The organism is Trichocoleus sp. DQ-A1, assembly GCF_039961955.1.
Lineage (GTDB): Bacteria > Cyanobacteriota > Cyanobacteriia > Cyanobacteriales > FACHB-T130 > FACHB-T130.
The window spans coordinates 1-57,671 of the sequence record NZ_JAMPKE010000031.1 but is presented as its reverse complement, the minus strand read 5'-3'; the positions used below and the strand labels follow the sequence as shown (position 1 = coordinate 57,671).

Here is a 57,671-nt window from a genome sequence, read left to right as displayed (position 1 = left end):
AAACAATCACGCCATCTGCGGCTTGCATCAGCGTAGAAATATTTTCCCAGTTGGCACCACTGCCGATAAATACGGGCGTCCCGTTGGCAGCGGCGGTTGCTAGTTCCAAGTCTTCTAGACTCGGAGGGCTACCCGTCGCCCAGCCACTTAAAATGACGCCATCTGCTAAACCCCGCTCAATCGTCTCTTGCACTGCTGTGGTTAGATTTGGGGAACCTAAAGGGCGACCGTGCTTGACTAAGACATCTGCCAAAATTTTTACATTACTGCCCAATTCCCGACGGTAACGGAGCAATTGATGCGCCTCTCCCTCAATCAGCCCTTGGTCAGTTGCCATGACCCCGGTGAGGACGTTGACGCGGATAAACTGAGCGTGGACGCAGGATGCAATTGCGATCGCGCTATGGGCATCATTGCGTAATACATTAATGCCTACAGGTAACGTCACCAAGTTCATGAGCCGCTGGATAATCAGTGTCATTGCACTAACGACCGCTGGATCTACCTGGTTTTTACTAAAAGGGGCGTCAAAGAAATTTTCCACAATAATGCCGTTCACGCCTCCAGCAGATAGCGCGGTCGCTTCCTGCTCAGCTCGATCGATAACCGCTTTCAGGCTACCTCCCCAGCGGGGAGATGTCGGCAGCGGCAGAAGATGAACCACGCCAATGATGGGATTCGGTGTCTTGAAGATTTGATTTAAGTCCACTTGTCTACCTGAAAACACCGGCGAATTCTTGCTACACCTGTCGGTTATTCTCCTCCAAGCAGCAAAAATGGCAGTGAAATGAATCGCATCTTGGATGATGCCATTCTAGAATTTTATCTAGAATGGAGACAGGGGTAGATACCACTATCCAGTTCCCTACTCTGGTTGGTGAGTGGAAGATAGATTCTTCAACGACTCAACTCCTATCTTCATACCCAAACCCGATCCTCCCAGTTTGACACTCACGTCCCACTGGGTCGTACACTGCTGTGCCAAGAATAGGGTATAATATTTTGGCTTCAGCTTCTAACAGAATTTCTTTAGCCGTATTTAAACCGCATGGGCAATAAGCCAACAATTGCAATTTCTCACTTGGGCTGCGAAAAAAACCGTATTGATACCGAACATATGTTAGGTCTGTTGGTACAGGCAGGGTACCAAGTAGACAGTAATGAAGAATTAGCAGAATATGTTATAGTTAATACATGTAGTTTTATTGAGGCTGCAAGGACAGAGTCTGTCCGCACCTTAGTAGAACTGGCGGAAGCGAACAAAAAGATTGTAATCACAGGCTGCATGGCGCAGCACTTCCAAGAGCAGCTGCTGGATGAATTGCCAGAAGCAGTTGCCGTGGTGGGCACCGGCGATTATCACCAAATCGTCGATGTGGTTCAACGAGTGGAAGGCGGTGAACGGGTCAAGCAAGTTTCAGAGCTGCCGACCTACATAGCCGATGAAACAACGCCTCGCTACCGCACGACATCGGAAGGTGTCGCGTACCTGCGGGTAGCGGAAGGATGTGATTACCGCTGCGCGTTCTGCATTATTCCCCATCTCCGGGGAAATCAGCGATCGCGCTCCATTGAATCCATCGTCGCCGAAGCCCATCAGCTAGCCTCGGAAGGAGTCCAAGAGTTAATTCTCATCTCCCAGATCACTACCAACTACGGTCTGGATATTTACGGGAAGCCGAAACTGGCGGAACTTCTACGGGAGTTGGGAAAGGTTAACATTCCGTGGATTCGGATGCACTATGCCTATCCCACAGGTTTAACACCAGCCGTCATTGAAGCAATTCAGGAAACTCCTAACGTATTGCCTTATTTGGATTTGCCGTTACAGCACTCCCACCCGGAAATTCTCCGCGCCATGAACCGACCTTGGCAGGGACAGGTAAACGACCAAATTATTGAGCGGATTAAAACAGCTCTGCCTGATGCTGTACTGCGAACCACTTTCATTGTCGGGTTCCCTGGCGAAACGGAAGAGCATTTTGCACACTTGCTACAGTTCGTCCAGCGCCATGAATTTGACCATGTAGGTGTGTTTACTTTTTCTCCAGAAGAAGGCACCCCTGCCTTCACCTTGCCCAATCAACTGCCCCAAGAAGTCATGGATATCCGCAGGGATGCCTTGATGGAAGTTCAGCAGCCAATTTCCTTGAGAAAAAATCAAGCTTGTGTCGGCAAGATGGTTGATGTCTTGATTGAGCAAGAACATCCAGAAACTGGGGAATTAATCGGTCGATCTGCCCGATTTTCTCCGGAGGTAGACGGATTAGTCTACGTCCAAGGCGACGTCCCATTAGGTTCTATAGCATCGGTGGAAATTACAAGCACTGACATCTACGACCTGTATGGTCATGTCGCCAAGCCCGAAGCATGAAGAATGACAACTCAAGAATGAAGGCTGAAGAACTAAGGCAAATATTAATTCATACTTCAAACTTCATACTTAAAAACTTCATACTTCGCAATTCACAATTCTCGAACACTAACAACTAACAACAAATTATGACCCTTTCGTTCACAAGCCTAGGCCTTTCAGAAGCTCGCATTCAGCAACTAGAAAAACTAGGCTTCACTGCGCCCACACAAATTCAATCCCAAGCCATTCCTCATCTGTTGGCTGGTCGGGATGTGGTGGGACAATCCCAAACTGGAACCGGAAAAACAGCGGCTTTTTCGCTGCCGATTTTGGAACGGATCGACATTAAAAATCCCGCAGTCCAATCGCTGATTTTGACACCGACGCGGGAATTAGCTCAGCAAGTTGCTCTGGCAATTCGCAGCTTTAGCAACGAGCGGCGGTTGGGTGTGCTGACAGTATATGGCGGTCAAGCTATCGACCGGCAGATCCAGCGCCTCAGACAGGGCGTTCAGATCGTAGTTGGAACCCCAGGACGGGTGATTGATTTGCTCAACCGGGGAGAGCTTAAGCTCGATCAAGTCAACTGGCTGGTATTAGATGAAGCCGATGAAATGTTGAGCATGGGCTTTATTGACGATGTAGAAACCATCCTCAAGCAAGTCCCCACCGAGCGTCAGACGGCATTTTTCTCGGCGACAATGCCGCCGACCATTCAAAAATTGATTGCGAAGTTCTTGCGATCGCCAATGAACGTCTCTGTGGAGCAGCCCAAAGCCGCTCCCTCCCGGATTAACCAGGTGGTGTACATGGTGCCCCGCGGCTGGTCAAAATCTCGCGCCTTGCTGCCCATCCTAGAACTAGAAGATCCCGAATCTGCCCTAATCTTTGTGCGGACACGCAAGACAGCCGCGGAACTGACCAACCAACTGCAAGCTGCCGGTCACAGCGTAGACGAGTACCACGGCGACCTCAATCAACAAGCCCGAGAACGGCTGCTGATGAGGTTCCGCCAGCACCAAGTGCGCTGGGTAGTCGCCACCGATATTGCGGCGCGGGGTTTAGACGTTGACCACCTGAGCCATGTGATTAACTACGATCTGCCAGATAGCGTGGAAAGCTACATCCACCGGATCGGGCGTACAGGTCGCGCTGGTAACGCAGGAACAGCCATTTCCCTGATTCACCCAATGGATCGACGGAAATTGGTGCTAATTGAGCGCAAAGTCCGACAAACCCTGAAAATTGTCCAAATCCCCACACGAGCGGAGATTGAAGGACGACGTCTGGAAAAACTGCAAGCTCAAGTACGCGAAGTATTGAGCGGAGAGCGTATGGCTTCATTCTTGCCTGTCGTGGCGCAATTGAGTGAAGAATACGACGCCCACGCGATCGCGGCAGCAGCACTGCAAATGGTGTACGACCAAACTCGTCCCTCTTGGATGTCCAGCGAACAAGAGACAGCAATGGACGATCGGGGAATCTCTAGTAAGCCAAAGCTGATCAAGCGTCCCAAACCAGAAGCGAAAAGCGAGAACACAGAAGTCAGAAGGCAAAAGCCTGAAGAAATTCGCAACTAAAGTAGCGTAGGAAACGAAAATTTCTTCTAGCTTCTGTTGAAGGAGAGAGAATAAATGACAGGGGTGAGCTTCTCCCCGTCTCCCCTCTCCATTTTGAGAAGAGTGGGTTTAGTTCAAGGGTCGGTTTTTTATAGACAAACTCTGGATGGAACCCACTTTAACAATCCCTTTCCCCTCTCTGACTCCTGTGGCTTTAACTGTATCTGCTGCGAATTCTCCTGCCCTAAGTAACCCTGTTGGACGGCAGTCCTGGCCTGGACTGATTGAGGCATACCGGCAATATCTGCCGGTGACGGACACAACGCCGGTCGTAACACTGCTGGAGGGCAATACCCCATTGATCCCGGTTCCCGCGATCTCTCAGATTGTGGGTAAACAGGTGCGCGTGTTGGTGAAGTATGACGGTCTCAACCCTACTGGTAGCTTTAAAGACCGGGGGATGACGATGGCAATTTCTAAGGCAAAAGAAGCCGGTGCCAAAGCCGTCATTTGCGCCAGTACCGGCAACACTTCAGCCGCTGCTGCTGCCTATGCCCGTCGGGGCGGAATGCGAGCGTTTGTATTGATTCCCGATGGCTACGTGGCGCTAGGCAAGTTAGCTCAGGCGTTGCTGTATGGGGCAGAAGTTCTGGCAATTAAAGGAAATTTTGACCGGGCGCTCGAAATTGTGCGGGAGATGGCAGAAAATTACCCCGTCACGCTGGTGAACTCGGTAAATCCCTATCGCTTAGAAGGACAAAAAACTGCTGCTTTTGAAGTGGTAGAAGCGTTAGGGAATGCTCCCGATTGGCTGTGCATCCCCGTAGGGAATGCCGGAAATATAACTGCATACTGGATGGGATTTTGTCAATACCATCAGGAAGGGAAATGCGATCGCTTGCCCCGAATGATGGGATTTCAAGCGTCTGGCGCATCTCCTCTGGTTACAGGTCAGGCGGTGCCGAATCCAGAAACCCTGGCAACCGCTATTCGCATCGGAAATCCTGCCAATTGGGAACGAGCGATCGCTACGCAACAAGCCAGCATGGGTCAGTTTAATGCGGTAACAGATGCCGAAATTCTAGAAGCCTATCGTCTCTTGGCATCCGAAGAAGGTATTTTCTGCGAACCGGCTAGTGCGGCTTCCGTCGCTGGGTTATTGAAAGTAAAAGATCAAGTGCCCACAGGTGCTACTGTGGTGTGCGTCTTGACCGGGAATGGTTTAAAAGACCCAGATACGGCAATTAAACATAGCGAAAATTCGTTTAAACAGGGAATTGAGCCAGATTTAGCGACCGTGGCTCAGGTAATGGGATTTTGAGCAGTTAGGCTCAGTTTCATTAGATTATTTCTGAAGTGTGCGCTCCCTCCAAACCTTCCTTATTGCGGTGGTTAAGGAGGGAACTTTACACCTTTTAAGCTTTTGAGCCGGGATTGCGCCCCTCCTCTTCTTGTGAAGACGGAGGGGTTTGTTTATTGTTTTTGCTAGCTTGAGTACTTACTCCTACCCACTGACCGCGCGGAGCTGATTGGCCTGATGCCGCTGGTTGGCGGGTTATGCGCTCCCGACTAAGTCGATCGAGGGTATCCCCAATCGCAGTCGTTAAACTTCTGCGGGTTTGTGCATGATTGGTCTGCTCAGATTTTAAAGCCTGGGTAAGGCGATCGCGCTCAACCATCGCCTCGGTTAGTTTCGCTTTCAACTCCTCCAAATTTTCTAGTTGTTCTACTTCTGCACGAATTGCCTCCATAGCACCCGGATCGTCCTCTGTGGGTTGTGGTGAACTCTGGAGTTGCCGTAGTTGACTTTTGAGCTTTTCAATCTGTTGTTGAGCTAGCTTTGCCTCAGTTCGGCGTTGCTGCGCTTCTGTGTTATACAGTTGACGCCAGTTTGCCGCACTTTCCAAAGCCGCATCGCGATCGCGCTCTAACTCTGCTAGCTGCTGTTTCAGGGTCTTAATTTCAGCCAACCACTGCGCTACCTCGTGGGCCATTAATAACGACTCCTCATCGGTTACAACGATCAATTTTTAACAAAATTTGCCGATTTGTCATAGACACTATCGATAGTTTTACAAAACCCCTGTAACCTTAGTAGTTGATTTGGCACAGTATAGAAAACGTTGTATACGGAATCAAACAATAATGCGCTCGTTCTTAGCCTATGCTGCTCTTAGAGGCTCCTCAATCCGTTTTTTCCGTTTCTTTCGACATCTCAGCTGGGCGACTTTAAAGAAAACCTTCCAGCGCGTAGCCCAACGGCGGTTAACAGGACTTTCGGCAGAAATGGCCTACAACGCCATGTTAGCTTTGTTTCCAGCCATTTTGGCAATCTTGACCGCAATTGGCCTGTTTCAATCCTCATCAGACACTTTTGAAGGGTTAGCTAAGCAATTGAGTGAAATTGCTCCTCAAGAAGCTCTTTTCCTTATTGAAGGTTTTGCGCGCGAAATCAGTCAATCGCAAAATCAAGGGCTGTTTTCCCTCAGTTTTGTTGCAGCTATTTGGGCGTCTTCTGGGGCGCTGAGTGCCGCCATGACCGCTCTCGATCAAATCCATCAGATTCCGCTAGAACAAACCCGACCCTTTTGGAAAGCCAAATTAATTTCTATCGCTCTAACAATTGGTACCATTGTCCTGCTGATTATTGCTTCCTTTTTAGTATTTATTAGCGACCTGATTGTGAAGCTATTAATCAGCCAAAGTGGATTATTGGAATTGTTAAGTATTTGGCGGCTTTTTAGCTGGCCTTTGGCATTAGGCATTGTCGCCTCAGCCTTTGCTTTTATCTATCGCTATGGTCCTAGCCGCTGGGTTGCTGGAACCCCGATTATGCCAGGAGCAATGGTAGCGGCTGTATCCTGGGCGATTATATCAGCTTTGTTTCGGCTTTACGTCTCTAACTTTGGTAATTACAACAAAGCCTATGGTGCAGTAGGTGCCGTTATTGTTTTAATGCTATGGCTGTATATGAGTTCTCTAGTACTGCTGATTGGCGATCAGTTAAACGTTACGGTGGGAGAATCTATGCGGCATCACAGCAAGGCGAAACTAGCCTCTTTAGAGGCTGAGTCGGCACCAGAATCAAAAGCTGGGTAAATTGAGATTTAAACTTTTTCTGGGTACTTCATTAAGGGAACCGTCGGTGTTTCCTCCTCAATGCGGATTTGCACTTCTTTGACATAGGAACTCATGTAAGACATCACTGCATAGATAAAGAGAACAACACCGACCATCTCCAAGCACTCTTCCAAGCTTGACATCAGCATATATCCAATCGCCTGTATTGTCTGCTTGGTTGAAGTGGCTCCCCAAATTAAACGACCATAGTGATATACGTAAAATCCACTCACTAACTCCATGCCAATCGACCCTCCAACAAAGAAAGTTCCGGCAATCAGAAATAAACGCCGTATCTTTGCGGGAAGATGGACGAGAAATTTTAAGAAGAATATTAAGGTAAGAAATACAAAAGCAATACCGAAAATTACCCAAGTATAGTATAAAAATCCGGTAGCTTTGAATGTATCTCGAAGTGGCTCGATCGTCTTTTCATGGAAACTTAGCCATTCGTCTGCTGATAGAAAGAGAAAAAGAACCGACAGAGCGCCCCAGTGGAAGGTATAGCGATCGCTTTCAGTTTTCTTCGCGTAGGTAATAACCGCTAGTAAAATTGAACAAAGTAATAACAGCGATGCTGAAAACAACGCTGGAAAATTTTTCTCGCGATCGACGTTGAATAACTCTACTACTTTATTTAACCATAAGAGCTTATAACCTTGCTGGTATAAGAAGTGCCTTGTTAACTGACTGGCAAGGCTGGCAAAGATGAACCCTATGACTGCGAAAATCAGAAATTTCCTAGCTTTCTTTGGAGAGATGAAAAACTGCATTTTGAAACCTCTCTTAAAAAATTTAAGCTTGGTGAAATGAAGAATTGAAAAATTTCCCGAATTTTTAAAGTACTATTTGAGTGATAATGGGCGATTAAAAAGCAGGAAGCGTACGGGATTTCTCCGCTAGCGATCGCGATATCCAGCACAAATGGCACGAGGTTACGCTCGTGTTTTGGTAAAAGTCCCGCGTCAAAATGATTAAGAATAAGTTAATGACAGATTAAGCAATATATAACAAAGTGTCAAGTCAAAGTCTATTGAGATTTCCGTCGAAGAATGGACACCGACACGCAAAAGTGTTATTAGGTCTGCTTTCCAGGAAAGTTGATTCTAAACGATTAACCTAAGATAATTAAAACTAAACTTATTAAAAGCAAAAACCACCTTGTACTTTTGGGTAGAAGGTGGTTTGAAAAAGTAATTAGAAGTGGAGCCTACGGGAATCGAACCCGTGTCCAAATTGGGTATTAACCTATCGCTCATTCACAGGTTTAGCCTATCTAACCCTCAAGGCGGGAACCATCCATTATCCCGGATGACAGGATTCTCTGATGAGGTCTTAGCTAGCAAATCTACCAGAGACGACTTGCTATCGCATCCGTTGGGGTTGTTCTGTAGCCCTTAACGGAGTCAGACTACAGACGCTCAGAAACCTAAGATGAGGTTTTTAGGCAACGACAGCTGCCTGACGAGCGAATGCTACGATGTTGTTTTTCGCAGTTACTTTTTTTTGAGTCCAGTATTAACGAGAGAAGACTCACTCTCGACCTGAATCACGGGGCAGCGTTCGCCAACCTGTCGAAACCATTAAGGCCCCCTGTCGCACATATTCTATTATAGTTATTTGTTGAAGGAATGACTGAATTTAACAAGGTTTCCAGAGACAGTTTTCGGGAGTAATAGCCGAACGATTCAGTTCGGTTTAATCGGCGGTTGGCATCCCAAATATAGAGGGAAAAGCGATCGCTGCCAATTGTGCAAACGTCGATACAAGCAGTCGCTAATTATCCTTCTGTTTGTCCGATTTCTCCGGCTTGTCCGGTTTTTCTGGCTTGTCCGGCTTAGACTTCTTTTCCGATTCCAGTTGGGATTGAGTTTCTGGTTTAACAACTGGCACGACAACTGAACCTGGCGGTGCGGAAGTCTCTGGTGCAGATGAGGGTGCAGGATTAGTTGGCTTGCGATCGCTGCGAGGGAATGGCGGCGTCGCTTCCGAAGCGGTGGGAGGCTGCGGATTGGCAACCGGGGATGGTGGCGGCTGTTCCGAAGCGGGAGAAGGTTGTGGATTGTTAGCAGCCGGTGGCAGAGTTTGTTCGGATGTAGGAACCGGCTGTTTTTGCTCCCTGCGTTCTATTTCTGCCTGTCCGGCGTTCTTGTTCGCCTCACGATTAGATTGCGGCTTGTTTGAGTTCGGGGATTTCGATGAAGTGTTTGCAGGAACATCCGGAACATCGCGCTTAACCCGCTGCTGAGATTTTCTGCGGAAGGATTTTTGAACTTCAACGGGTTGCCGTTCAGACTCAGTAGGCGTGATATTAACTTTCTCTACAGATTCGGGAGTGACAGTTTGTGCCTCTTGTGGCTGATTTTGCGGCTGGGATTCCGGTTGGGCAACAGGGGAAGCGTCGGGCGGTTGAGGCTGACGCCAGACAGAACTCAACGCGATCGCTAAACCGGATGCGATCGCGATTCCTGTAGCAATGAAAAGACTGCGGGGATTTCGGAAGAAGGAAGAACTGGATTGATGGTTTCTCTCTTCTGGTACGGGCGAAGCGATCGCGCCTCCATTTCTTGAACCCGAATTTTTTCCCACCAAAGCTTCGCCTCTAGGCGGTGATGGAGAGATCGCTGGGATAGTTGCCACTGTATGAGTTGGCGGCATTGTTTCGGCAGTGGAACCTCCAAACTGAAGATCCGGCAACAGAGACAGCCACTCATCTACACTGCCAGGTCGATATTGAGCATCAACAGCCATCCCGCGCATCACCGCCTGATTTACCGCCGGACTTAGGTAGTGTTTTAAGTCGCGGGGCGCTGGCATCGGTTGCCTGTCTCTGAGTACCGCAGGCGTTGGTACTGTTGCGGTTAACAGCGCGTAAAGTGTGGAGGCTAACCCATAAACATCCGTCGCTGAGGTGCGCTTTGCTTGGGGCAGGTACTGCTCAATGGGGGCATACCCTTCGGAAACAATACTTGTGTGAGTTTGGGTTGAGTCTGGCGTAAACTCCCGCGAAATCCCAAAGTCAATCAGCACCACCTCTTGAGTTCCTTGCCGCAGAATGATGTTCTGGGGCTTGATATCCCGATGCAGCAGATTATTTTGATGCACCACTTTGACTGCTGCCCCAATCTGCTGCATGAAGTGGATAGCAGCGGACTCTGGCAGCGGCTTGTCCGGAAACACAACCTCTTGCAAAGTTTGACCCGCAATATAGTCCATTACCAGGTAGGGCAACCCAGCTTCCAAAAAGAAATCGTTAACCCGAACGATATTGGGATGGACGCACAACGCCAAACGTCTTGCTTCATCCTGAAACTGACCCCCAAATCTGGCAAAGTCAGGATGCCGACAGAGGGAATCGTTAAGCGTTTTAATGACTACAGGTTGACCCAAGTAGTGGTGGGTGGCTTGAAAGGTAACGCCAAAGCCACCCCGTCCCAGTTCTCGATCGAGAGTGTATTTGCCACCCTGCAAAGTTTTGCCAACTAGCGTGTCCATGCAATCACCAAGAATGAAGGATGAGCTAATTTGAACTCATTTTAAATTTCTCTTCCTTCCGATGTTAGAACCTTTGACCGATGCCGAATTGGAGTCGGCTTTCACCGTGGTCGTTGATACCAAAGTCAGCCCTGAGCAAGCCAATCGGGGATTGGACGCGCACACCAGCTCCGTAGCCAAAGCCAGTTCCTTGTTTGCCACGGACAGTTCCAGGTTCTCCCGGCACCGTATCGCCAGAGCCTAAGTCGGAGCCAAAGTCAGCGAATAAAACGCCACCTACCGGCTTAAAAACTGGGAAGCGATACTCGGCAGAGGCTAACACATAGCTGCGACCGCTGGCAACATCACCACTTCCGTAGCCCCGTACAGAATTGATGCCACCTAGATTAAAGGCTTCATAGGGCGGGAGATTGCCGATGGTTGTGCCTCCCTGCACGTTGAAGGCTAATACATCTGGAGTTGCACCGTTGGTTAAATTAAAGGGTATGTACTGGCTGTAGTTTGCCTTAACCCGGTTCATCAAGATACTGCCGTTCCCAACCGGGATCGATTGTTCTGTACTGAGGCTGACGACCGACCCTTTGGTTGGGTTAATTGGATTGTCTCGTTTGTCTTGTGCGATCCCAGCAGACACGGAAACTTTGTCGTCGATACCGTTTTGGCTATAGGAAAGGCGATTTCCTAATTCATCTACGGGTGAGAGATTGCCTTTGCTATCGCGGATACTAGTGCGGGTGTAGTTCACGCCTACCGAGGCTTGGACATTGCCCACAGGTTTCGTGAAGGTGACGCCACCGCCAAACTGCCCTTCCCGAACTCTGTCCCCATTTGGCAACTTGACATCTTCGTTAAAGGTTTCGGAAAGTTGCCGCTGTCGAGATGCCTCGATAGTATATCCAGGGCGGTCTGGATTGCTGGCGCGATAGGGACTGGTAATATTCCCATTAAACTGTAAGTCGCTGCGGCTTGCTTGGACATTCAGACCTACCTGCTGGTTAATGCCTCCGAAATTCTGGTCTTTATAATTAATGCTGCCGAAGATGCCACTGTTCTCGCTGTAACCACCCCCAACGTTGACGGCGCGGGAAGTGCGTTCGGTAAGGTCGTAGCTCACGTCAACTTTTCGAGAATCGCCACTGAGGGAAACATCCGCGTTGTCAAACAGCCCTAACTGATACAGCCGTTGCAAGTCTGTCCGTGCCGCATCGACCCGGAAGGGTTGACCCGGCTTCAGTTTTAACTCCTGACGGACGAAATTTTCTTGGGTGCGTCCTTTGGTTGGCTTGCCCTCGCTGTCCAAAAAGCGGATTTTCACATTCCCGACGGTACCCTCAGCGACTTCAATGGTGACTACCCCATCGCGGCTGGGTTGCACGGCTAGCACTTGTGCTGCCACATAACCATTTTGCTTGTACCACTGATTGATTTGTTCGGCACTTTGGTTGAGGGCATTGGGACTAATTTTTGCCCCCAGTTGGGATTTAAAAATGTCGTTGGCAACCGCTGGGGTCAGGGCTTGGGCACCGGAAAGTTTGAGCGATCGCACCACCAGGGGTTTCACCTCGAAGACTGTTCTCAGTCCATTTGGCTCGGTATAACTGTTTACGTTGGCATCAGTAAATAGTCCGGTCGCTAAAATCGCCGTTACATCCTTTTGCAGCTGGCTTTGACTGGTATCTCCACCCGGACGAGTTTTAATCGTTTGACGGACAATTTGCTGCAACTCTGGTGTCGCTCCCGCTACCTCAATACCTGTCGCGGTCACGACCAAATCTGGTGAATTGAGAGAGCTAGCAGGCGCTTTTTGGGGAACGCGAGTCGTCTGAGTAAATTGAGGCAGTGTCCGGGTTTCCGGTGCCGCAATGGCTCTTGCGGGGCGGGTGGTGGCAGAATTAACTGGAACAACTACCTCAGGGTTGACGGATTGTTGAGCTGGCGTGGATGGCTGGCGCGTACCCGAATTAACCGGGACAACGACCTGAGCATCTGCTATTTTTTGAGTTGCGGCTGTCGAGGAGGGCACATCGGAAGTGACTGGGACAACGACAACTTCTTCAGCATTTGGTGTCTGAGTTGGAGAGGAAGAAGTTGTACTGGCGCTAGCCAGAGAACTGAGATCGCTCGCAGCCAAAACCGCTAAAGTGCAAATAGCCAAAGAAGGAACGCGCATTATAGAAAACCAGGGAGAGAGAGGAGGAGAAGGAGATTGCATACAGATATCCAGCGAAATGGTATAAGACGGTAGCTAGTGTAAAATCGCTAATTGCTTATCGCTTACGAGGTTTTGTTAAATTTGACACTCGCTATTGCCGTCTGGTTCCATTCGTCGATTTTGAATTTGGAAATTTTTCCCTGGCTTCTCTGGAGTCAGGAAGGTTGGATTTTGGATTGGCAATGGAGAAACAATCGAAAATCTAAAATCTGTGGAGGTCTGGGATGAGGGTACTGTGCCTCAGCAATGGTCATGGGGAGGACATTATTGCCGTCCGGATTTTGCAAGAACTTCAGCAACAGTCTCATTCTTTGGAACTAGCAGCCTTGCCATTGGTGGGTGACGGGCGAGCTTATGCTGAATTAGATATCCCCATCATTGGTCACGTGCAAACGATGCCCTCCGGTGGCTTTATCTATATGGATGGGCGTCAACTGGTGCGAGATGTACAGGGCGGTTTACTACAGCTCACCCTCGCCCAGCACCGCGCGATCCGGAAGTGGACGTCCCCAGGCAGAACCAAGGAGCGAAGCAGAGGCGTAATCCTGGCGGTGGGAGATATTGTCCCGCTATTATTTGGCTGGTTAAGCGGCGTTCCCTATGCTTTTGTGGGTACGGCTAAATCGGAATATTATTTGCGAGATGAAGCGGGGCCATTGCCACGGCGCGACCAAAGAGGGCGCTGGGAAGGTTGGTCTGGGTCTGTTTACCTGCCTTGGGAACGTTGGCTGATGAGTCAGCGGCGTTGTAAGGCGGTGTTTCCCAGAGATGGGCTGACAACTCAGATGTTAAAGAAGTGGCCTATCCCGGCGTTTGATTTAGGGAACCCGATGATGGACGGTTTGGAACCACCCAGACCAAAAGCAATATTTTATTCGTCAAATGCTGAACAGGAAGAGATGAGGCGATCGCTAATTGTGGCGCTTCTCCCTGGTTCTAGACCGCCAGAAGCTTATGCTAATTGGCAGCAAATTATGCAAGCTTGTGTGGGGTTAATGCAGGCGTTTGCACCTCGACCCGTCCTATTTCTAGGCGCGATCGCACTTGGGTTAAATTTAGACCCTTTGTGCCAAACCCTTGAAGCTCACGGTTGGCGACAATCTAATGCACTGGGGGCAAATGAGAAATTCTCTCCCTCACCGATTTCTGACCCAGAAGCACTAACTTTTACGAAAGAAAATGGCACTCTGATTCTGACTCAGCACGCTTATAACGATTGCTTAAATCAAGCAGATTTAGCGATCGCAATGGCTGGTACGGCAACGGAGCAGTTTGTCGGATTGGGGAAACCCGCGATCGCGATCCCCGGAGAAGGCCCTCAGTTTACGAGCGCCTTTGCCGAAGCTCAATCTCGCCTGCTAGGACCCTCCCTGATTTTGGTAGAACAACCCGCTAAAGTCGCCGGGGTTGTGCAATATTTATTACGCGACCCCGATCGGCTGCAACTGATTGCTGAAAATGGACGCCGCCGCATGGGAGAAGCGGGAGCCGCCGAGCGGATTGCGGCTTGTGTGATGGAACGCTTGTTGGGTTTTTACTTTTCAATTTAGGCTCAACCCATTGCTAATTGCCACTGACAGTAGGGGAGCAAAGTTGTTCTTCCCCTACTCTGATGGCGTAGCCTTGTTGAAAGAAATGATTGCCCAACTCATGCCCACCCCGTTTATTTAATTGAGTTGATGTCCCAACTATAATAGAGAATAAAGAATGAGTTTCGTTGAGAGTAGATTGCTTTGAGCTGAGCAAATAAATTTTAGGTTTGGGCTTCGCCCAGCTATTGATTAGAGAGGGATCAAAATCCATGTACAAGATAGGTGTATTGGATGATGATGAAAATTGGTGTTTGATTATCGAGCGATTTTTACGAAAAGATTTTGAAGTTTATATTTATAAAACAGTCTTTACGTTTTTACAAGAAATAGAAAGTTACGATTTACTGATTATATATTTTTCTATTCCCCCAGCTCCGTATGAGAGAGGCATGGATGGTTGCGAGATCATCAATCATATCAAAAATGATTTTATAAATCCTCCCTTATTAGTTTTAGCAACCGGCTTTATTAGTGCCAATGAATTAGAGTTTGGCAGAGAAATCTGTCCGGAAGCCGATGCTTTTTTAGCGAAAGATGCAGGGTTAGACATCATTTTGAATGAAATCAAACGACTACTGAATTCTAAAGATAGTGATGCATCTAATCGAGCGATCGCAAATCCACCCAGTTAGATGCTTCATGACTTTATAAGTAATACATTTCCCCTTGGTATTCGCTTAGTAAACTGCATTCTACAGACGGAGAAAAGTAATAAGGCGTGCTTAGATATTCTTAACCAACACTCCAATGTCTCGTTGAATCGGCAGCACATCTAAAATATCGGTTTGGGAGCAATATTTCAGGTCTTCTTGACAATCGAGGCGTAACAGCCGTTGACCATGACTGGCGTGGTGGAACAACTCTAGTAAATTATTTTGCCACTGCTGGTAAAGAGCGATCGCGGCACATCCTTCGTCATTCCCTAATTCTACAGACCCTTTTTCTTGCAAAGAATGAGCGATCGCACCTGCACACACCGTATCCTCTAAGGAAAAACTACCTTCCCAACCCGATCCCAGCAGCCAAACCGTCTCTGGCTGCTTGCTGAGAACGTATTCTACCACCGCTTGACGATTCACTAACGCTGCTGCCAGAACCACTGGAGCCTTCTGTACTCGCGTTAGGGCGCGAGTGCCATTCGTAGTACTGATAAATAATCGTCGTCCCTGTACGCGCTCTGGCGTACAATCCAGGGGAGAATTGCCCAAATCGCAGCCAGACACTTTAGCACCGCCTCGTTCACCAGCGCGCAACCGGAGATCGGCTTGCCACTGTTCGCTGACTTGCATCAAGGTTCCCATATCGCTAAAGACTTGGACAGCCTCAGCACCCGCATTCAGCGCGGTGGCGATAGTAGTCGTAGCGCGGAGTACATCGATGGCGATCGCACACTCAGGTACGCTGTCGGAGGGAGTCAGTTCGGGCGTGTGGTAGACAAATAACTTCACAATTAAGGTTTTACCTGCAATCAAAACTATTGACTTAACATTTTAGGGAGCATTAGGTAGGAAAGCCTACCAAATTTAGATTAAACCGCCGAAAGTCGTGCCAACGCATCTTTCATCGTGGGTGGTAACTGGCGCATAATCTTACCCTTTTCTCGATCTACTACCACTAACGTGACTTTTGCAGTCACGTACAACTCTTGTCCATCGAGAGATTGAATCTGATAATCCCAATTGATGCGGACGCCCTCGGTATCTGCCATGCGCGTCTTTAGCACAGCACTCATTCCCATCCGCAGAGGGCGGTGGTAGCGCACCGAAAGATCCACAACCGGCATATCGCATCCCAAGGCGACTAAATCTGCAAATTCGATGCCAATTGAGCGCAGGCATTCCACCCGCGCTTCCTCCATCCAGGCAATATAGGAGCCATGCCAGACAATCCCTGCATAGTCAGTATGGTGAGGATGCGCCTTGACTGGGTATTCAAACCAGTTCTCTGTCGTAGCTGTTAGAGAGACGCTTTCAATCGCGCCTGTAGGTGGCAGTGATGGCGAGGTTTGTGGTTCTTCTGACACGTTGCCTATCGTCCTCAGTACACCTAGAGGATTGTACCTCTAGACTGAGCGCGATCGCCTCCTGAGATCGTTAGATAACTCTTCTCCCTGATAACCCATCAACAGGGACATAAAGCCTGTACGCGAGTGCTGTTCTCAATGCGATTCTTCCGTAACAAGCGATCGCAAGCGTGGATCTCTTCCAGTAGCATAGAAATTTTCTGCTTGCCAACCGTGATTTCCTCAGCAAGTATCGGGTTTTTGCCGATTCCCTACTGATGAAATGACCAATTTCTAAGCCAGCCATCTGCTAAACCGCTTGTAGAGGAGTCGTCTCATGCATCGTCGCGTCTATCACCTCAGTCTTCTCACGATTACCCTGCTTCTCACCCTTCACCCTTCATCCTTGATCCTTGATCCTTCTGAAAGCGCTTTAGCACAGGCACCAACCTCTACAGACCGGAAAACTGAAGCAGACCGACTTTTCCAACAAGGCGTACAGCAGTATCGTCAAGGGCAATACCCAAAGGCACTCGCCACCTATCAACGGGTGCTAGAAATACAGCAACAACTGAATGACAAAGCCGGAATTGGGCAAACCCTGAACAACATCGGCGAGGTTTACTACTGGTTGCGGCAACCTGACAAAGCTTTAGATGTTTTGCAGCAAGCTTTGGCTATTCGCAGAGAATTAAAAGATCGTACAGGGGAAGGAGAAACCCTAGATAATATTGGCTTGAGTTATTTCTGGAATGACCAAAATGACAAAGCTTTAGAAACCTTGCAACAAGCTTTGGCGATTCGTCGGGAAGTACAAGACAAAGCAGGAGAAAGTAAAACCCTCAGTAGTCTTGGCACGCTTTACGCGGGTGGTCTTCAGCAATATCCCAAAGCCTTAGAAAGCTTACAGCAAGCGCTGGCAATCCAACAAGAATTAGGGGATAAATTTCTACTAGGAATTACTATGCGCCGAATGGGGACAGTCTATCGAGGCATGAAAGAGTATCCTCGTACTTTGGAGTGGTTGGAGAAATCGTTAGCCCTCAGCCGCGAAGTACAAAACCGTGTAGGTGAAGGGGAAACTCTCTATCAGATCGGCTTAACTTACTTTAATCAAGACAAGTATGACCAGGCTTTGCAATTTTATCAGCAAGCATTGCCTCTTATTCAAGCCGTAGGAATTCACCTAGTAGAAGCTGGCATTCTCGAAGGAATGGGAGATTCTTACTTTAATCAAAAACAATATGAGCAAGCGATCGCTTTTTACCAACAATCCCTCCCTGTTGTTAGAGAAGTAAAGAATAAGTCCCAAGAAGTTGGCATTCTTCTATTCATAGGGAAGGCTTACAGCAGTCTTAAGCAATACGAGCAAGCGATCGCCTTTAAGCAACAAGCTCTGGCAATCGCGCAAGCCATTCCCAATAAAGCGCAAGAAGCCAATGTTCTCTCTGGAATAGCCTATATTTACTTTAGTCAAAATCAATATGAGCAAGCGATCGTATTCTATCAACAAGGACTGGCGATTACACGAGAAACCCAAGATAAGCCCCAAGAGTCTAACTTTCTATCTCTAATCGGAAGTTCTTACTATTTGCAAGGTAAAGACGAGCAAGCCATTGAATTCCTTCAAAAATCATTAGCTATTCGCCGAGAAATCAAGGATAAACCCGCTCAACTAGAAACCCTAATCTTGTTAAGTGGAATATATAGCTCAACAGCCATATCATTTGTCAACAGAGGGGTGTATCCTCAAGCAAAAGCAGAGTATTCTCGCGTGATAGAGTTGGCACAGGAAGCTTTAAACCTTGCCAGAGAATTGAAAAAAACAAAATCAGAAGCAAGTGCTTTAATTCATCTGGGAGCAGCTTACAGCTTCTTTCAAGACGAGCGAAAAGCGATTGAAGTGTTACAACAAGCGATGAGCATTGCGCGAGAAACCAAGGATTTAGGTATTGAAGACTCAGCTCTGACTCAGCTTGCTAGCATTTACAATACTCAGGACGACTCTCGCAAATATATTGAAATCAGGTTGCGACAAGTCGAAATTGCACGACAGCAAAATAATAAACGGGGTGAGGCAGATGTTTTACTCACTTTAGCCAGCACCTATAACGTACTTGGAGAAAATCAAAAGGCAGTCGAAACCTACCAGCAAGCATTAGCCGCAGCGCGACAAATCGAAATCGCTAAACTATTGCCAAATTTACAAGATAGTGCGTTAAGCACAGAGTCGAGTGCCCTAGATGGCTTAAGCCTGAGTTACAGCAATCTTGGGGAATATGACAAAGCTATTGATTGGGCGCAACAGCTATTAAAGCGTGCACAAACCCTCGGCAAACCTGAATTAGAAGTCAACGCGCTGCTGAAGTTGGCTTTCTTATACAATGTGCCTCTCAAAGATGCCCCGAAAGCCATTGAAGTCAGTCAGCAAGCCTTAGCTATTGCGCGGCAAATCAAAGAATCCTCCCTTGAAGCAAAGGCACTGGCAAGCTTGAGCAGCGCTTACAACAAACAGGGAAACTATCCCTTAGCGTTGCAGTCGGCTGAGCAATGTTTAGCAATTGCCAAGCAGCTAGAAAACCCTCAACTAGAGCAGAGTGCTTTGGATGTTCTTGAAGAAATTTACTCCAACCAAGGTAACTATCAAAAAGCGGTGGAGTTTGCTCGATCTAGGTTAGCGGTAGTACAAAAGGCAAAACTGAACAACTATGAAATCAGTGCTTTAACGTCCCTAAGCCAGAGTTATGGCTTGTTAGGCGATACTACCAAAGCTGTGGAAACAGCCAAGCAAGCCTTAACTTTAGCACGACAAAGGCAAAATTCTGCTCGTGAAGCCCTAGCTTTAAATGTTCTCAGCGAAGCTTACAGAGTTCGAGGGGAATACGAACAGGGAATAGAGGCGGCGCAAACGTCTTTGGAGATATCGCGCAAAAACAAAGATTTCATTGGAGAAGTAGCGGCGGCTAGTAGTCTTAGTGAAATGTATGAGGCTTTGGGAGAATATCCAAAAGTAATTACAGTTGCAGAACCAGGTTTAGCACAGGCAAGGAAAATAAATAATCGCGAACAAGAAGCAGAGTTACTAATCTATTTAGGCAGTGCTTACGGAATTATTGGCAAATACACAGAAGGCAAACAGCTAGGAGAGCAAGGATTAGCAATTGCGCGAGAATTGAAAAATCGTAGGCTAGAATCTTATGCTTTAGCTCGGTTGAGTAACCGCTACAAAGATTCGGGTGAGTATCAGAAAACATGGGATTCACTTCAGCAAAGTTTGAAAATTGCCCGTGAAACTAATGTTCCAGCGGCACAAACCTTACCTCTAACTTCTCTGGGGATTGTTTATGCTGAGCTTGGGGATTACCAAAAAAGTAACGAATTCTATCAACAAGCACTGCCCATATTACGTCAACTCAAGAATCGCTTTGACGAAAGCCTTGTGCTGCTTTTTATTGCCCAAAACTATTTTTCTCAAGGAAATCCACAAAAAACAATTGAATCCGCTCAAGAAGGATTAGCAATTGCTGAAGAAATTAAACAGCCACAAGTCCAAGCATTTGCTAATATCTTGCTGAGTCTTGGTTATGGACAACTGGGTAATGACAAACAAGCAATGGAAGCCGCTCAAACTTGGTTAATTTTCACTAGAAAAGTCCAAAATAAAGTTTGGGAAAAGCAAGCTCTTACTCTAGTTGGACATATCCATCGCAAATTTAGACGCCAAGAAGAAGCCATTGAGGTATATCAACAAGCACTTGCGATCGCAACCGATAATCAAGCTCCTAGCGCTGATGCTTTCATTTATTCAGGGTTAGCGCGTATCTACCACGATTTGAATCAGTCAAGTGTTGCCATTACTTACTATAAGCAATCGGTTAACAAAATTGAGGAAGTCAGGCGTGGTATCGAAGGTTTACCACAAGAGTTACAAAAATCTTTCTTGGATGCAACAGTTGATTTCGACAAGGTGAAGGTATCTGATATTTATCGTCAGTTAGCAGCCTTGTTGCTCTCCCAAGGACGGGATAAAGAAGCCCTACAAGTGCAGCAACTATTGAGAGAGCAGGAAATTCGCGAAGCCATCAGTCCTAGAGGTACTACGGGGGATAAGCCGAACATTCCACTCTCTCCGACGGAGACAAAGATTCCTGCTCAAAGCGAGTCTATTATTGCCTTAGCAAGGCAAATTAATGAGTGCGAAAGTACCAATTGTAGTCAACTTAAAGAGCTTACGAGTCGCCGCACCTCTCTGATTGTTCAATTTGACCAACAATTGCAGAAGATTGACCAAGAAATTCGCGCTAACCGTGCCAAAGATGACGCTTTCTTTGACCCAAACAAACTAGCAAAAGCTCAAGAGATTGTCGAAGCACAACCAGGCACGGTGATGATTTATCCCTTGGTTCTAGAAAACGAACTGTGGTTACAACTATATGCTCAAGGGGGTGCAGTCAAAACCGTTAAGGTTAACGTTGGAAGAGATGAATTAGGAAAGGTAGTCAAAGAGTTTCGCGATTTAATGAAGGAGTGTGAGAAGGTTGCTCATTGCGGTTCTGATGAAGCTACTAAAATACAAGCAGTTAGTCTAAAACTTTATAACTGGCTAATCAAAGACTTAGAGGCGGAACTTCAGAATAAGAATAACCAGGTGAAAAACTTGATCTTTGCTCTTGATAGAGTGACGCGCTATGTTCCGATGAGCGCCCTTTATGACGGGAAACAATACCTAATCGAAAAATACACCATCTACAATGTATTGACAGAAGATACTGACACCCGCGATAAACTACCTGTCGGCACTCAAAATAGCCCTGTTTTGGCAATGGGATTATCTGATGCTGTCCCTGGTTTTGGTTCTCTACCAAATGTGCCTGCTGAAATCGATGCGATTGTGCGTCAAGAAACTAAAAATAATCAGGGAATTTATCCTGGTCAAAAGTTCTTAAACCGTTCTTTTGACTTTGCTACTCTGCAAGACAATTTGAAAAGTTATCGAATCTTACACCTAGCGACTCATGGGGTATTTGTTCCTGATAGCGCAGATAAATCTTACATCCTCTTAGGAACCGGCGAACAACTCACGATTCCTCAGATAAAAACTTTAACCGGGTTAAATAACATTCATTTGGTTGTGCTGTCAGCTTGCCAAACCGCTTTGGCTGGTCCCCGTCAAGACGGCATAGAAATTGCTAGTATGGCTTACCACTTCTTAAACCGGGGTGCAAAAGCGGTGATGGCTTCTCTGTGGCTTGTGGACGATAGCAGTACCAGTCTCTTGATGCAGCAATTTTATAAAAATTTAGCTAACGGCACCTCTGAAAAGGCGGTGACTAAAGCGGAAGCGTTGCGCCAAGCTCAACTCAATTTGTTACAAGGCAATGTCTCAACAGCAGCCAATACCAATCCTCGGGGTGGCATTATTGTCGAACAAATACCTGGTTCTAGACCGCCGATAACCCCCAGCAACGGCTCAAAATTTTCTCACCCGTATTATTGGGCACCGTTCATTTTGATAGGAAATGGGCTTTAAAAACTATCAAAATTCAGGTACTTGGTAAAGGTAAAAGAGATGGAAAATATTTCTCACCTTCTAACTTACGATTTTGCACCTCTGATGCTGATTAGGAATGGATAATAACACGCCCAACTCAGATAGTTGATGCTTTGGCAATTGGCTATACTAGAGGCGCTTAACGCTTAGGAGAGGCAACAAATGCAATGAAACAAAGAATTCTAGCCGCCGCTGGGCTGTTATCTGTCCTCTGGTTCGCTACGCCAGTGAGAGCGGAAAATCCCGAACACCTTAAACGGTTGCTGGAAACCAATAAATGCTTGAATTGCGATCTTAGTGGTGCCAACTTGATTGGTGCCAGATTGGTTGCAGCCGACTTGAGAGGAGCTAACCTGAGTGGTGCTAACTTAAGCGGCGCTGACTTGTCTGGTGCTAACTTGACCAATGCCAACTTAACCAGTGTGAATTTGAATAATGCCAAATTAATGGGTGTTATTGGACTTTCTAACAATCTTGTCTCTTTGGAGCCAAGAACACAGAATAGGCAGGAAAGTGGAGGATTACGTTTGAGGGGTATCGTTTACAATCCTCCAGAGCAAGAAGTTCCAAATATTCGGGAACCAGGAGCCTCGCGTGGTAGTAGCGCCTGTGCTGTTGATGCAAAGCGTCTAACTGCATTGGTACCAGGCAAGAATCCTGGTAAGAATTTTGGGGTGACGGTTACAGGATATCCAACCTTCTTCTTTTATATTCCTAAAAATGCCCCGCAGGCAGCAGAGTTGATGGTATGGGATGTAGAGGGAAAACAGGTTGTTTACGAGACCACTTTCAAGATTTCTCAAAATCCTGGTGTTGTTAGCGTTGGCCTCCCTGAAAAAGCAAATGCGCGATCGCTACAAGTTGGAAAAACATACCGTTTTTCCTTAGCACTGCTTTGCGACCCTGAAGACCGGGGGAGTAATATTTCGGTTGAAGGCTGGATTCGACGCAACGAATTAAGCGCCTCTCTTGCCAGTCAATTACAGCAAGCATCTCCCCAAGAGCGTCCAGCTATCTATGCAAAAGCTGGCATCTGGTATGAAACTCTGACTACTCTGGCTGAGCTACGTCGAGATCGCCCTAACGATTCTACGTTAGCAGCCGCCTGGGAAGATTTGTTGAAGTCAGTGGGGCTGGAGGCGATCGCTACCGCACCCTTACTTCCGCAGCAAACACAGGGAAGCACTCCCCCAATCTCTCAACCTGCTGGTGCTTTAAATAAGCCTGGAGGGCAGGCAGGGAGCGGAACCCAGCTTAGAGGTGGCGCTTACAATCCTGCGGAAATTGCAGTTCCTGGCGGGACGCAAGGAGGAGGATCGCGCTGACGATTGGATAAACCTTTGACTGATAATACTGACAGATATCAATTACTTACTAAAAAAGAAACGCGATGAAGGATATTAAAGCTAATCCGCTTGTATAGCAGTATTTTTATGCGTCCCCCTATTCAGCAACTTAGCTTTACTACAGCCTTATTTTTATTTTTCGGTTGCTTCTTCCCAGTGGTAGCGAACTCCTTCGCCATACCAGAGTTTTTGGCGGAACCGGCACAAAAAATGCGGTTTATCGCCTCTCGACAAGAGCAAAAAACTGAGGCAGATCGGCTGTTTCAACTAGGCATTCAGCAATTTCGTAACAGCCAGTTTAAAGAAGCTCTGCAAACCCTAGAAAGAGTTCTGGAAATTCGCAAAAGAATTGGCGATAAACCAGGAATTGGGGAAACGCTTACTAGCCTGGGGGAAGTTTATAACGGCTTGAGTCAATACGCCAAAGCCTTAGAAACCTTACAGCAAGCGCTGCCTCTCCGCAAAGAAGCGCGCGACAAGGTAGGCGAAGGACGGACGTTAACAGAAATTGGTGCCACATACCGCGAGTTAGGACAGTTTCCTAAAGCAATGGAGATTCTACAACAAGCGTTGGGAATTCTAAAAACAACAGATGACAAGATAGGTGAAGGAAACACTCTCTATAATATTGGCATTGTTTATAGCGGTCAGGGACAATATCCGCAAGCACTAGAGTTCCTCCAGCAAGCTTTGGAAACGGCGAAAGCAGCAAATGACAAGCTAGGCGAAGGCAGAACTCTGAACACGATTGGTGGAGTTTATGACAGTCAGGGACAGTATCAAAAGGCGATAGAGTTTCAACAACAAGCTTTAAAAATTCTTAGGGAGATTGGCGATCGCTTAGGTGAAGTCCGCACTCTAAATAACTTGGGCATCACTTATCGCAAGCTAGGCAGGTATCCTCAAGCTCTAGAAGTCCATCAACAAGCTTTAGCAATCAGCCGAGATATCGGCAATCCCGCCAATGAAGGGCGTAACCTTTACAACATTGGTGTTGTTTATCGCAGCTTAGGCAACTATCCTCAAGCTCTGGAATATTATCAGCAAGCTTTAGCAATTAGCCAAGAGATCGGTGACAAGACAGGTGAAGGGCGCACCCTCATTGGTATCGGGGCAGTTTATGACAGCCTAGGGCAGTATCCAAAAGCGCTGGAGTCTTACCAGCAAGCGTCGAGAATTCTTAAAACCATCGGCGACAAGGCAGGTGTCGGGGCGACTCTCAATAACATTGGGGGAGTGTACTACAGCATGGGCGAGTATTCCCAAGCACTGGAATTCTATCAGCAGGCATTAGAGATTGCTAGAACCATCGGTGACAAAGCTGGTGAAGGGCGCACGCTCAGCAACATGGGGGGAGTTTACGATAGTTTAGGTCAATATCCTCAAGCACTGGAATTCTATCAACAAGCTTTAGCTAACCGCAGAACTATCGGCAACCGCGCGGGTGAAGGAAATACCCTCAACAGCATTGGAGGAGTATACGAGAATTTAGGGCAGTATTCTCAGGCACTCGCATTCTTCAAGCAAGCTTTGGAGATTCGTCGGGAAATTGGCGATAAGGCAGGCGAGGGAACGACTCTCAACAATCTTGGAGAAACCTACCGCAATTTAGGTCAATATCCCGAAGCGTTGAAACTCTATCAGCAGGCGGTGGGGATTCTCAAAGAAATTGGCGACAAGGCGGGTGAGGGAGTTACCCTCAACAATATCGGAGTCGTTTCTAATCAGTTGGGACAGTATCCCCAGGCGCTGGAGTTCTTTCAGCAAGCTTTAGCAATTCGTCAAACCGTCGGCGATAAGGCTGGCGTTGGAGCTACTCTTAATAACATTGGGGGAGTTTACAACCAGTTAGAACAGTATCCCCAAGCGTTAGAGTTTTTTCAGCAAGCATTGGGAATTGCTAGAGAAATTGGCGATAAGACAGGCGAAAGAATTGCGCTTGGCAATATGGGTTTTTTGTTGGAGAAACAGAATCAGCCAGAATTAGCGATCGCTTTCTATAAGCAAGCCGTGAATGTCACCGAAGTAATTCGCCAAGATTTACGAGTGCTGCCACGAGAGCAACAGGAATCATATACTCAAACCATTGCCGACACCTATCGCGCCTTCACTAACTTGTTGCTGTCGCAAGGACGAATTTTAGAAGCTCAACAGGTGTTAGAACTGTTGAAAATTCAGGAATTACCCAACTATACAAAAAATGCGAGAGCTGGGGATAAAACTTCAGGAATCGCCTTAAATCCCATTGAAGAAAAGATTCTCAAAGAAAATGGAACCTTAATCGCTTTTGGGCAGCAAGTGGAGCAGTGTAAGCAAAATCGGTGCAGCCAGTTGAGCCAATTCAACGATCGGCTTCAGGCTTTGACCGAACAATATAATCAGACAATTGAAACCATTCAAAAAGAAATTCGCAGCCGTCGCGCTCAAGATGATGCCTTTTTTGATCCCAATAAACTTAGTAAAGCTAAAGAAATCGTCGAAGCTCAACCAGGTACCGTGCTGATTTATCCCTTTGTACTCAAGGACAAAATTTGGCTGCTATGGGCATCGAAAGGAGGCATTGTTAAAAGCCTGGAAGTTCCCGTAACGCAGCGGCAATTAGGCGAATCTGTTTTAAAATTTCGCCAGTTAGTAGAAGATTCCCGGTCTGACATTGCCGAAGTCAAGGCGACGGGTAAACAACTCTACGACTGGCTCATTAAACCGATTGAACCCGAACTTAAAGCCAATAAAATTCAAAATTTAGTTTTTTCGATGGATCGGGTTACTCGCTACATTCCCATTAGTGCATTGTTTGATGGCGAAAAATATTTAATTGAGAACTACTCCGTTTCTACGGTGCTATCTGCTGACTTAACAAATGTACGCGATCGCCTTCCTCCTGGCATTCAAAATACCTCCGTTCTAGCGTTAGGGCTATCTCATGCAGTTGCTGGCTTTAATTCCCTGCCCAATGTCCCAGCAGAATTAGATGCGATCGTGCAAAAGAAACCGAACGACACAACAGGAATTTATCCGGGAAATGAATTTCTCAACAATGCTTTTGATTTTCCTACCTTGCGAGATAATCTGACAGGTCATCAGATTTTGCATATTGCTACCCACGGTCAATTTGTGCCAGGACGCCCAGACGATTCATTTCTGCTATTAGGTACGGGTGAGAAATTAACAATTTCTCAGATTCAAACTTTACAAGATTTGGGCAATGTTCATTTGGTTGTGCTATCAGCTTGCGAAACGGCACTGGGTGGGCCAGACCAAGACGGTGTAGAGATTGCTGGCATCAGCTACTATTTCCTCAATGCTGGAACCAAGGCAGTAATCGCTTCCTTGTGGCTGGTGGACGATCGCAGCACCAGTCAACTGATGCAAAAATTCTACGGCTATTTAGCTCAAAGTACACAGCAGGCACCAATCACAAAAGCTACAGCCCTTCGCCAATCTCAACTGGGCTTGCTGCACAGTGATTTCTCAACCCCAGCGCTTAATAATGTTGATAGTCGCGGCAGTATTAATGTTGAAGCAATACCCAATTCTAGAAGCGAAAATTCTCTCGGTGCTGAGTCGAAATTTGACCATCCTTATTATTGGGCACCGTTCATTTTGATAGGAAATGGACTTTAAAAAATTTTGAGTTTTGAGTTAAGACAGTAACACCAATCTAGTTAGAAGTGATTATGCCTTACATTAAGCGCCGTCAGTTTTTGCAGTTTGCTGGATCGACTTTGGCAACGCTGGGTTTGAGCCATCTGGATATTATGCAGCAAGGCAATCGCTTTGGTCGTGCGATCGCTCAAGGAACGCCTCGGAAACTTGCCTTGCTGGTGGGGATTAATGCCTATCCAACAGCACCGTTGCGAGGATGTGTCACTGATGTCGAGTTGCAGCAACAACTGCTGATTCACCGATTTGGCTTTAATCCGAAAGACATTCTGCTCTTGACTGATGGGCAAGCGACCCGCAAGGGCATCTTAAATGCCTTTGAAGAACACCTGATTAAACAAGCTAAAGGCGGGGATGTCGTGGTCTTTCACTTCTCAGGGCATGGTTCCCAAGTAACCGATCCCGACTGCGACTTCAAAGACCCGACAGGGAAGTGTCTTAATAGTACCTTTGTGCCCATCGATAGTGCGCTGCCTACCGGATTTCCCAATGAAAGAGGCGTTGTCGAGGACATCATGGGGCACACCTTATTTTTATTGATGGATGCCCTGAAGACAGAGAACGTTACCGCAGTGCTGGATAGCTGTCACTCAGGTGGCGGCAAACGGGGGAATTTAGTCGTGCGATCGCGTGATGGGGGTTCCCAACTTCAACCAGTTCCTGCCGAAATAGAATATCAGGAACAATGGCTCTCTCGCCTGAATCTCTCACCCGCTGAATTTGTGCGTCGCCGTCGCGAGGGTGTCGCCAAAGGTGTCGTCATCGCCTCCGCCAAGCGGGAACAGTATGCCGCAGATGCCCCATTCAGCGACTTTTATGCCGGTGCTTTTACTTATTTAATGACTCAATATCTGTGGCAACAAACTGGCAGCGAATCTTTTGCCAGCGCCCTCCCTAATATTGGTCGTAACACTACACGGATGTCATCTCGGCAAAACCCTGAATTTGAGGCAAAACCAGGCAGCAATAATCTCAAGCAACCGATGTACTTTATTGGTCAACAAACGCCTCCAGCGGAAGCTGTGATCACTAAAGTAGAAGGTAACCAAGCTCAATTATGGCTGGGCGGACTTAACCCCCAAAGTTTAGCGGCTTTTGAGCAAGATGCCCTTCTCACCGTAGTAGACTCCCAAGGGCGCGAACAAGGAGTCGTGCAGTTAGAATCTCGTCAAGGCTTAATCGGACGCGGCAAATTGTTAAAAACTGCCAAACCCGGATCGCTGTTGCAGGAACGCACTCGCGGGATTCCCAGTGATGTAACTTTAAAAATTGGTCTTGATCCCTCTTTAGGCAACGACACCGCGCAGGCGAAGCAAGCTTTGCAAGCGATCAAGCGCCTTGAAGCTGTACCTTTACAACAGCAAGAGGTGCAATACATCTTTGGAAGGATGAAGAGTGAGGGCAGTTTAGGTCTATTTTCGCCAGCGATGGAGCCGATTCCTGACTCCTTTGGCACTGCCGGTGAAACCGTAGCCGATGCTGTCAGTCGCCTGCAAGCCAAACTGAAATCTTTACTAGCAGCCAGGATTGTCAAACTCACTCTGAATACCAATTCATCGCGCCTAAACGTCAATGCTTCGATGAATCGAGCAGGTCAAAATGAAATTTTGGCTAGCGCTTTCACGGTTCGCGGTAGCGATCGCAGTCTCGGTCAAAAAACTTCTTCCAATAATCCTTCAGGAAATCTTCCCTCAGATGCCCGAAAGTTACCGATCGGAACGTCGGTGCAGTTCCAGATTACAAATAACGAGCCGCGCGACCTCTATTTCAGCGTCCTAGTCATTGACCCAACTGGAGAAATATCGGCAATCTTCCCGAATCAGTGGACGGCGACCGATGATGTTACGCAGGTGAAGGCTGGGCAAACACTACAAATTCCTGGGACTGACGATCAATTTAACCTTGTCACCCAAGAACCCAAAGGAGTCGCAGAAGTCCTGATTGTTGCCAGTAGCACACCCCTGCGAAAAGCCCTGCAAGCGTTGCGAAACCTGGCACCACGGGATACAAGAGGCCCCGTAGCTCTTTCGGAGCCAACTCAAGTGGTCGGCGATTTGCTGGATGACCTTGCGGAAGGCACGCGCGGCACTGGAAACTCTCCCCAAGGCGTGAGTAACGTAGATACAACTCAGATGGCGGCGATGTCGATTACCTTTGAAGTTATTTGACCGTTCCGGCAAGAACATAAAGCAGTATCTTGAGAACCGATCCACTTGGGGGTGGAGTTTGCGGGCTTCACGCCTGAAGATACTGCTAAAGACGGAAATCTGCTGTTTAAACTAGCCCCATAGCAGAGACCGTGATACCTTTAAAAATAATGTTAATATCTTGCAATAATTAGGAGCGATCGCAAACGTCTCGCCTCGATACTGCTGTAAACCACTCGATATCCATAAAGGTCGAGTGCAAAGATTACAGTAATTTAGGATACAATTCTCTAATGAGAATCGCCCATGAGTATCGATTGCGCCCAAGTCAGCAGCAGTTAGTTACAATGGAGGAATGGATAGAAGCGCTCAGATGGCAGTACAATTATCGGTTGGCTGAACGCTTTAACTGGTGGAAACAAAAAGGTTGTAATACTAACTGCTATTGCCAAAGCAGTTGTTCAATCGCATCAATTAGAGATAAGCTAGATTCTTGCAGCCAAAAGCGCAATTTAAAAAAAATAAACTCTTTATTTCCAGCCGATAAAAGACTTTTTTTTCAACTATTACAAAACTGCGTTGAGCAGGTGGCAATCCCTCGATACAATAGGAAAGCCCAGAAGCGGATTGAGCGGTTACAGCGTCAGTTGTCTCGCCAGAAACAGGGCAGTAAGCATCGAGTTAAAGCTGTCCAGCAGATTGAATTGTCACCGTTAAATGTTGCAAACCAGCGTCAAAATTTTTACCAACAAGTTGCCAACTGGCTATTGAAGCAATTAATGGTGGTTGCCGATCGAGACTTGATCAACAAAAAACTCGCCGGGAGCAAATTGGCAAAGTTTGTTACGGGTGCTGGATGGGAAAAATTCGTGTCTATCTTGGCGCTCATCGGTGCCGGGAAGAAGCGCTATTCGGCGTTTAAGGGGTTGATTGCAGGAAGGCGTTTCTATGGGCTAGTACATCCATCTGGCACGATTCAAGAAGATTCTAGCTGTGAGGCGGAATTTTTCAGGACGCAGGCTGATAGATGGTTTTTCTATTCTGATGACGGATTGGCTCTTAATCGAGATGAAAACGTTTTCAGGAAAATGAAGAAAAAGGCGGCGGTCATCCCATCAGGCTGTGGAGTTGGGGTAGACCAAAAGGCTCTCGCTGAAACGAGAAATCTCCAAATAAGCCGTAAGGTTGATTGGGAGAAGCTGTCACCGAAGATCGGGTTTAGTGCGAGCAGCCCAATCGAGTATACGCTTTGTGCGCGATCGCAATTTTTGTCTAAAGATATTGAGTCTGGAGGTATTTTTCCATGTCTATCCGTTTGTATGTAGGCAATCTGCCCAAAGAAGAAGTAGACCGTCAGGAGTTACAAGCTCTTTTTGGGGACATGAGCGATTCTGTTTCCACTAAGGTGATTAAAGACCGGAAAACCGGCAAATGTCGGGGTTTTGCCTTTGTAACCGTGAAGACGGATGAACTGGCTGATGAAATTATTGAAAAGTTCAACGGTCAGATGTTCCAAGAAAGCCCGCTGAAAATAGAAAAGGCATTGCCACGAGCTAAGGGTGAAGGGGAAGAAGAACCTCGCCCAGCAGCTCCAGCTCCTATTAAGGACCCCAACAAAGCTGCTAGCGGCGGCGGTGGCGCTCCCGCTCCCGCTCCCACAGGCGGCGGTGGTCGTCGTGGTGGCAGCAACAAGAAGTCGCGACGCTCTGAAGGGACAACATCTAATAATGAATCAGATACCTTTCAACCCGACCCCCGCTGGGCTGGCGAATTGGCGAAGCTGAAGGAACTGTTGGCTGCTCAAAGCAATTAGTCGTTAGTCATTAGTCAAAGGTTAATGACTAATGACTAAGCAACTAAAAGCTAATTACTCAGAGGAAGTTGCAACCAGTCTTGCAGGTAGCTGCGTAGCTGCTTGGTAAATTCTGGTCGCTCGTTAAATCGTTCGGTGCGAACGGGCTTGCGATCTTCATCAAGAGTCCAGCCATAATCACTGCTTAGACGCAATTTGCCTTGCCAGTCTGCTACTGAGACAATCAGCTGACTTGCAGGGCTGTTGTCTAGCTCTAAAACCCGAAATACATAATTAAACGTATTCTGGGTGGCTGCGGCAACGGTCGAAGGCTGACCGTATTTGAGGTTGAGGCGCGATCGCACTTGTTCTATTAAACCCGGTTGCTCCACTTCCTCCAAAGTTTTGACGGCTAACGTTAGTGCGAAATAAAATTCTTCGACTGGAATAAATTCAAGCTGCATAGATAAGAGTCAGTTGTATCAGGAAAGCATCTTACAGCATCTGGTTATAGCATCTAGTTTTAACAGGTGCAGGGATCTGTGTAAGACAAAATCCTGAGCGACGACTTCACAAAATCGAGCCGTTGCTGCTGCAAAGTTACCTGTGGCATTGCTAAGCCAAATCCCTGCCCGTAATCTGCCCCTAAATCGCGGCAAAATTCAACATCTTCCCTGTCTTCAAGTCCCTCAGCAACAACTCGAATTCCCAAGTTATGAGCAGAATTCACTAAACTTTTGAGCATCACCTGCTTGAGAGAATGCTGGCTGCAACCATGTACCAATCGCCGATCTATCTTGATCAAATCGGGGCAAAATTCCATGAAGTAGTTGTCAGGCGAAACACAGGCGCACAAATCATCTACAGCAACTCCAAACCCCCGTTCTCTTAGGCGATTAATGGTTTTCAAGAGTTTTGGACAGCTGACCAACGCTTCCACTTCGGTTAATTCAAATACAATTTGTTCGGGCTGTAATCCCAGGTCGAGAATTAACTTGATGTTCTGCTCTAAGGATGCAGGATCTTTGCTGATTACATTGGGTAAGATATTAATAAAAAATGTTTGATGACTCTTGGTGTTAGCAATTGATTGTAAACAAATTGTCCGAGCCAGTTCATCAAACTCGTAAGCCAATTTTGTCGAAAGGGCTGCTTCAATTAATTGATAACCGCTGAAGTGTCCTTCGCGCTCGTCTTTGGCGCGTGCCAAACATTCATAAGCAATTATTTCGCCGGTTGATAAATTGAAAATAGGCTGATAGTGAAAAAATATTTGCTGCTTCGCTAAAATCTGAAAAAACCAAGCATATTTAACCGCCTGGGTAATCGTACTAATCGGTTGCGCTTTTAAAAAATCTCCTAGTAAATTTTGATAATCGCGTGACGATGTCTCAATAGAAGAATCCTTTTGCTCGGTTCGCGTCAGAAAAAAGCGTGAGGAAGCTTGACTGGTTTCTGAAAGGACTTGGCTGATCTTGACGAAAATACTAACCAGTTCACGATTATTTACAGTTTGATAGAGAAGCTGAGGCATGGCAGGAAGCTCCTGAAACCCAATGCTGGAAAGACAGCAGCTAGTTTCCTTGTCATCAGGTTGGATAACCAGATTAAGCGGATGAATCTGTGACATTACAGCAGAGACTACCAATATTTTTTTCTAAGGAATAAAGATATATCAAACCAGGAAATACCCTGTATCCATTGAAACTGTCTTCTGCCTGAGGGCGTAAGAGGTATTCCCAACGGTACTATAGGTTAGTTTTCAAAAAATGGGAAGCTCGTAGTAAACATTATGTGCTTATAGGCTGCGCTCAAATTGCCATGAGCCGTTTTAGGCAAAACTTTGCCATCCTCTGCGAACCCACAGGAGATGTTCCTACAAAATCATGCCGTAATCGGGCAATACCTTGATATAGGCACTCAAAAGTTTCATTTAGTACAGAGAGGTTTCTTGTAAATCGGCACACTAGGAGAGAGAACCGCCATAAGTTCGCTTCATGCTGCGCGTGAAGCGAAGCTATCACGACAGAGAATCGCTAACGTGTCGCTCTTTACCAGATGCTTCGCTCATGCTAACAGACTCAAGCTTAGAGCTATACAAACTAAGCCTGCTTCAGGGAATCTTTATATATAGGGATTCTTGTTTGGATGCAGCAAAGTTTGATCCTGCTGCCTTTCACCGAAAAGCGGAAACAGGCATGGGGTAAGGTTCCGAGTGGATTGCACGCTTAATGAGAACTGCTATATCGTCTGCCTGCGCGGACTTTGTTTGAAGTACAGGCAAAGGTTGCTTTGATACGTTTACAGTCGTCGGGTATGCTTTGTAAGTCAAGAAGTCTGTTGTGGACAGACGAATGCGACTTTCGTCCCTGCTGCTGGAAGTGCTAGCTTAGTGCATCGCTTCCATAACCGGGAATACTGCTGGCGCGGCATTAGGTGAGTAATAGGAGAAGAGAGGACCCGATCGCATCCTTACTCTGATTATGTAGTTAACATTACAAAAACCAAAAAAGTGATCAGGATTGCATTGTAGATTGCATGATCGGCTGTACTTGCCTGAACTCCTGCTTCCTGAGCGATTTCTTCATTATTATTTTTTTTGAAAGACTGGTCATGTACAAATTTATAGCGACAAGCAAATAAAAAACCTGGAATAATCAGCAGAAAACCTGCATAAATAGGAATTCCTACGGTGATATGGACTAAACCAAAAGCTGTAGAATTCCCGATTATCTGCTTCCAGGTGTTAGCACCTTGACGAAAAATCTTTTCCTCCAATCCAGCCCAAAACGGAACCATTAAAATTAAACATATCCAAAAAACAACCATCAAAACTTTTGTGTAATCAAAAGGGGGTTTCTGAGTCGTACTATTTGTCGGTACTGCTTTATAAGTCTTATTTGCAGCCTTTTCATTGGGTATCGCGCGAGGTTGAGTTGCAACATTTGCATTGGGTGATTGCTTGGGTTGAGTTACAACTTTTTCATCGGTTACAACTTTTTCATCGGGTGATTGCTTGGGTTGAATTACAAATTTTTCATCGGACGGTAAGCTTTCACTGGGGCTGGGAAGTTGAGAATTAATATTATCTGGTGGTGGAGGTTGAATGCTTTTAATCGTATCAAACGGTTGAAATATAATATTTCCAGAATTTCCGAAAACTGCACTAGCCCATCCCCATTGCATAAATTGGGGTACGTATGGGCTTACGACTGCAAATGTCGTTAAGGTAACAAAAAGAATAAAAGCTGCCCGAACATAACTTAAAATCCCACTTTTAAAATAAATTGCTAATACCCAACTTAATTGGGACTTGTTTTTCCAAATATCCCCTAAGATAAACCAAATAATTGCAACTGAAAATAAAGTAGAAAACATCTGCTTAAAATTTGTTGCCCAAGGCGATTGAGCAGAACTGATGATAAAAATAAATGTTGCAACAAATAAAAATTGATACTTAAACGCATTGACAATATTTTTTAGATCGTTAAATAGTTGATTTCTTTTTTCAGAATTTAATAAATGCTGAAAGATTTTACCTGTTATGAGCAAGCAGATGAGTTTATAAAACGCAGCCGACGCATATTCTGGCTTAAGATGTAAGGCTTTTTCAAAGCTAGCGATCGCTTCTTGATAGCGATGTAATTTTGCCAGGATAAAGCCTCGACCGTACCAGGCTTGAGGAAACCAAAATTCTTGACAATCTGGTTGAATTGTAGTGGCTTTTTCAAAGCTAGCCAGTGCTTCTTCATCCCGCCCTAAATTTACCAGTAACGAACCCCGATTGTACCAAGCTCGCTGATAGGCTGGATTGATTTCCAAACATTTATCAAAATTGCAAAGTGCTTCTTGGCGGCGTTTTGGTAACGGTAGCACAGCCCCACGGGTACACCAAGCTTCATAGCCGTTTGCATTAATCTCCAAAGCTTTATCGCAGCTAGCGATCGCTTCTTTGGGGCGATTTAACTTACTCAGCACCCAGCCTCGCTTGTACCAGGCTTGATAAGATTCTGGTTGAATTTGCAAAGCCTGTTCGCAACTCGCTAGTGCTTCTTTCCCACGATTTAACATGATCAGTGCATGGGCGCGATCGCTCCAAGCTTCGGAATAATCTGGATTTAACTTTATCGCTTTGTCGTAGCAACTAACAGCTTCGTTGTAGCGGCTTAAATAAAATAAGGAAAGTCCATAGTTGTATAAAATTTTATCAGAATCCGGTTGAAGACCTAAAGCCTCTTGATAATGGGTAACAGCCTCTTTATACTTTCCTATTTCGGCTAATTTTAATCCTTCTTCAAACAGCAATAAGGCTTTGCGTGTAGTGCTTGTTTGCCCACCCTGATTTTTTTGATGGTGTGCTTCTGGAGTCAGATTTGAGTCGTGTTGATAATCTTTCTGAGAAAAATTTTCACCCTGAGTCATAGGAAGGGAACTCCAGATAGTAGACTGACTGTTGCAGCTGAGTTGGTTTAGGTTTACGCGATCGCATACTTTTCGGAGCGGAGCAAACCCCTCACACCCCCCTTCCCGCGGAGAGAAGGGGGGTTGGACTCTCCTCATCGCTAAAAACACTCGTCTTTTAGAAGTGGTTTAGGCAGAGGTAGAGAGGCAATAGAGAGAAGTGAACCGAGTAGTATTGCTAAGCGATCCTAGCCTACAGAGCTAAGTTGTCAATATCGCCAGGAGTTTTAAGAATGAGTGCAGAACAAGATCCCGTTAAGGTGATGAAGCAGGAAGTCGGGAAAGCCGCCGCCGCCCGCGTCCAGTCGGGGATGATAGTAGGGCTGGGCACCGGATCGACGACTGCTTATGCAATTGAATCTTTGGGCGATCGCTTGAAGTCCGGCGACCTCAAAGACATCAAAGGCATCCCCACCTCATTTCAGGCATCCGTGCTAGCTAAACAGTACGGAATTCCCTTAACCACCTTGGATGAAGCCGATCGGATTGATATTGCCATTGATGGAGCCGATGAAGTTGATCCGCAGCACAATTTGATTAAAGGGGGCGGTGCTGCCCACACCCAGGAAAAGATAGTAGATTGTTTGGCAGAGCAGTTTATTGTCGTGGTCGATAGTTCCAAGCTCGTTGACAAACTGGGTTCCACCTTCCGCGTGCCAGTAGAGGTAATTCCGATGGCGATAACACCCGTGATGCGGGCGATCGAAAAGCTAGGCGGGAAGCCAGAACTACGGATGGGCGTCAAAAAAGCGGGTCCCGTTGTTACCGATCAAGGCAATCTGGTCATTGATGTAAAATTTGACACCCTCGATAATCCTGGAGAACTGGAAAAGACGCTCAATAATATCCCTGGCGTTTTGGAAAATGGTTTATTTGTGGGCGTCACAGATTTAGTGTTAGTGGGCGAAGTGGTAGATGGGAAGCCCATTGTGCGAGAAGCTTAATCTTCTTTTGCGAGCCTCCGAGCAAAATTACTAATCTGCTCTCTACCTGGATTTTGTCTCTTTTCCCGTGCGAGACAAAATCCGACCCTATCCTGAGTTTCAGGCGTTTTTGGGTTTACGTTCAACTGTAGCGAGCGCACCAGCTTAAACTCGGATTTTTAACGATTTCTCCTAAGCACGGCTACCTGATAGTTGCGCTTGAGAATTTCCTGTCCTCCCCAACTGATATTGCAATTGCTAGCGACAATTTTTCCGGGATGAACGCCTTTATTGTGAGATGCCCGACAGATAAATAGATCTCGATCTGCTTCTATCCCACCCGCGATCGCACCTGCTGGCACCCGTCCGTTCGATGCTTCTATCCAAACAATCCGAACGTTTCGCGGCGCGGTTAAAACTTCATAGAAAGGGGCGAGAATTTCCTCTCCTCCCCAACCAAAATTACAATTGTTGCCAACAACTTTTCCCGGATGCACGCCACCGTTATATTCGGCGCGACAGATGTACAAACGACGCCCCGATTCAGACCCACCAATCACGGCATTGGGGGGGATGTCTCCATTCGATGCACCTACCCAATTTAAGGCTTCATAACCAGAGTTATTCTGAGCCAGGATCGCAGAACTTGATGCCAGCAGCAGGGTTGCTGGTAAAAAAGATAGCAAGGTAGCCCGAACAACGTTTGCAAGCATAGTCAATTACCCTAAAAATAGTTGTGCTTAACTACAAGCACAATTCAGCAGTTTTCTTATGTATTTAGAAAGATGCAGTATCGGCGATTTGGGCGTACAGAATTACAAATGCCCGTGTTTTCTTGCGGGGGAATGCGCTATCAGTTTAAGTGGCAGGATGTCCCTGGATGGAGAATTCCTCGCGATAATCAACGGAATGTAGAAGTAACGATTCGTCGAGCCTTAGAAGTCGGAATCAATCACATTGAAACTGCCCGTGGTTACGGCACTTCCGAAATGCAGTTGGGGCGGATTTTGCCGACTTTTCCCCGCGAAAAACTGATTGTCCAGACGAAAATCAGCCCTAAAACAGAGAGTAAAGAATTTCGCCAGGAATTTGAGAAGTCCCTAGCTTACTTAAAGCTAGATTACGTTGATTTGCTGTCGCTACACGGCATCAATACCGCCGATTTGCTACACGATAGCATCAAACCGGGCGGCTGTCTGGAAGTGGCGCGACAGCTACAAGAACGAGGCAAAGTTCGGTTTATTGGCTTCTCGACGCACGGGCCAAGTGATGTAATTGTGAAGGCGATTGAGACGAACCAGTTTGACTACGTTAACCTGCACTGGTACTACATCAATCAATTCAACTGGTCTGCCATTGAGGCAGCTTCTCGGCACGATATGGGCGTTTTTATTATCAGTCCTTCAGAGAAAGGAGGAATGCTGTTTAAACCGCCACAAAAATTGGTGGATTTGTGCTATCCCCTCAGCCCAATCGTGTTTAACGATGTATTCTGTCTGAGTCATCCGCAGGTGCATACTCTTAGTGTGGGGGCGTCACGACCAGAGGACTTTGACGAACACTTGAAGACCTTGCCGCTGTTAGAGAATGCAGAGGCGGTTTTGGTGCCAATTCTGCATCGTTTAGAGAAAGAAGCGATCGCTACCTTAGGAGAAGACTGGGTAAAAACCTGGCACGTTGGTTTACCAAAGCCAGAAGCAACGCCGGGGGGACTAAATATCCAAGTGATTCTGTGGCTGAGAAATCTAGCGATCGCCTACGATATGATCGAGTACGCTAAAATGCGCTACAACCTGCTGGGCAACGCCAGCCACTGGTTTCCTGGAGCCAAAGCGGATCGGGTTCGAGAACTAGACCTCCGCCAATGTCTTACCCATAGTCCCCACGCCGACAAAATTCCCGCATTGCTGGAAGAAACTGACCGAATGCTAGGCGGTCAAACCCTCAAACGCTTATCCCAAACCTAAAATGGTATGAGTTGAGGTAATGGCTAATCAAAGAGTGGCTAATCGAAAAGTGGCTCTTGAACAATCCTTCAATTAGCCATCAGCAATTAGCCATTCATATTTAACAATGCCGCGATCGCCCAATTATACTCAGCTATCTGAGACAGAAACTTACAGCGAAATTATTGATGTCCGCTCACCCAGCGAATTTGCTGAAGATCGGATACCCGGTGCCATTAACCTGCCCGTTCTGGATGACGAGGAACGCGCTAAAGTCGGAACGCTCTACAAACAAGTTTGTCCTTTCACTGCCCGTAAACTAGGAGCGACCTTAGTCGCTCAAAATATTTCCCGTCACCTCACCCATCACTTTGCCGAAAAAGACAAAGACTATCATCCCCTCGTGTACTGCTGGCGGGGAGGACAGCGTTCTAACAGTTTGGCAACCGTCTTGAGTCAAATTGGTTGGCAAGTCACTGTCCTCGAAGGGGGCTACAAAACCTATCGTTCCTTGGTACGCGAGCAACTGCAAGCCCTCCCGGAACGCTTTACCTTCCGGATATTATCTGGAATGACTGGCAGCGGTAAAACCCACATTTTGCACCGTCTGGCTGAGTTTGGCATTCAGGTGCTGGATCTGGAAGGTTTGGCAAACCATCGCGGTTCTCTCCTGGGTGAAGAGTGGGAGAGTGGGAGTGGCGCTGAGGAGCAGCTTGTAGAAACAAGGGCGATCGCATCTGGAGCTGAGGGGAAATTACCGATAACCCATCCCCAGCCTCAGCCATCCCAAAAACACTTTGAATCCCTGCTACTGCAACAGTTGCAAAGCCTCGATCCCAACTTTCCCGTATGGGTGGAAGCGGAGAGTAATAAAATTGGGCGGATTTATGTGCCCCCATCTCTTTGGCAGCAAATGAAACAAGCAAGCTGTGTAGAAATTGAGATGCCTGTAGAAGCTAGAATTCAGTGGCTTTTGCAAGAATATCCTCACTTAATGACCCACCCGGAAGTTTTAAAAGCGAAGTTGCACAGACTAAAATCCCGCTATGGCTGGGAAAAACTCCAAGAATGGTACCAGCTCATTGATACCCAACAGTGGGAAAGATTGGTGAGAGACTTGCTAGAGTGCCACTACGATCCGAGCTACAACCATGCTATCCGTCGCTGCTTTCCCAATTTAGAGCGGGTGGTTTCCCTGGCGGATTTATCGGATGCGAGTGTTGATGCTTTGGTCAAAATTTTAGATTTAAGCGCAAGTTCTACGAGCGAACAACCAAAATCTATCCGTTGCTCAACCCCAGCCTAATCATCCAAAATCTAAAGTCGAAAATCAAAATTGAAAATACGGAAGCCCCATTAGATGTTCTAAATTGTTCTAACATCAATGGGGCTGAGGACGCAGTTAGGAGGTATCTTGCAGTCCAACTTATCCGCAGAAATTTCCACAAGCCGAGACTCTTAATAAGTTTTTAAGAAACTATCCATCAGTTATTCGCCATTTGCCCTTAGCCTTTGTCTTTTTGAAGCTCTCTAAGGGCGGAAGTCGCTCTCTGAGAGCCTTCCTTCTGACCTTGACGCTGGTAAAGGTCGCGGGCTTGCTCAAAAGCTACGATCGCTTCCGGTACTCTTTCTCGCTTTCTCAACGCCACTCCCAGATTGTAGTAAGCTTGTGCATTTTCCGGCGACAGTTCTACCAACCGCCGATAGGCAACAATTGCCATTAGGTAGTCCTGCTGCTTTAACAAAATATCAGCGATCGCTGTCTGAGCTTCCACGAGATCGGGTTTGATCTTCACTGCCTGTTGATAAGCCTTTAAGGCATCATCCAGATTATTCCCGGTTTGCAAAATTCTGCCAATTTGGAGGCTAATCTGAGCATTGCGAGGTTCAATCTTGGCTGCCCGTTCTAAAGCCGCCATCCCAGCCGTGACGTTGCCTTGCTTCATGTAGGCGTCTCCCAAGTTCAACTGCACGCCGCTGTCATTTGGGGCGAGAGCAACAGCCTGTTGGAGTGCTTGAATCGCTTCTGCGGGACGCCCCTGCTTCAGGAAGGCGGAGCCGATAAATTCATAAGCTTGTAGATTTTTCGGATCGAGCTGGAGGGCAGTTTCATAGGCTTGCATTGCGCCTTGATAATCTTTTAGACGCTGTAATACCACCCCTAATCCTAGATAGGCATTCAGGTTCTTGTTGTCGATCTGGGCAGCACGCTGGTAGGCAGCTGCGGCACTGGCATTGTCTCCAAGATTCGCGAGAGCGTACCCCAATGCATACTGAAAATCAGCATTCTTCGGTTCGAGGGTGACAGCCTGTTGATAAGCTTTAGCGGCTTCTCGGTAGTTGCCCTGAACTGCTTGTAAATAGCCGATGGCGGAGAAGATACGGGCATTTTCGCGATCGAGAGCCGCAGCTTGTTGATAAATTGTCAAGGCTCTGGCAATATCTCCCGTATCCACCAACTTACGCCCCTGCCGCAGCAGTTCGCTCACCTGCTGTTGACTGCCTTGGGCTACCAGTGGAGCCGCTTGGACAACTGGCATTTTGATGGTAGCGATCGCTGGCACCAACAAGAGACTAGCTACTAATAAAGTCTGTTTTTGCACGGTCGATTTATCTTGAGTTTCTACAATGGCTCAGTGTTTCTATTCCGGAAGCATGAATCCAGAATGGCTAAACACAGCAGAGGGATGAGCTTTACCTCGTCTACACCCCAAATTTGCCTAAAAAGAAATTTTGACGAGGACAGTTAATGATTGTAACAACAACTGATGTCGTTCACAAAGCTGTGTTAAGAGCGTATTTAGCAATTATCACCGCTGAAGGCGTCTCGGCTAGTCGTGACCTGTGGTTTTTTTGGCTGGGGTTGGGGATATTATCGGCTGACGGAATGGCAGTTATATATCTGTAGTTTTTGAGCAGAACGGGGTGTGATAGCAGAGTGACCAGCCTGGCTTTTTATTGCTCATTACTGTCACGGAAACAGCCGTAAAGCTCTACTAATTTATTAATAATTGCGATCGCGCTTTTCACTTAAATAGAACACATATTTCTATCGATAGATATCCTGATTATTCCTACTGATAGATATACCCAGAAAAATACCAGTATAAAGTATAACTCAAGGGTGAAAGTTAGAAGAAAGTAGCTCTATAAAAAATAGAAACAGGAAGAGCGGTGAGCAATGTCATACACAAATCGAGAAGACAGGGTTGTTATTGAGCCAACTGCTGGCAATCAAATTGTTGAGTACCACGATCGTGTAAGGTGGGGTCCCATTTTTGCCGGTATTGTTACTGCTTTAGCTACTCAGTTAATTCTGAGTGCTTTAGGAGCCGCAATTGGTGCTACTAATATTTCCGGTTCCGGCGCACCTAGAACCTATGCCGATGATGTTGGCAGAGCGGTCGGAATTTGGTCTATTATCTCTTTGTTTATTTCCCTTTTGGTGGGTAGTTGGGTAGCAGCCCGTGCCAGTGGTCCGATGAACCGGAATACAGCAATGTTAAATGGAGCCATTCTTTGGGCTACAACTTTGGCATTGAGTTCCTGGTTGTTAGCAAGTGGAATCTCAGGCGCATTCGGTATTGTAGGTGCGAATGCTGGGGAAATCGTCAATCAAGCGCAACAAGGTGCAGTGAACGTACCCAACGACGCGCCGAATGTAACGGCTCAGCAAACTCGTGATATTGCGGGTGCAACAGCGAAGGCAGGTTGGTCGTTTACAATTGGTTCACTCTTAGGTTTAGCAGCATCGCTGATTGGCTCATCTATGGGTGCCCGGACTCCTCGGCATCACACATAAGAATTGATGACTCAAAATCAAATTTGCAGGCTTATTTTAGCCACCAGTAAAAACACCTTTTCAAAGGTGTTTTTTTTGCAGATAAATTGTGAACTGCCGCAAGATTATCGCTGGCGACTGTAGCGTCCAATGAGTTCTGCTGCTGCCAGAATATGACCATTCATTGCCGCTTCTACCTTGTTTTTAGTGGCACCCGCTGCTAAATCTAACAGTCGATCGAGTGCGTAGAGTTTGAAAAAGTACCGATGCGTACCACTAGGCGGGCAAGGGCCACCATAACCTAAATTGCCAAAATCATTTTTACCTTGGACGCCCCCCTCAGCGAGGTTTGCTTCGCTGGGAATGCCGCCAGGTAGATGGCGAATTTCAGGTGGGAGATCGTAGAGAACCCAATGGACAAAAATGTCCCCAGGCGCATCCGGATCGTCAACGATTAAAGCAAGGCTCTGAGTACCCTCTGGCGGGGAGTTCCAGCTAAGAGAGGGGGAAATATTTGCGCCGTCGCAGGTGTATTTAGACGGAATTACACTGTTTTCAGTAAAAGCCGTACTCTCAAGTTTCATCGTCTTTAGTGTCAGAGATTGACGATTGATAGGGGTGATTAGCGAATCGTTCTTACTTGCAGAACTCTAAGCGCTTAGCGGTAGTCCTGCTAATGCCAGTAGATTAGCGTTTTGGCACAGGGTAATTCTTCAACCAATAGGCTTAGCCACAGAAATATTCTGCGATTTACTGGTAGTCAATTACGATTGCTTTAGATGGTTTAGGGTAAAAGTTGTTCGTATTCATCCATATACAGCTAGAAAAGGATGCGATCGCTTCCTCTAAACTTTGCTTGCACCACGCCAACCACTTCATCTAGGTTGTTTCCACAACCATAGTGCGAGACGCGATCGCGTTAGCTCAATCAAAATAAATATAGATAAGACAATCGATTCAGCACAACGCATGACCACAACCGCAGTCAATCCCTATCTAGATGGCAACTTTGCGCCAGTACGGGAAGAAATCGCACCCACCAACCTGAAAGTAATCGGCGAACTACCCCCCAATTTATCCGGGATGTTTGTGCGGAATGGCCCCAATCCTCAATTTCCACCTATCGGCAACTATCACTGGTTTGATGGGGATGGAATGTTGCACGGAGTGCGAATAAATAACGGCAAAGCTCAATATCGCAACCGTTATATCCGGACGCAGGGATTTAATCTTGAACGCGAAGCGGGTAAGGCAATTTGGACGGGGTTGATGGAACCGTCACGAGGCAACAATCCCTATAATTTTCCTAAAAATACCGCTAACACCGCTCTAGTGTGGCACGATGGACGGCTGCTGGCGCTCTGGGAAGGCGGTGAACCTCACACTATTAAGGTTCCCAGCTTAGAGACATCAGGTGCTTACTCTTACGATGGCAAGCTGGTTTCTGCCTTTACCGCTCATCCGAAGGTCGATGCCGAAACGGGCGAGATGATGTTTTTTGGCTACTCGTTTGCCCCACCGTACCTGAAATACAGCGTCGTTTCAGCTAAGGGTGAGCTGTTGCGAACCGTTCCCATCGACTTGCCGATGGGGGTGATGATGCACGATTTTGCCATCACCGAACACTACACAATCTTTATGGATCTGCCGCTAACTTTCAGCATGGCACGAATGCAGCAGGGTAAACCACCATTGATGTTTGAGCGCGATCGCCCTAGTCGTTTCGGCATTGTCCCCCGTCATGGCGATAACAGCAACATTCGCTGGTTTGAAAGTCCCCCCTGCTATGTCTTCCATACCCTCAATGCCTACGAAGAGGGAGATGAAGTGGTGCTTGTTGCTTGTCGCATGAGTTCCACCAGTGTTTTAACGACTGATATGACCCCTGGTGAAAGTGAGGGAGACGCGGGTCGTTTGTACCAATGGCGCTTTAACCTCAGCACGGGTACGGTAAAAGAGGAAATGCTGGATGATGCGCCATCAGATTTCCCCCGCCTGAACGAACAGCGAATGGGACGACCGATGCGCTACGGTTATACCGCAAAGATGGCAAATAATCCGATGCCTCTGTTTGAAGGGGTCATCAAGTATGACTTTAAGAATGGTAAGTCCGAAACTCACGAATTCGGACGCGGACGCTATGGTGGCGAGGCGGTATTTGTTCCTCGTCCCGATGCGACTGCTGAGGATGACGGTTGGCTAATGACTTTTGTCCACGATGATGAAGCAGACACTTCGGAACTGGTGGTCGTAAATGCCCAAGACGTGACATCTGAACCAGTGGCGCGTGTCCTCATCCCCCAGCGGGTGCCTTACGGTTTCCACGGGGCATGGGTTTCTGAGGAACAGTTAAGCGCTTCTGTCTAATTTGTGGTGAGATGCGATCGCATTTTTGAAATCGTCAAAGATGCGATCGCTACAATTCAAACAACCCTAAGCTCCAGGCACCGCAATATGATACAAAAACTACCTAGCAATACCGCGCCAGCTATCAAATGAGGAACGCTGCTGCGAGAAAGAGGGATTAACCCCTAACGATTGTAAAGTGCGATCGCTCTGTTGATATTGCATCCTGGATATTCCGACAAACTGCATTGGCAATGGCTACTGGCTTATCGGCATCTCAATGATAAATTCAGTACCAAGACCTGAAGAAGAAACACAACTGAGCTTTCCATTGTGTTTGTCTACCACGATCTGGTAGCTAATCGATAATCCCAAACCAGTACCAGAACCTACAGGCTTGGTTGTAAAAAATGGGTCAAATATTTTCTTTTTTACATCCTCAGTCATTCCCGATCCATTGTCAGCAATTCTAATTCTGACTGAATTAGAAGAAGCCATTTCTGTGTAAATACTAATAGTAGGCTTTTTATCAGATACTTCTCCAGAGTTTCTTATTTCCTCTAAAGCATCGATTGCATTACTTAGAAGATTCATAAATACCTGATTTAGCTCAGAAGCGTAACAAAAAATTCGTGGCAGTTGACCGTAATTTTTGATTACTTCAATACCAGAATGCAAACTATCTTTCTTGAGCCGATGCTGCAAAATCAGCAAAGTAGATTCGATGCCCTCATGGATATCAACTGGTTTCATTTCAGCTTGATCCAGCCGTGAAAAATTCCGCAAGCTAAGGACAATATCTCTGATACGCTCTGCCCCTACTTTCATGGAATCAAAAAGTTTTTGCAAGTCTTCTACCACAAAATCCAACTCGATTTCTGACATCGCCTTCTGAATCGCAGGTGTAGGATTTTGATACTCCTGCTGATAGACGCCAATCAAAGCAAGCAGGTCTTGGATATAGTTATTGGCATAGTCAATATTGCCATAGATAAAGTTGACAGGGTTATTAATTTCGTGAGCAATTCCAGCAATCATCTGTCCCAAACTAGACATCTTTTCAGTTTGAATGAGTTGGGATTGAGTTTGTTGTAGTTCGCGTAAAGTCAATTCTAACTTTTTCGCTTGTTCTCTCAATTGTGCTTCTGATTGTTGTTGTGCCAACTCGGCTAGCTTGCGGTCGGTAATATCCAGTGCTGTCCCTAATAACTTAGTCACCTTACCAGAAGCATTGCAAGTAGGTTCCCCCTTGACAAAAATATATCTAATAGAACTATCTGGGCGAAAGATTCTCAACTCCAACTCATAAGCCTTCCCTCTTTCAATCGCTAGGTCTACTGATTTTAACCATAAGTCAACGTCATCTGGATGAATCAGGTTTTCATGTTCCCTGAAAGTGGGTTCAGGTTGTTCGGGGTGGAGACCAAAAATCCGGAATAGTTCATCGCTCCAATTAACTTCTTGCGTTTCTATATCAAATTGCCAGCTACCTAGATGTGCTAGTCTCTGAGCTTCTGCAAGCCTAGCTTCTTTGAGTTTTAATTCTCGCGTGCGCTCCTGTACTCGGTGTTCCAAAGTACGCGAATAATCTTCTAGTTGCTCGTTAGCTGTAGCTAAATTAGTGTAAAGTAGAGCATTTTCTAGAGAAATAGCTGCTTGAGAAGATAGCAGCTTTAGGACTTCCATTCGATTAGGAGTAAATGCCCCAACCGTTAAATTATTTTCCAAGTAAAGAATAGCAATAAGCCTACCGCTATTAATGATAGGAATACATAAGACTGATTTCAATTTCTGATTTTGAATATAGGTGTCATTTGTAAATCTTCCCTCCCAAGCTGCATTTTCTAAAACCACATCAGAACGAGTTCTCGCTACATAATTGATTACCGTTACGGGTAAATCTTGGCTAGTTTCCATTGGGACAGATTGCTGCACAACTACTTCTAATGAATCTATTGAGGCAGCAGCTTCAATCAACAATTTTCCATTTTTCGGTAAGACGAGAAAACCTTTTATCGCTCCAGCATTTTCAATAGATACTTTCATTAAGGAAGCGAGCAACTTATCCAGCACAATTTCTCCAGAAATCGCCAGAGATGCTTTCATCACTGTGGCTAAATCCAGCACTGAAACTTCACCACTAGTAGTCATTTTTGAGGTTGTGGCAGTATCTTCACTCGAATTCGGCTCTGTTGATTGCATCTGGGAAATTAAGTATGGATACTCTATTTCCAACTCTTTAACTTTGGCGGTTGCTCCCCAGCGAACATAGCCATAATATGCTTCACTCATATGATCTCTAGCGATTTTTTCTCTTCCCAGAGCTAGATAGAATTCAGCCGCCCGCTCATAAGCTAGCGCTTCTTCTTGGATATATCCCTGAATTCTTGCTCCATTTATCGCTCGGTCATAATACTCCATTGCTTTGAGCGTTTGACCTGAAACTCGGTAAATCTCTGCCTGTATTAACTCATACTTATGTTGAGAATTTGTAGGGGCATGAGTTGCCCATTGCTGCATTTTTTCCTGATTCTTCGCCACAATAGCCATGTATTCCTGTTGCTCTGTGGCTGTAAGGTTAGGGTACTGGGCAAGGAGGGCTAAAGAATAGTAGAGATTATATTCAACAAATACTATTAGGGCTGTGATAGGTTGAGTATGCTGCGATGCTGCTCTAGCATTTTCAATTGCTTTATCGTAATCTTTAAACAAATAAGCCAGCATCAATTTATAAAAATATACAGCAAATACAGATTGTAAATTATTGGTTTCCAATAAATGGGGTAGCATTTCTGTTTCATTAAAATATTTACCAGATAGACAAGATTTTTTAGATGATTCGTCAATCAAATTAGAAACAACTTGTCCACCTATGCTGGCATAGTAAAGCTGAAATTCTTTTTTAAACTTGCCGATCATTTCAATATAGTTAGCTTGTTTTTGCGTAACAATTTCTAGATATTCGCCAGCTAGAAATGAATGTTCGCAGTAGAATAGAGCAGAATGACAAGCAAATTCTATATCACCGACTTCTAGCCCACTTTGAATTGATTGCTGCAATAATTCTATTGTTTCTTTAATATGCTCTTTCCAATGTAAAATACAAGCACAATAGCTGCTGTATATTTTTGATTTAATTTCTTTGGCATAAAGCTTATCTAATAGATGAAAAGCTAGTTTGCCAAATTTATATCCGGAATCAATATCTGCCATTGGCCCGCACAAAAGCAAGCCATAAGTGCTATAGCCATAGATAGCTAGGGAAGAATTCCCATATTGGCTACACAGCTTGACCATTGTGTAGACAATTGGTAACGCAATCGCGCTACTTGAGATAAAGGCAGGGGGAGAAATTGTTATCAAAATCTTCATAGCTGCCATTTTATAAGGGTCGGTCATTTCTGGAAGGTTATAACAGTCCTCAATATTTAGGTGTGGCGAAGGTTTTTGTTCTAAGGGCACTTCCAACATTTCCAAAACTTGCTGACCGAGTTCTATGGCTGCTGGCAACTGATTTTGGGCAATATGATATTGAATTTTTATTTCATTAATCTTCACTCTATCTAATAGAGTTTTTGCATTTTGAAGCGCTACTTCAGCTAGTATTTTTGATTGTTCGAAATTCGTGTTGAGGTATTCTGCTTCTGCTGCTGATACATAGAGTTTATTTGTCAGCTCGTAGTTGCAAACCCAACTGTCTGCTGCCAAGAGTCCCAAACCGATGTTGAGATAATTGACGGCTGCTTGATAAGCGGTCGCTGTACTAGCTTTCTGACCAGCAATGAGATTAAAATGAGCCAGTTCATCTCTTTGGGATTGACAGTTTAGTAATTCAGTACCAAAATTTAATTGGTTAACCAGAGCAAAAATATTTTCTTCTCTTTCTTCAGGAGAAGTATTTTCTAGCAGCAGTTGACCAATTTTTAGGTGAGTGGCTTTTTTCTCAAGGTTGGGTATAAGAGAATAGGCTGCTTGCTGTATCCGATCATGTAAAAACTTATAGCTAATCTTTATATCATCAAGAACCAAAGTTCCCTGTTGTAACTGGTCAAAAGATAATGGGATTTTGTAAGCATCGCTTAGAGGCAAAATCAAACCTGTTTGAAGTGCATCCCACAAGTCTGTTGCTGTAGCTGATTGAGTTTTTTCATTCACGATTGCCAAAACATCTAAATTAAACTGGTTGCCAATACAAGCAGCCAGTTTTAAGACTTGCTGTGTTGCATCGGGTAACTTTTGAATATTTCTGGCAATCAATTCAACAATGTTACAATCCGTAATTCCAACTGCTTGAATTTCTTCTATATCCCACTGCCATCTACCTTGGCTGAAGTTATAAATTAGCAGTTTTTCGGCGTATAAAGTTTTTATTAATTGGGTCAAGAAGAAAGGATTTCCTTGAGTTTTATTAAAAAGGAGAGACGCGAGATTTTGTGCCTCTCCTCGCTCTGTACATACATTTTCATGAAGAGTATCTGCAACTAACAAGCTGACGCAATCGCTATCTAAAGGTCGAAGAGTGATATTATTCACTACAGCGCCTAGAACCTGTATTTTCTCAATCGCTTGGATTAACGGATGCGTTGGACTAACTTCGTTATCGCGGAATGCTCCAATTGTTAATAGATGCTGGCTATCTGGGTCAGTTACTAACAGTTCAATTAACTTAAGCGATGCAGAATCAGCCCACTGTAAGTCATCTAAGAATAAGACTAGCGGGTGTTCTTTTTGGCAAAAAACCCGGATAAATTGTTGAAACACTCGATTAAATCGGTTTTGTGCTTCAGATGGTCCTAATTGTGTTAGTTCTGGTTGTTCGCCAACAATCAGTTCTACTTCGGGAATGACATCGATAATTACCTGACCATTTTCTCCCAAAGCCGCTTTAAGCTTTTCTTTCCAAATGTCTATCTGTTCCGAACTTTCAGTTAACAGTTGTCGCATCAATTCAGAAAAAGCTTGAATTAAAGCAGCATAAGGAATGTTTCGCTTGAACTGGTCAAACTTGCCATTAATAAAATATCCTCGTACTCCCACAATTGGTTTATGGACTTCATTCACTACACTTGTCTTACCAATTCCTGAGTAACCACTTACCAGCATCATCTCAGCTGCTCCAAGGCTAACTCGCCCGAAAGCATCCATTAAGGTGGCTACTTCGGTTTCGCGTCCGTAGAGTTTTTGCGGGATTAGCAGAAGGCTGGCGCGATCGCGCTGACCGCAGATAAAATCTTCAATTTCTCCTGTTGTTTCAAGCTGAATTAAACAATTTTCGAGGTCAAATTTTAGACCAGCAGCGCTTTGGTATCTGTCTTCAGCTGTCTTGGTAAGTAACTTCATCACGATCTCAGAAACAGGGAGAGGAATTTCTGGCACCAACACATGAGGAGGGATTGGTTGTTTGGCAATATGACAGTGAACTAATTCCATCGCGTCGGTTGTTTCAAATGGCAGTTTCCCCACGAGCATTTCATAAAGAGTTACACCCAAAGAATAAAAGTCGGTGCGGTAGTCAATAGAACGATTCATCCGACCCGTTTGCTCTGGTGACATATAGGCAAGCGTGCCTTCGATCAAATTGGGACTGCTGATTGTTTGGTTCTCTAGGGATAGACGGGATGCAATGCTAAAATCAATAATTTTAACTTCCCCTGTTTCTTGATTAAAAATGATGTTATGTGGCTTAATATCTTTATGAATAATATTGTGAGAATGGAGTTCTCCAATAATTTCTGAAACCTGAACTGCTATCTTAAGAACAATTTTAAAATTTATAGGTTTTTCGGCAATAACTTTATCAAGCGATTCTCCCCCAGAATCTTCTAAAACTAGCGCAAATCCATTCTTATGATTCTCAAGTCCTAGGGTTTTCACAACTCCCTTAGCATTTAAAGCTTTAATAATTTCATATTCATTTTTTATCCTGGCAATATCTTTCGGACTTGGATAATTATTTTTAATTAATTTGAATACGAGCGATTTTTTATCCTGATGCCTTTTTCCTTGATAAACAACAGTTCTTGTACCTTCGTAGATTTTATTTGTAATTTCGTATCCTGATATTAAGACCATCACTTTTACCCTTCTTGTTTAAAAAGTCAAAGAAATCTAAAATTTCTACTAATTCATTCTTTTAATGCTACATCTACTATTGCGATCGCCTAGCGGCGCGGATGCGCGCTTCGGATGCTGCGATGATTCGGGAACAGCCGAATCGCCGCCCTTACGAGCCGCTGTAGAGGCACTAGAGAGCGCTATTGCAGACATACAGTGAAATGGTATTTGCAAAACTGCTTTTAAACAAAAAAATACCTCACTGTTAATCTTATATATCAAAAATCTATCCCAAGATAGATACAGACGCGACGTATCGCGTCTGTATGAGAAGTTACTACCTTAAAAGATTTTCCGATACACAGTGATGCGTATCCTGGGCTTCACTCAACAGGCAGATCGCGGAGTTGGCTCAAAATGGGGATATACCTCAGTTTCAAATAGGTCCTGGATTTCTTGAGACTTTTGCTTCACTAAGTTCTTGTAATCCTGACGCACAGGGATGTTGTACGTGGCTGTGCGGGGGGCGATTTTTTCCAACCACGCGGTGTGAATCGTCAAGCTAAACTTCAGTGAAGGATGGCTCAATCTACACCGGGGACCATCCTCCACATTTTGAGCATCGAAAATCCAAATTTCGTTGCCGTCTGGCGTGAAAACGGTGCAAACAATGTAACCATCGGTTGAACTGTCTTCTGAACTCTCTTCGCCGTTGCGGCGTGGCATAAACTGCGGCGAACTGACAATATAGCCAGCAGGGAACTGATAGCGATCGCCAATCTTCAGCGACTCCTTCGACGATGTGTTTAACCGGAACAAAGAAGCGGGTATACCAGCCTCTGCAAGGCGAAGCATCTCCGTCCGCGGTACTACCCGGTACTTATAGTCTTTGTACAGGTCGAAGACAAACTGCGTCAGCAACTGCTTCCATAGCCCAAAAGAGATCCAGTAAAGATTATCCAGATGTTTCGGAGGCTTGCCATCAGGCAAGAGACTGCGATAAGCATAGAGTCCTACGCCCCAGGTACACTCAGCATCGGAAATTACCTTCGACTCCAAAATTTGACCGCTTTCTCCATCTATTACATAGCGTCCCATCCGGCTGATGTCCATCTCATCGTGTTGCATCCCACACAGGCGAGACGGGACAGAAATCTTAGGATTGTAGGCAGAGACATCATACTCGCGGAGCCATTCAGATACATCCCAAGCACAAATATGAGATGCGTGGAGGGTAATGTTTCCATCTGGATTCGCATAATCCAACAGAAAATGAGCCGCTTCCAGGGGAATCACAACCCGTTGTGCGACAACTTCAACTTCTTGCTGACTGCACGCTGGGCGCTGTCCCGCTTTCAAGTCAGCGCGGCGCACGATGTACACGACAGAATCAGCTAACTCTCGAAGTGTAAGTAAGTCTCTGATGAGTCTTTTGGTCGCCTTACTTTTGGGGATAGGGTTACTGAGCAACTGCTCTACCCCAGTCGTGAAGGCTGTGTCCATCAGCACCAGATAATCTTCTGTCAACCCAATCTGATGGATAGTTTGCTTAATCTTGACGGGGGTTCTATCTGGTAATACCAGCTTCCAGCGCTCTAAGTTATTTACACCATCCCAGCGGAGCAAATAGACGAAATCTTTAAATTCTATGTTGGTAGTTCTCTCAAGCAACCTCATATAAAATTCCAAGATATTTTGAGAGATATTGGAGAATGCTTTGAGAAAATCTTGCACAAAGTCTTGTGCTTCGATAAATCGGGCAAGTTCTTTGAGGAGTTCCTCGATTTGTTCTGGAAGTTCATCCAGATCGTAAATTAAGGGAATGGTTTGGAGAATATTCGCTACTGATTTACCGTAATTGACCGTAAACATTTCGCTTTTTTCAGGGTCAAAAACCGGATGTGCGGTACTCAAAACGGGTGGAAAGGGAAACTTTAAGGAAGTTTCGGATTGCCACTCTGTATTAGCTCCGATCGGAGTTACAACCTCCAGCGTTTTGGTATCAATTTCGTAGGGACGACCAGCATCATAGGTTACTAGCAGACGCTCGTTGGCATCGTCTCGAAATTTAATGGGCAGAAAAGCTGTATTCAACTCGTTGCGGAAGCCAAGAGAAAGAGAAAATCGCGAAATGCCATGATTGCGAAATTGATACTTGACATACTCGCTGCCAGGTCGGGTTGCCTTATCGGCGTAGTAACATGGCGGCTTAACCAGCCGCGTTTTCAACCCCACTTCACCTTGGCGATCAAAGTCAAGCCGATAAATCATCCCATCGCCACCTAAAAGGGAAGTTCCGTCAGCATCTGGAGCATCTCCGGAGTTGACAGAGCCTACTGGCGCAACGATAAAGACGTGACCCTGCAAATCATCTGGTAACTCTCCATGAATCTGCATTTTGATGTCGCTAAGTTCGTAGCGATTTGCCGTCATTATTGACTCTGGAACTGGCGGACAACAGCCTGGTACAGATGAGATTGAGTCAAGAATTGGTTCTTTCATGTTATGGCTGCCTAGGTCTCTATTGAAGGAAGTAAAATACTCAAGAAATTGCTGAAAGTAATCCATTAACAAACTTACGCAATGTGAAACTTCTTCTTAGCCCTCCTAAAAAGTAGGGTTAGGGGAGTGTAAACGTAATACCATTAGGGCTTATCGATGCAAAATTTGAATTGTTGTAACTGCCTAGATGCAAGGCTTTCACAATTCAAATTTAAAATCTCAAATGGTAGAAACTGTACCAATTTAGATTCTCCTTAAAAAAGAAGAGTTCTAATCTCTAAAGCTGTACATTGCGTAAACTTGACTCCTTTGAAACTGTCTGGCTTTTTGCACAGCCGTTTCAGCATCGGAGATTATCCAATTTGCTCATGAAACTGTATATCTAGGCTGTCTTTGAATCCGAGCGTTTTCAAAGCGATACAGAAACTCCCCTGTAGATAACTGATATTTACCTACAAATTCCTAGAGTCATTTTCCGTTCGCTGGATATTATTTTTAAGCGATTCTCATATCCAGTCGCCGCGCGATCGCTATCTTTCTTGCAACACGTCCCCGATTATCTGCTTTGACAACTGCTTTGATAATGGTTGCTTGCAGATAATCCTGACAGCTCTATTATTTTCTTTTGGAATAATTATGATATATAAGGTGGGCAATGCCCACCTTATATCTGACTATTTAAGCGCTGAAGTATTTAGCCGCTGGGTGATAGGCGATAATCGCTGTTGTAGATTGCTCAGGATAGAGTTGTTCGCTTTCATCCATGTGGAGATTGATGCGATCGCTTCCTAGTAACTCCAGCAATTTATATTGATCCTGAATATTCGGACAAGCCGGATATCCAAAACTGTACCGAGAACCTTGATAACGCTGCGCCAGAACATCCCGAATCTTATCCGGTTCTGATGCACCCAAGCCTAACTCCCGGCGGATTCGGGCGTGAAGCCACTCTGCCACAGCCTCCGCCGTTTGTACCGCCAAGCCGTGGAAGTACAGATAATCGCTGTATTGATTATTTGCAAACAACTTCTGCGCGAATTCCGTCGCAATATCCCCCACCGTCACCGCCTGCATCGCAAACACATCAACGTGTCCCGACTCAATAGGTGCAAAGAAATCAGAAATACACAGACGACGCATGGACTTCTGACGAGGGAAATTGAACGTCGCAACAACATTCTTCTCCCTCTCTTCTTTCGCATCTTTACGATTCATAAATTCCGGATCGTACAAATGCAAAGAATTTCCTTTAGCCTGACACGGAAAATACCCGTAAACAACTTGCGGATATAGCAAATTCTCCTCTACAACCCGCTGTTTCCACTCCTTCAAAATTGGGTAAACTTTTTCCTCTAAAAACTGATTGTACTCCTCGCGAGACTGTTCCTGCGGCTTGCGGAATTGCCACTGTCCAGCAATCAAAGCCTGCATATCCAGATAGTCAAACACTTCCTCTAAGGGGATATCTTCAGGCTGTAATAATTTCGTCCCCCAGAAAGGCGGAGTTGGACGCTCAATATCAATCGCCACAGCCTCAGAACGCCGTGTATCTACTTCTACAGGTTGAGCTTCTTGAGCGCTATTCTCTAATGGCACACGAGACGCCGCCTCTACAATAGGCGCATGACCATTTTCCTCAACTTCATCCAAAAATCCCTGCAAATCATCCCAGTTTCCAGCGGATTTCGCAGGCATTAATTTATCCATGAAATGCAGATCGGAAAAAGCATCTTTGCCGTAAATTACCTTACCCTTGTAAGTGTTTTGGCAATCTTCATGGACAAATTTAGGAGTTAACGCTGCACCCCCTAAAATGACTGGAACCGTAATTCCTTTTTGATTGAAAACTTCCAAGTTTTCTTTCATAAAAGCGGTTGACTTCACCAGTAAGCCGCTCATCGCGATACAATCAGCTTTGTGCTGCTCAAAAGCATCAACGATATTATCAACAGGCTGTTTGATGCCAATATTAACTACCTTGTAACCGTTATTTGACAGGATGATATCCACCAAGTTTTTACCGATGTCGTGGACATCTCCTTTAACAGTCGCAATTACTACAGTTCCTTTGGCATTATTTCCAGCATCTTTCTTTTCCATGAATGGCTCTAGATATGCCACTGCTGCTTTCATGGTTTCCGCTGATTGCAATACGAAAGGCAACTGCATTTGTCCGGAACCAAACAATTCGCCAACAACTTTCATCCCATCTAGCAAGAAGGTGTTAATGATATGCAGCGGCGCATATTTCTCTAAAGCTTTGGTAAGTTGATCCTCTAAGCCGATGCGTTCGCCGTCGATAATGTGACGCTTTAGACGTTCTTCTACAGGGAGATTTTCATCACCAGAGCGATCGCGCTTGGTCGTTTTCCCTTCAAATAGCGTTGTCAATTCTCCCAGGGGATCGTAAGTGCAGATGTCTCCATCAAATTGCCGTTCATCGTAGATTAACTTGCGGCAGACTTCTTGATGCTCTGGCTCAATTTTCGCTAGCGGCAGAATCTTGCTAGCGCTGACAATTGCCGCATCCATCCCCACCGCCATCGCTTCGTGCAGAAACATGGAATTGAGGACGACTCGCGCCGCTGGGTTTAAACCGAAGGAAACGTTAGAAACCCCCAAAATCACGTGGCAACCTGGGAGTTCATCTCGAATGCGACGGATGGATTCAATCGTCGCTTTTCCATTAGCTCGGTCTTCTTCGATACCCGTAGAGATCGGGAGGGCGAGAGTATCAAAAAAGATTTCGTAGGATGGAATGCCATATTCGACAGCGGCACGATAGGCACGTTGCGCGATCGCAAACTTTTTCTCAGCCGTCCGTGCCATCCCCTCCTCATCAATCGTCCCAATTACAACGCCTGCACCGTACTTCTTCGCCAACTCCAACACCTTGAAGAAGCGCTCCTCTCCATCTTCATAGTTAGTCGAATTCAGCAGGCACTTGCCTCCGGAAACCTTTAAACCCGCCTCCATCTTTTCCCATTCTGTGGAGTCGAGCATCAAGGGTATCGTCACATTTGTTACCAGCCGTGACACTAATTCATGCATATCCCGAACGCCATCGCGCCCGACATAATCCACGTTGACATCGAGGATGTGCGCGCCTTCCCGCACCTGCGACTTCGCCAAAGACACTAACCCATCCCAATCTTCTCCATTCAGCAAGTCGCGGCACTTCTTAGAACCACTCGCATTCAACCGCTCGCCCACAATCAGGAATGAATTATCCTGCTCGTAAGGTTGGGCGCTGTAAATTGACGCCGCCGCAGGCTCATAACTAAAGTGGCGCTCTTTTGGCTTCAGAGTTTTGCCAATTTCTGCTAATTGTTGAATATGCTCAGGGCGCGTGCCGCAACAGCCGCCAATGATCTGCACACCCCAATCTTCTACAAAGTGCATCAGCGCCATCCGCAATTCCATCGGCGTCAGCTTATAGTGAGCATGACCGCCAATGTTTTCGGGTAAGCCAGCGTTAGGAACGCAGGAAACCACAAACGGGGAGTGCTGGCAAAGATACTTGATATGCTCAGCCATCCGATCTGGCCCCGTGGCACAGTTCAGTCCGAGAATATCAATCGGGTAACGTTCCAAAATCGTCACTACGGCGCTAATCTCAGAACCAACTAGCATCGTACCCATGACTTCCATCGTCACCGACACCATCAACGGGCGTCGTACCCCCTTACGCTGAAAGACTTCCTCAACCGCATTCAGTGCTGCCTTGATTTGCAGCACATCCTGACAAGTCTCGACAAGAAATAAATCGACGCCGCCGTCGTAAAGCGCCTCAGCTTGCTCTTCAAAGGAAGCTTGCAGTGTGTCAAAGTCAATATGTCCCAGCGTTGGCAGCTTGGTCGTTGGCCCTATCGAACCCGCTACAAACCGGGGTTTCTCTGGGGTCGAAAATTCCGCCGCCACGCGCTTCGCCAGTTCTGCCGCCTTCTTATTCAAATAGTAGGCTTGATCCGCCAGGTCGTACTCTGCAAGCACAATCGAGGCACCGCCAAAAGTATCTGTTTCAATCACATCGGCACCGACTGCCAAAAAGTCCCGATGCACCTTCTCTACCGCTTCTGGTTTGGTGTGTACCAGATACTCGTTACAACCTTCGTATTCTGGCCCTCCGAAGTCGGCGGCGGTAAGGTTTTGTGTTTGGAGGTTAGTTCCCATTGCGCCATCGAAGACGATGACAGGACGTTCAGGACTGTGGAGGCGAGTCAAGAAGGGGCTGGTCATAGATGGCGGCGTCTTTAGGAATAGGTAGTTGCGTTAGGCTTTGAACGATCAGCTTAATCTATTTTGCAGACTTTCTCGTTTTCGGAAGTAACTAAAACTATGAAAGTGCAAGACTGTAACGACGTCTTTTGTTCCATAGCAGTCATTTCCTCAAGAAGTCAGAATCTATTTTAACCGAGATTAGTAGTTTAATTGAGCAAAGCTAAGCCATCAGTCTGAAACCTGCTTTGCATTTATTTAAGGCAAGACTTAGACAAAATTTGCAAAATCCCGGCTCCGAGGAAGGGGAGAGATCGCGTCTTCCAGTCAGGTTGAAGAAAGCCTGAGTAGACTTTTATAAAGAATTGATGAAGAAAGCGATCGCTCCTGATTAAACTGCTTTTTTTATTAGTAAAAACAAGAGTTTTCGTGAAAATTAAATTATGCTAACTTTGCATCTAGAAGGGGGTTTCCTGTCGTTATTTACCCTAACGGGACTTAAACAGATTTCAAGCCCAAATAAAACCCAAAGCAGCTTTATAGGCTGAGAATACATCTCGATTAGCGTTCACCCACTCCATAAAACGGAAAGACATCGCTGTCCG

General features: G+C 45.9%; 33 protein-coding genes, 1 other RNA gene and 1 pseudogene (1 of these 35 running past the window's edge). 18 read left to right on the top strand and 17 right to left on the bottom strand.

What is annotated here, in order from left to right:
• On the bottom strand, positions 1 to 709 hold the 5' portion of the coding sequence (btpA, locus tag NDI33_RS22070) for a photosystem I biogenesis protein BtpA (protein WP_190415113.1). Its footprint begins 134 nt before the window's first position; 709 of the gene's 843 nt are visible here — the first part of the coding sequence; it begins with the start codon at positions 707 to 709; its stop codon lies off the left edge, out of view.
• A gap of 339 nt (positions 710 to 1,048) precedes the next feature.
• Between btpA and rimO the strand changes: the two genes are divergently transcribed.
• From rimO to thrC, 3 genes are all read left to right on the top strand, one after another.
• Positions 1,049 to 2,374: a 30S ribosomal protein S12 methylthiotransferase RimO gene (gene rimO, locus NDI33_RS22065; RefSeq protein ID WP_190428665.1), complete on the top strand. Its 1,326-nt coding sequence runs from the start codon at positions 1,049 to 1,051 to the stop codon at positions 2,372 to 2,374.
• Between the two features lie 128 nt (positions 2,375 to 2,502).
• Positions 2,503 to 3,936 (top strand): DEAD/DEAH box helicase, encoded by a 1,434-nt coding sequence (locus NDI33_RS22060; protein ID WP_190672613.1) that lies wholly within the window; start codon positions 2,503 to 2,505, stop codon positions 3,934 to 3,936.
• 145 nt (positions 3,937 to 4,081) lie between these two features.
• Positions 4,082 to 5,236: a threonine synthase gene (gene thrC, locus NDI33_RS22055; RefSeq protein WP_190672610.1), complete on the top strand. Its 1,155-nt coding sequence runs from the start codon at positions 4,082 to 4,084 to the stop codon at positions 5,234 to 5,236.
• Between the two features lie 94 nt (positions 5,237 to 5,330).
• On the opposite strand, the gene NDI33_RS22050 is transcribed toward thrC, so the two are convergent.
• The gene (locus NDI33_RS22050) at positions 5,331 to 5,909 is read right to left on the bottom strand and encodes a hypothetical protein (RefSeq protein ID WP_199292084.1); all 579 of its coding nucleotides are present in this window, start codon (positions 5,907 to 5,909) and stop codon (positions 5,331 to 5,333) included.
• A 151-nt stretch (positions 5,910 to 6,060) separates the two neighbouring features.
• On the opposite strand from NDI33_RS22050, the gene NDI33_RS22045 reads away from it, so the two are divergent.
• Complete coding sequence (locus NDI33_RS22045; RefSeq protein WP_190428667.1) at positions 6,061 to 7,014, top strand: YihY/virulence factor BrkB family protein; 954 nt, start codon at positions 6,061 to 6,063, stop codon at positions 7,012 to 7,014.
• A gap of 8 nt (positions 7,015 to 7,022) precedes the next feature.
• Here the strand turns inward: NDI33_RS22045 and NDI33_RS22040 are convergent, their stop codons facing one another.
• The 4 genes from NDI33_RS22040 to NDI33_RS22025 all read right to left on the bottom strand — a co-directional run bounded on the left by NDI33_RS22040 (position 7,023) and on the right by NDI33_RS22025 (position 12,742).
• Complete coding sequence (locus NDI33_RS22040) at positions 7,023 to 7,808, bottom strand: hypothetical protein (RefSeq protein WP_190433143.1); 786 nt, start codon at positions 7,806 to 7,808, stop codon at positions 7,023 to 7,025.
• A 428-nt stretch (positions 7,809 to 8,236) separates the two neighbouring features.
• Positions 8,237 to 8,628: a transfer-messenger RNA gene (ssrA, locus tag NDI33_RS22035) on the bottom strand.
• 183 nt (positions 8,629 to 8,811) lie between these two features.
• A complete protein-coding gene (locus NDI33_RS22030) occupies positions 8,812 to 10,530 on the bottom strand; it encodes a serine/threonine-protein kinase (protein ID WP_190672607.1) in 1,719 nt (572 codons plus the stop codon).
• A gap of 64 nt (positions 10,531 to 10,594) precedes the next feature.
• On the bottom strand, positions 10,595 to 12,742 hold the full coding sequence (locus NDI33_RS22025; RefSeq protein WP_242032998.1) for a BamA/TamA family outer membrane protein: 2,148 nt from the start codon (positions 12,740 to 12,742) through the stop codon (positions 10,595 to 10,597).
• A gap of 224 nt (positions 12,743 to 12,966) precedes the next feature.
• On the opposite strand from NDI33_RS22025, the gene NDI33_RS22020 reads away from it, so the two are divergent.
• Together NDI33_RS22020 and NDI33_RS22015 are read left to right on the top strand one after the other, a co-directional pair.
• Positions 12,967 to 14,292, top strand: a complete 1,326-nt coding sequence (locus NDI33_RS22020) for a lipid-A-disaccharide synthase-related protein (RefSeq protein ID WP_190672604.1) — start codon at positions 12,967 to 12,969, stop codon at positions 14,290 to 14,292.
• 251 nt (positions 14,293 to 14,543) lie between these two features.
• Positions 14,544 to 14,966 (top strand): response regulator, encoded by a 423-nt coding sequence (locus NDI33_RS22015; protein ID WP_190672600.1) that lies wholly within the window; start codon positions 14,544 to 14,546, stop codon positions 14,964 to 14,966.
• Positions 14,967 to 15,056: 90 nt separating this feature from the next.
• On the opposite strand, the gene NDI33_RS22010 is transcribed toward NDI33_RS22015, so the two are convergent.
• Both NDI33_RS22010 and NDI33_RS22005 read right to left on the bottom strand, forming a co-directional pair.
• On the bottom strand, positions 15,057 to 15,782 hold the full coding sequence (locus tag NDI33_RS22010; RefSeq protein WP_190672597.1) for a 2-phosphosulfolactate phosphatase family protein: 726 nt from the start codon (positions 15,780 to 15,782) through the stop codon (positions 15,057 to 15,059).
• 80 nt (positions 15,783 to 15,862) lie between these two features.
• Positions 15,863 to 16,357, bottom strand: a complete 495-nt coding sequence (locus NDI33_RS22005; protein WP_190415105.1) for a thioesterase family protein — start codon at positions 16,355 to 16,357, stop codon at positions 15,863 to 15,865.
• Positions 16,358 to 16,673: 316 nt separating this feature from the next.
• Between NDI33_RS22005 and NDI33_RS22000 the strand changes: the two genes are divergently transcribed.
• The 6 genes from NDI33_RS22000 to NDI33_RS21975 all read left to right on the top strand — a co-directional run bounded on the left by NDI33_RS22000 (position 16,674) and on the right by NDI33_RS21975 (position 30,856).
• Entirely contained in the window at positions 16,674 to 21,866 is a 5,193-nt protein-coding gene (locus NDI33_RS22000; RefSeq protein ID WP_190672593.1) for a tetratricopeptide repeat protein, read from the top strand.
• A 188-nt stretch (positions 21,867 to 22,054) separates the two neighbouring features.
• Complete coding sequence (locus tag NDI33_RS21995) at positions 22,055 to 23,212, top strand: DUF928 domain-containing protein (protein WP_190672591.1); 1,158 nt, start codon at positions 22,055 to 22,057, stop codon at positions 23,210 to 23,212.
• A 108-nt stretch (positions 23,213 to 23,320) separates the two neighbouring features.
• The gene (locus NDI33_RS21990; protein WP_190672588.1) at positions 23,321 to 26,857 is read left to right on the top strand and encodes a tetratricopeptide repeat protein; all 3,537 of its coding nucleotides are present in this window, start codon (positions 23,321 to 23,323) and stop codon (positions 26,855 to 26,857) included.
• Positions 26,858 to 26,910: 53 nt separating this feature from the next.
• Positions 26,911 to 29,064, top strand: a complete 2,154-nt coding sequence (locus NDI33_RS21985; protein WP_190672585.1) for a caspase family protein — start codon at positions 26,911 to 26,913, stop codon at positions 29,062 to 29,064.
• Positions 29,065 to 29,630: 566 nt separating this feature from the next.
• Positions 29,631 to 30,368 (top strand): transposase, encoded by a 738-nt coding sequence (locus NDI33_RS21980; RefSeq protein ID WP_242032997.1) that lies wholly within the window; start codon positions 29,631 to 29,633, stop codon positions 30,366 to 30,368.
• Positions 30,347 to 30,856, top strand: a complete 510-nt coding sequence (locus tag NDI33_RS21975; RefSeq protein ID WP_190429814.1) for an RNA-binding protein — start codon at positions 30,347 to 30,349, stop codon at positions 30,854 to 30,856. The genes NDI33_RS21980 and NDI33_RS21975 overlap by 22 nt, the downstream gene beginning before the upstream one ends.
• A gap of 50 nt (positions 30,857 to 30,906) precedes the next feature.
• Here the strand turns inward: NDI33_RS21975 and NDI33_RS21970 are convergent, their stop codons facing one another.
• From NDI33_RS21970 to NDI33_RS21960, 3 genes are all read right to left on the bottom strand, one after another.
• On the bottom strand, positions 30,907 to 31,299 hold the full coding sequence (locus NDI33_RS21970; RefSeq protein WP_190433164.1) for a hypothetical protein: 393 nt from the start codon (positions 31,297 to 31,299) through the stop codon (positions 30,907 to 30,909).
• A 59-nt stretch (positions 31,300 to 31,358) separates the two neighbouring features.
• Positions 31,359 to 32,465, bottom strand: coding sequence for an EAL domain-containing protein (locus tag NDI33_RS21965; RefSeq protein WP_190429816.1), 1,107 nt, complete (start codon positions 32,463 to 32,465; stop codon positions 31,359 to 31,361).
• Positions 32,466 to 33,316: 851 nt separating this feature from the next.
• Positions 33,317 to 35,257, bottom strand: coding sequence for a tetratricopeptide repeat protein (locus NDI33_RS21960; RefSeq protein WP_190672579.1), 1,941 nt, complete (start codon positions 35,255 to 35,257; stop codon positions 33,317 to 33,319).
• A 272-nt stretch (positions 35,258 to 35,529) separates the two neighbouring features.
• On the opposite strand from NDI33_RS21960, the gene rpiA reads away from it, so the two are divergent.
• Entirely contained in the window at positions 35,530 to 36,240 is a 711-nt protein-coding gene (rpiA, locus tag NDI33_RS21955) for a ribose-5-phosphate isomerase RpiA (RefSeq protein WP_190415094.1), read from the top strand.
• 158 nt (positions 36,241 to 36,398) lie between these two features.
• Here the strand turns inward: rpiA and NDI33_RS21950 are convergent, their stop codons facing one another.
• Complete coding sequence (locus NDI33_RS21950) at positions 36,399 to 36,932, bottom strand: DUF3421 domain-containing protein (RefSeq protein WP_190529418.1); 534 nt, start codon at positions 36,930 to 36,932, stop codon at positions 36,399 to 36,401.
• 72 nt (positions 36,933 to 37,004) lie between these two features.
• Here NDI33_RS21950 and NDI33_RS21945 point away from each other — a divergent pair, with 72 nt between their 5' ends.
• Positions 37,005 to 38,186: an aldo/keto reductase gene (locus NDI33_RS21945; protein ID WP_190672576.1), complete on the top strand. Its 1,182-nt coding sequence runs from the start codon at positions 37,005 to 37,007 to the stop codon at positions 38,184 to 38,186.
• A 106-nt stretch (positions 38,187 to 38,292) separates the two neighbouring features.
• Positions 38,293 to 39,471 (top strand): tRNA 2-selenouridine(34) synthase MnmH, encoded by a 1,179-nt coding sequence (gene mnmH / locus NDI33_RS21940; protein ID WP_190672573.1) that lies wholly within the window; start codon positions 38,293 to 38,295, stop codon positions 39,469 to 39,471.
• A gap of 199 nt (positions 39,472 to 39,670) precedes the next feature.
• Here the strand turns inward: mnmH and NDI33_RS21935 are convergent, their stop codons facing one another.
• A complete protein-coding gene (locus NDI33_RS21935; RefSeq protein WP_347275844.1) occupies positions 39,671 to 40,768 on the bottom strand; it encodes a tetratricopeptide repeat protein in 1,098 nt (365 codons plus the stop codon).
• 146 nt (positions 40,769 to 40,914) lie between these two features.
• Here NDI33_RS21935 and NDI33_RS21930 point away from each other — a divergent pair.
• Positions 40,915 to 41,165, top strand: a pseudogene (locus tag NDI33_RS21930) (hypothetical protein).
• 181 nt (positions 41,166 to 41,346) lie between these two features.
• Positions 41,347 to 41,967 (top strand): hypothetical protein, encoded by a 621-nt coding sequence (locus tag NDI33_RS21925; protein WP_190415090.1) that lies wholly within the window; start codon positions 41,347 to 41,349, stop codon positions 41,965 to 41,967.
• A gap of 104 nt (positions 41,968 to 42,071) precedes the next feature.
• On the opposite strand, the gene NDI33_RS21920 is transcribed toward NDI33_RS21925, so the two are convergent.
• Positions 42,072 to 42,530: a YbhB/YbcL family Raf kinase inhibitor-like protein gene (locus NDI33_RS21920; RefSeq protein WP_190415089.1), complete on the bottom strand. Its 459-nt coding sequence runs from the start codon at positions 42,528 to 42,530 to the stop codon at positions 42,072 to 42,074.
• 385 nt (positions 42,531 to 42,915) lie between these two features.
• Between NDI33_RS21920 and NDI33_RS21915 the strand changes: the two genes are divergently transcribed.
• On the top strand, positions 42,916 to 44,313 hold the full coding sequence (locus NDI33_RS21915) for a carotenoid oxygenase family protein (RefSeq protein ID WP_190672571.1): 1,398 nt from the start codon (positions 42,916 to 42,918) through the stop codon (positions 44,311 to 44,313).
• Positions 44,314 to 44,550: 237 nt separating this feature from the next.
• On the opposite strand, the gene NDI33_RS21910 is transcribed toward NDI33_RS21915, so the two are convergent.
• From NDI33_RS21910 to metH, 3 genes are all read right to left on the bottom strand, one after another.
• Complete coding sequence (locus NDI33_RS21910) at positions 44,551 to 50,364, bottom strand: AAA family ATPase (protein ID WP_190672568.1); 5,814 nt, start codon at positions 50,362 to 50,364, stop codon at positions 44,551 to 44,553.
• A gap of 369 nt (positions 50,365 to 50,733) precedes the next feature.
• Positions 50,734 to 52,848 (bottom strand): carotenoid oxygenase family protein, encoded by a 2,115-nt coding sequence (locus tag NDI33_RS21905; protein WP_190672565.1) that lies wholly within the window; start codon positions 52,846 to 52,848, stop codon positions 50,734 to 50,736.
• 678 nt (positions 52,849 to 53,526) lie between these two features.
• On the bottom strand, positions 53,527 to 57,087 hold the full coding sequence (gene metH / locus NDI33_RS21900; protein WP_190672563.1) for a methionine synthase: 3,561 nt from the start codon (positions 57,085 to 57,087) through the stop codon (positions 53,527 to 53,529).
• Positions 57,088 to 57,671 lie beyond the last annotated feature (584 nt).

Bases quoted from the DNA above. Each gene is read 5' to 3' on its own strand.
- NDI33_RS21960 (WP_190672579.1), bottom strand. From the start codon at position 35,257: ATGACTCAGGGTGAAAATTTTTCTCAGAAAGATTATCAACACGACTCA.
- NDI33_RS21905 (WP_190672565.1), bottom strand. From the start codon at position 52,848: ATGAAAGAACCAATTCTTGACTCAATCTCATCTGTACCAGGCTGTTGT.
- NDI33_RS21915 (WP_190672571.1), top strand. From the start codon at position 42,916: ATGACCACAACCGCAGTCAATCCCTATCTAGATGGCAACTTTGCGCCA.
- NDI33_RS21990 (WP_190672588.1), top strand. From the start codon at position 23,321: ATGCGTCCCCCTATTCAGCAACTTAGCTTTACTACAGCCTTATTTTTA.
- metH (WP_190672563.1), bottom strand. From the start codon at position 57,087: ATGACCAGCCCCTTCTTGACTCGCCTCCACAGTCCTGAACGTCCTGTC.
- rimO (WP_190428665.1), top strand. From the start codon at position 1,049: ATGGGCAATAAGCCAACAATTGCAATTTCTCACTTGGGCTGCGAAAAA.
- NDI33_RS22060 (WP_190672613.1), top strand. From the start codon at position 2,503: ATGACCCTTTCGTTCACAAGCCTAGGCCTTTCAGAAGCTCGCATTCAG.
- NDI33_RS21920 (WP_190415089.1), bottom strand. From the start codon at position 42,530: ATGAAACTTGAGAGTACGGCTTTTACTGAAAACAGTGTAATTCCGTCT.
- NDI33_RS21975 (WP_190429814.1), top strand. From the start codon at position 30,347: ATGTCTATCCGTTTGTATGTAGGCAATCTGCCCAAAGAAGAAGTAGAC.
- NDI33_RS22050 (WP_199292084.1), bottom strand. From the start codon at position 5,909: ATGGCCCACGAGGTAGCGCAGTGGTTGGCTGAAATTAAGACCCTGAAA.
- NDI33_RS21910 (WP_190672568.1), bottom strand. From the start codon at position 50,364: ATGGTCTTAATATCAGGATACGAAATTACAAATAAAATCTACGAAGGT.
- NDI33_RS21925 (WP_190415090.1), top strand. From the start codon at position 41,347: ATGTCATACACAAATCGAGAAGACAGGGTTGTTATTGAGCCAACTGCT.
- NDI33_RS22040 (WP_190433143.1), bottom strand. From the start codon at position 7,808: ATGCAGTTTTTCATCTCTCCAAAGAAAGCTAGGAAATTTCTGATTTTC.
- NDI33_RS21970 (WP_190433164.1), bottom strand. From the start codon at position 31,299: ATGCAGCTTGAATTTATTCCAGTCGAAGAATTTTATTTCGCACTAACG.
- NDI33_RS21995 (WP_190672591.1), top strand. From the start codon at position 22,055: ATGAAACAAAGAATTCTAGCCGCCGCTGGGCTGTTATCTGTCCTCTGG.
- NDI33_RS22030 (WP_190672607.1), bottom strand. From the start codon at position 10,530: ATGGACACGCTAGTTGGCAAAACTTTGCAGGGTGGCAAATACACTCTC.
- NDI33_RS22045 (WP_190428667.1), top strand. From the start codon at position 6,061: ATGCGCTCGTTCTTAGCCTATGCTGCTCTTAGAGGCTCCTCAATCCGT.
- NDI33_RS22015 (WP_190672600.1), top strand. From the start codon at position 14,544: ATGTACAAGATAGGTGTATTGGATGATGATGAAAATTGGTGTTTGATT.
- thrC (WP_190672610.1), top strand. From the start codon at position 4,082: ATGGAACCCACTTTAACAATCCCTTTCCCCTCTCTGACTCCTGTGGCT.
- mnmH (WP_190672573.1), top strand. From the start codon at position 38,293: ATGCCGCGATCGCCCAATTATACTCAGCTATCTGAGACAGAAACTTAC.
- NDI33_RS22020 (WP_190672604.1), top strand. From the start codon at position 12,967: ATGAGGGTACTGTGCCTCAGCAATGGTCATGGGGAGGACATTATTGCC.
- NDI33_RS21950 (WP_190529418.1), bottom strand. From the start codon at position 36,932: ATGCTTGCAAACGTTGTTCGGGCTACCTTGCTATCTTTTTTACCAGCA.
- rpiA (WP_190415094.1), top strand. From the start codon at position 35,530: ATGAGTGCAGAACAAGATCCCGTTAAGGTGATGAAGCAGGAAGTCGGG.
- NDI33_RS22000 (WP_190672593.1), top strand. From the start codon at position 16,674: ATGCATCGTCGCGTCTATCACCTCAGTCTTCTCACGATTACCCTGCTT.
- NDI33_RS22025 (WP_242032998.1), bottom strand. From the start codon at position 12,742: ATGCAATCTCCTTCTCCTCCTCTCTCTCCCTGGTTTTCTATAATGCGC.
- NDI33_RS21965 (WP_190429816.1), bottom strand. From the start codon at position 32,465: ATGTCACAGATTCATCCGCTTAATCTGGTTATCCAACCTGATGACAAG.
- NDI33_RS21985 (WP_190672585.1), top strand. From the start codon at position 26,911: ATGCCTTACATTAAGCGCCGTCAGTTTTTGCAGTTTGCTGGATCGACT.
- NDI33_RS21945 (WP_190672576.1), top strand. From the start codon at position 37,005: ATGCAGTATCGGCGATTTGGGCGTACAGAATTACAAATGCCCGTGTTT.